Annotated in this window: 44 protein-coding genes (1 of these 44 only partly in view); 16 read left to right on the forward strand and 28 right to left on the reverse strand. The window is 71.3% G+C overall.

Annotated elements, in window-relative coordinates; all coding sequences use genetic code 11:
• Positions 1-212: 212 nt before the first annotated feature.
• The 4 genes from VGZ32_RS06505 to VGZ32_RS06520 all read right to left on the reverse strand — a co-directional run bounded on the left by VGZ32_RS06505 (position 213) and on the right by VGZ32_RS06520 (position 5,752).
• Positions 213-806, reverse strand: a complete 594-nt coding sequence (locus VGZ32_RS06505) for a GTP-binding protein (RefSeq protein WP_349263511.1) — start codon at positions 804-806, stop codon at positions 213-215.
• Complete coding sequence (locus tag VGZ32_RS06510) at positions 787-1,095, reverse strand: DUF742 domain-containing protein (RefSeq protein WP_349263516.1); 309 nt, start codon at positions 1,093-1,095, stop codon at positions 787-789. The genes VGZ32_RS06505 and VGZ32_RS06510 overlap by 20 nt, the downstream gene beginning before the upstream one ends.
• Positions 1,096-1,230: 135 nt before the next feature.
• Positions 1,231-1,653 (reverse strand): roadblock/LC7 domain-containing protein, encoded by a 423-nt coding sequence (locus tag VGZ32_RS06515; protein WP_349263512.1) that lies wholly within the window; start codon positions 1,651-1,653, stop codon positions 1,231-1,233.
• Positions 1,654-1,744: 91 nt separating this feature from the next.
• A complete protein-coding gene (locus VGZ32_RS06520; protein ID WP_326884933.1) occupies positions 1,745-5,752 on the reverse strand; it encodes a nitrate- and nitrite sensing domain-containing protein in 4,008 nt (1,335 codons plus the stop codon).
• A 535-nt stretch (positions 5,753-6,287) separates the two neighbouring features.
• On the opposite strand from VGZ32_RS06520, the gene VGZ32_RS06525 reads away from it, so the two are divergent.
• From VGZ32_RS06525 to VGZ32_RS06555, 7 genes are all read left to right on the forward strand, one after another.
• A complete protein-coding gene (locus VGZ32_RS06525; protein ID WP_326884934.1) occupies positions 6,288-7,337 on the forward strand; it encodes an ABC transporter substrate-binding protein in 1,050 nt (349 codons plus the stop codon).
• 123 nt (positions 7,338-7,460) lie between these two features.
• Positions 7,461-8,222, forward strand: a complete 762-nt coding sequence (gene thyX / locus VGZ32_RS06530) for an FAD-dependent thymidylate synthase (RefSeq protein ID WP_326884935.1) — start codon at positions 7,461-7,463, stop codon at positions 8,220-8,222.
• 332 nt (positions 8,223-8,554) lie between these two features.
• Entirely contained in the window at positions 8,555-9,457 is a 903-nt protein-coding gene (gene dapA, locus VGZ32_RS06535; protein WP_326884936.1) for a 4-hydroxy-tetrahydrodipicolinate synthase, read from the forward strand.
• Positions 9,458-9,667: 210 nt separating this feature from the next.
• A complete protein-coding gene (locus VGZ32_RS06540; protein WP_349263517.1) occupies positions 9,668-11,353 on the forward strand; it encodes a ribonuclease J in 1,686 nt (561 codons plus the stop codon).
• Between the two features lie 337 nt (positions 11,354-11,690).
• Positions 11,691-12,149, forward strand: a complete 459-nt coding sequence (locus VGZ32_RS06545; RefSeq protein ID WP_326884938.1) for a helix-turn-helix domain-containing protein — start codon at positions 11,691-11,693, stop codon at positions 12,147-12,149.
• Positions 12,146-12,466: a hypothetical protein gene (locus VGZ32_RS06550; RefSeq protein WP_326884939.1), complete on the forward strand. Its 321-nt coding sequence runs from the start codon at positions 12,146-12,148 to the stop codon at positions 12,464-12,466. Before VGZ32_RS06545 ends, VGZ32_RS06550 begins: the two co-directional genes overlap by 4 nt.
• A complete protein-coding gene (locus VGZ32_RS06555) occupies positions 12,424-12,708 on the forward strand; it encodes a hypothetical protein (RefSeq protein WP_326884940.1) in 285 nt (94 codons plus the stop codon). The genes VGZ32_RS06550 and VGZ32_RS06555 overlap by 43 nt, the downstream gene beginning before the upstream one ends.
• A 339-nt stretch (positions 12,709-13,047) precedes the next feature.
• On the opposite strand, the gene VGZ32_RS06560 is transcribed toward VGZ32_RS06555, so the two are convergent.
• The 6 genes from VGZ32_RS06560 to eccD all read right to left on the reverse strand — a co-directional run bounded on the left by VGZ32_RS06560 (position 13,048) and on the right by eccD (position 20,156).
• Positions 13,048-13,509 (reverse strand): hypothetical protein, encoded by a 462-nt coding sequence (locus VGZ32_RS06560; protein WP_326884941.1) that lies wholly within the window; start codon positions 13,507-13,509, stop codon positions 13,048-13,050.
• On the reverse strand, positions 13,509-14,252 hold the full coding sequence (dapB, locus tag VGZ32_RS06565; RefSeq protein ID WP_349263518.1) for a 4-hydroxy-tetrahydrodipicolinate reductase: 744 nt from the start codon (positions 14,250-14,252) through the stop codon (positions 13,509-13,511). Before dapB ends, VGZ32_RS06560 begins: the two co-directional genes overlap by 1 nt.
• Positions 14,253-14,322: 70 nt before the next feature.
• Positions 14,323-15,705 (reverse strand): pitrilysin family protein, encoded by a 1,383-nt coding sequence (locus tag VGZ32_RS06570; RefSeq protein ID WP_326884943.1) that lies wholly within the window; start codon positions 15,703-15,705, stop codon positions 14,323-14,325.
• A gap of 16 nt (positions 15,706-15,721) precedes the next feature.
• A complete protein-coding gene (locus tag VGZ32_RS06575) occupies positions 15,722-17,956 on the reverse strand; it encodes a polyribonucleotide nucleotidyltransferase (RefSeq protein ID WP_326884944.1) in 2,235 nt (744 codons plus the stop codon).
• A gap of 372 nt (positions 17,957-18,328) precedes the next feature.
• Positions 18,329-18,598, reverse strand: a complete 270-nt coding sequence (gene rpsO, locus VGZ32_RS06580) for a 30S ribosomal protein S15 (protein WP_326884945.1) — start codon at positions 18,596-18,598, stop codon at positions 18,329-18,331.
• 127 nt (positions 18,599-18,725) lie between these two features.
• Positions 18,726-20,156 (reverse strand): type VII secretion integral membrane protein EccD, encoded by a 1,431-nt coding sequence (gene eccD, locus VGZ32_RS06585; protein ID WP_326884946.1) that lies wholly within the window; start codon positions 20,154-20,156, stop codon positions 18,726-18,728.
• Between the two features lie 218 nt (positions 20,157-20,374).
• On the opposite strand from eccD, the gene eccCa reads away from it, so the two are divergent.
• Positions 20,375-24,373 (forward strand): type VII secretion protein EccCa, encoded by a 3,999-nt coding sequence (eccCa, locus tag VGZ32_RS06590; protein ID WP_326884947.1) that lies wholly within the window; start codon positions 20,375-20,377, stop codon positions 24,371-24,373.
• 166 nt (positions 24,374-24,539) lie between these two features.
• On the opposite strand, the gene VGZ32_RS06595 is transcribed toward eccCa, so the two are convergent.
• Positions 24,540-25,886 carry a S8 family serine peptidase gene (locus VGZ32_RS06595; protein WP_326884948.1) on the reverse strand — a complete coding sequence of 449 codons (1,347 nt, stop codon included), beginning with the start codon at positions 25,884-25,886 and terminating at the stop codon, positions 24,540-24,542.
• An 83-nt stretch (positions 25,887-25,969) separates the two neighbouring features.
• Positions 25,970-27,520 carry a type VII secretion protein EccB gene (gene eccB / locus VGZ32_RS06600; protein WP_326884949.1) on the reverse strand — a complete coding sequence of 517 codons (1,551 nt, stop codon included), beginning with the start codon at positions 27,518-27,520 and terminating at the stop codon, positions 25,970-25,972.
• A 488-nt stretch (positions 27,521-28,008) separates the two neighbouring features.
• Between eccB and eccE the strand changes: the two genes are divergently transcribed.
• From eccE to VGZ32_RS06620, 4 genes are all read left to right on the forward strand, one after another.
• Positions 28,009-29,196 carry a type VII secretion protein EccE gene (eccE, locus tag VGZ32_RS06605; protein WP_326884950.1) on the forward strand — a complete coding sequence of 396 codons (1,188 nt, stop codon included), beginning with the start codon at positions 28,009-28,011 and terminating at the stop codon, positions 29,194-29,196.
• Complete coding sequence (locus VGZ32_RS06610) at positions 29,193-30,026, forward strand: hypothetical protein (RefSeq protein WP_326884951.1); 834 nt, start codon at positions 29,193-29,195, stop codon at positions 30,024-30,026. Before eccE ends, VGZ32_RS06610 begins: the two co-directional genes overlap by 4 nt.
• A gap of 1,648 nt (positions 30,027-31,674) precedes the next feature.
• Positions 31,675-32,631, forward strand: a complete 957-nt coding sequence (locus VGZ32_RS06615; protein WP_326884952.1) for a MinD/ParA family protein — start codon at positions 31,675-31,677, stop codon at positions 32,629-32,631.
• A gap of 67 nt (positions 32,632-32,698) precedes the next feature.
• Positions 32,699-34,021, forward strand: a complete 1,323-nt coding sequence (locus tag VGZ32_RS06620; RefSeq protein ID WP_326884953.1) for a M20/M25/M40 family metallo-hydrolase — start codon at positions 32,699-32,701, stop codon at positions 34,019-34,021.
• Here VGZ32_RS06620 and VGZ32_RS06625 read toward each other — a convergent pair.
• Together VGZ32_RS06625 and VGZ32_RS06630 are read right to left on the reverse strand one after the other, a co-directional pair.
• Positions 33,968-35,413, reverse strand: coding sequence for a hypothetical protein (locus VGZ32_RS06625; protein WP_326884954.1), 1,446 nt, complete (start codon positions 35,411-35,413; stop codon positions 33,968-33,970). The genes VGZ32_RS06620 and VGZ32_RS06625 overlap by 54 nt on opposite strands.
• 82 nt (positions 35,414-35,495) lie before the next feature.
• The gene (locus tag VGZ32_RS06630) at positions 35,496-36,452 is read right to left on the reverse strand and encodes a bifunctional riboflavin kinase/FAD synthetase (RefSeq protein WP_326884955.1); all 957 of its coding nucleotides are present in this window, start codon (positions 36,450-36,452) and stop codon (positions 35,496-35,498) included.
• A 149-nt stretch (positions 36,453-36,601) separates the two neighbouring features.
• Between VGZ32_RS06630 and VGZ32_RS06635 the strand changes: the two genes are divergently transcribed.
• Positions 36,602-37,291, forward strand: a complete 690-nt coding sequence (locus tag VGZ32_RS06635) for a hypothetical protein (RefSeq protein WP_326884956.1) — start codon at positions 36,602-36,604, stop codon at positions 37,289-37,291.
• 71 nt (positions 37,292-37,362) lie between these two features.
• On the opposite strand, the gene truB is transcribed toward VGZ32_RS06635, so the two are convergent.
• From truB to VGZ32_RS06680, 8 genes are all read right to left on the reverse strand, one after another.
• Positions 37,363-38,277, reverse strand: a complete 915-nt coding sequence (gene truB, locus VGZ32_RS06640) for a tRNA pseudouridine(55) synthase TruB (RefSeq protein ID WP_326884957.1) — start codon at positions 38,275-38,277, stop codon at positions 37,363-37,365.
• Positions 38,274-38,774, reverse strand: coding sequence for a 30S ribosome-binding factor RbfA (rbfA, locus tag VGZ32_RS06645; RefSeq protein ID WP_326884958.1), 501 nt, complete (start codon positions 38,772-38,774; stop codon positions 38,274-38,276). The genes truB and rbfA overlap by 4 nt, the downstream gene beginning before the upstream one ends.
• A gap of 52 nt (positions 38,775-38,826) precedes the next feature.
• The gene (locus VGZ32_RS06650; protein ID WP_349263519.1) at positions 38,827-39,126 is read right to left on the reverse strand and encodes a DUF503 domain-containing protein; all 300 of its coding nucleotides are present in this window, start codon (positions 39,124-39,126) and stop codon (positions 38,827-38,829) included.
• Positions 39,127-39,225: 99 nt separating this feature from the next.
• Positions 39,226-42,354 (reverse strand): translation initiation factor IF-2, encoded by a 3,129-nt coding sequence (gene infB / locus VGZ32_RS28620; RefSeq protein ID WP_349263513.1) that lies wholly within the window; start codon positions 42,352-42,354, stop codon positions 39,226-39,228.
• Between the two features lie 218 nt (positions 42,355-42,572).
• Positions 42,573-42,866: a YlxR family protein gene (locus VGZ32_RS06665; RefSeq protein WP_326884960.1), complete on the reverse strand. Its 294-nt coding sequence runs from the start codon at positions 42,864-42,866 to the stop codon at positions 42,573-42,575.
• Between the two features lie 308 nt (positions 42,867-43,174).
• Complete coding sequence (nusA, locus tag VGZ32_RS06670; protein ID WP_326884961.1) at positions 43,175-44,188, reverse strand: transcription termination factor NusA; 1,014 nt, start codon at positions 44,186-44,188, stop codon at positions 43,175-43,177.
• Positions 44,189-44,200: 12 nt separating this feature from the next.
• On the reverse strand, positions 44,201-44,836 hold the full coding sequence (rimP, locus tag VGZ32_RS06675; protein WP_326884962.1) for a ribosome maturation factor RimP: 636 nt from the start codon (positions 44,834-44,836) through the stop codon (positions 44,201-44,203).
• Positions 44,837-45,253: 417 nt separating this feature from the next.
• Complete coding sequence (locus VGZ32_RS06680) at positions 45,254-47,020, reverse strand: proline--tRNA ligase (RefSeq protein ID WP_326884963.1); 1,767 nt, start codon at positions 47,018-47,020, stop codon at positions 45,254-45,256.
• 262 nt (positions 47,021-47,282) lie between these two features.
• On the opposite strand from VGZ32_RS06680, the gene VGZ32_RS06685 reads away from it, so the two are divergent.
• Positions 47,283-48,239 carry a hypothetical protein gene (locus tag VGZ32_RS06685; protein ID WP_326884964.1) on the forward strand — a complete coding sequence of 319 codons (957 nt, stop codon included), beginning with the start codon at positions 47,283-47,285 and terminating at the stop codon, positions 48,237-48,239.
• A 109-nt stretch (positions 48,240-48,348) separates the two neighbouring features.
• Entirely contained in the window at positions 48,349-48,891 is a 543-nt protein-coding gene (locus tag VGZ32_RS06690) for a methylated-DNA--[protein]-cysteine S-methyltransferase (protein WP_326884965.1), read from the forward strand.
• A 51-nt stretch (positions 48,892-48,942) separates the two neighbouring features.
• On the opposite strand, the gene VGZ32_RS06695 is transcribed toward VGZ32_RS06690, so the two are convergent.
• The 4 genes from VGZ32_RS06695 to dxr form a co-directional block, all read right to left on the reverse strand.
• Positions 48,943-49,809, reverse strand: coding sequence for a GNAT family N-acetyltransferase (locus tag VGZ32_RS06695; protein WP_326884966.1), 867 nt, complete (start codon positions 49,807-49,809; stop codon positions 48,943-48,945).
• A 109-nt stretch (positions 49,810-49,918) separates the two neighbouring features.
• The gene (ispG, locus tag VGZ32_RS06700; protein ID WP_326884967.1) at positions 49,919-51,073 is read right to left on the reverse strand and encodes a flavodoxin-dependent (E)-4-hydroxy-3-methylbut-2-enyl-diphosphate synthase; all 1,155 of its coding nucleotides are present in this window, start codon (positions 51,071-51,073) and stop codon (positions 49,919-49,921) included.
• A 169-nt stretch (positions 51,074-51,242) separates the two neighbouring features.
• Positions 51,243-52,454, reverse strand: a complete 1,212-nt coding sequence (locus VGZ32_RS06705) for an RIP metalloprotease (RefSeq protein WP_326884968.1) — start codon at positions 52,452-52,454, stop codon at positions 51,243-51,245.
• A gap of 197 nt (positions 52,455-52,651) precedes the next feature.
• Complete coding sequence (gene dxr / locus VGZ32_RS06710) at positions 52,652-53,887, reverse strand: 1-deoxy-D-xylulose-5-phosphate reductoisomerase (protein WP_326884969.1); 1,236 nt, start codon at positions 53,885-53,887, stop codon at positions 52,652-52,654.
• A 329-nt stretch (positions 53,888-54,216) separates the two neighbouring features.
• Here dxr and VGZ32_RS06715 point away from each other — a divergent pair, with 329 nt between their 5' ends.
• Complete coding sequence (locus VGZ32_RS06715) at positions 54,217-54,708, forward strand: DUF4190 domain-containing protein (protein WP_326884970.1); 492 nt, start codon at positions 54,217-54,219, stop codon at positions 54,706-54,708.
• A 29-nt stretch (positions 54,709-54,737) separates the two neighbouring features.
• On the opposite strand, the gene VGZ32_RS06720 is transcribed toward VGZ32_RS06715, so the two are convergent.
• Positions 54,738-56,183 carry an aldehyde dehydrogenase family protein gene (locus VGZ32_RS06720; RefSeq protein WP_326884971.1) on the reverse strand — a complete coding sequence of 482 codons (1,446 nt, stop codon included), beginning with the start codon at positions 56,181-56,183 and terminating at the stop codon, positions 54,738-54,740.
• Between the two features lie 177 nt (positions 56,184-56,360).
• Positions 56,361-57,671 carry the 3' portion of a DUF2510 domain-containing protein gene (locus tag VGZ32_RS06725; protein ID WP_326884972.1) on the reverse strand. It continues 741 nt past the right edge of the window, so the window shows 1,311 of its 2,052 coding nt (coding positions 742-2,052); its start codon lies off the right edge, out of view — the gene reads right to left on this strand; it ends in the stop codon at positions 56,361-56,363.

Here is a 57,671-nt window from a genome sequence, read left to right on the forward strand (position 1 = left end):
CCGACGCCATCCGGGCGGGGGCTAATGCGTCCGAACGCATGATTGCGGACGCCGGGCTGATCGCGGATTCCGGGCGCAAAACGGCCCCGGGCGGCGGAGCCAAATCCGCGCGGCAGGTGCGAAGCGCAAGGCTCCTTCCCTCCCGCGCGGGCGACAGCCGCCCCGAAACCCGGACCGGGTCCGAGGCGCCCGCCTAACACCGCGCCCGGGGCTTAACGCATTGCGGCGAACCGGCTCATCGCGTGCTCGACCAGCCGGATCAGGGTGAGCTTCGTCGACTCCCGCGAACGGGCGTCGCAGGTGACGATCGGCACGTCGCCGGGTATCGACAACGCTTCGCGCACGTCCTCCACGTTGTGACTCAGATGACCGTCGAAACAGTTCAGCGCCACTATGTACGGCAGACCGGCGTCCTCGAAGTAGTCGATCGCCGCGAAGCAGTCGGCCAGCCGCCGGGTGTCCACCAGCACCACCGCGCCGATGGCGCCGCGGGTCAGGTCGTCCCACATGAACCAGAACCGGTTCTGTCCGGGGGTGCCGAACAGATACAGGATCAGCTCGCGGTCGAGCGAGACCCGGCCGAAGTCCATAGCCACCGTGGTGGTGGTCTTGTCCGGCACCTTCGACAGGTCGTCGATGCCGTCGCTGGCGGCGGTCATGACCGCCTCAGTCGTCAGCGGATTGATCTCCGAGACCGCGCCGACGAACGTGGTCTTCCCCACCCCGAAGCCCCCGGCGACGACGATCTTGACAGAAGTCGTCGGCCCCGCGGTCCGCTCGGGCGGGCTAGAGGTTGCGAAGTCCAATGAGCACCCTTTCCAGAAGCGCGAGGTCCGGCTTGCCCTCGGTGGTGTTCGACTGGTGGACCGCGATGAGGCCGGCCTCAGCCATGTCGCCGACCATCACGCGGGCCACGCCGAGCGGCATCCGCATGAGCGCGGCGATCTCCGCGAGCGACTTGACCTCGACGCACAGGTCGCAGATCCGCTGGTGTTCGGGCATCAGACCGAAGCCCGAGGTCCGGCCGCGCGGCGTGGTCGACACCAGCGCCTCGATGGCCAGTTGGTAGCGCGCCCGGGTCCGGCCGCCGGTCATGGCGTACGGGCGCACGAGCGGTGACGAATCGTGTCCTGAACTCAATGAAACCGTCCTTCACGCGGATTCTCGTGCGCCGCCGGCCGGGCGGTGGCGGGCGGTGGGCCCCTTCGCGGTGCGGGGCCCGGCCGCAGACTACCGGGGCAGCGCGTTCTGCAGTTCGGCACGCAAAGCCGGAGTGAGGACGTCGCCCGCCCGCTCAACGAGCAACGCCATCTCGTAGCCGATGAGTCCCATGTCGCAGTCCGAGGACGCGAGCACGGCCAGCACCGAACCATCGCTGATCGCCATCACGAACAGGAAGCCGCGGACCATCTCCACGACGGTCTGGGTGACCGCGCCGCCCTCGAAGATCCGGGCCGCGCCCTGGGTGAGGCTGGACAGACCCGAGGCGACCGCGGCCAGCTGGTCGGCCCGATCCCGGGGGAATCCGTTGGAGACCGCGAGCAGCAGGCCGTCAGCCGAGACCACGACCGTGTGCGCCACCCCCGGTACCCGGTCGACGAAATTAGTGATCAGCCAGTTGAGGTTCTGCGCCGCCTGGCTCAGCTCGCTCACAGTGCATCCCCTTCCAAAGGGAACGTCGGTACGGTGGTGGCTCCCTCAGCGGGGGTGCGGAACGAGCCGCGGACGCGGGGGGACGCAAACATCATGCGCCCTTCCCGTCGGATCCGGCAGCGCCCTTGTCCTTGCCCGCTTCGGGCTCGCCGGACGACGCCGCGTCGCGCCCCTGCCGCAGCCCCTGATGGAAGCTGGAGAGCCGGCCGCGCACCGCATCCGCCGAGCGCGGCGGGATCGGCGGGGGCGCCGCCTTCGCCGCGCCGGAGCCGCCCGCCGAGCCGGGCACCAGGTTGGACCTGGGCACCCGCTTCGGCAGACCCTTCTGCGTCAGCCCGGCCGCGACCGGCTTGGCCGCCGCCTGGGCCGCCTTCCACCCCTCGTCTCCCGGCGACGACCAGGATCCGGCGTTGTCCATGTGCTTGACTCCTCCGGAGTTCGCGGTCAGCGGCTCGGGGGCGGGCGCCGTCGGCAGCGGCTGCACGGGGATGACCGTGGGCCGCACCGGAGCGGCCGGGGACGCCGGCGGGGGCGTCTGCGCGGCCGGGGCCGGAGCCGCGGGTGCCGGGGTGGGCGGCGGACCGCTCACCGGGGACCGGGGCACAGAGGGTTGGGGTGCAGGGGGTTGAGACGCAGCTGGTTGAGACGCCGGGGGTCGGGACACAGGCGGTGCAGGCACGGGTGGTGCGGACACAGGCGGTGGGGACACAGGAGGCTGAGTCGTCGGCGGCTTGGCCTCGGAGGGCCCGGACACCGGCGGCCTGGGCGCCACGGGTGCTACCGGAGCCGGGGCGGCCGGCGGCGCAGCAGTCTGACGGACGGGACCGGGGGTGGTGGTCGGCGCGGCCCCCAGGGTCGGGGTGACGGGCCGGGCCATGGCGGCCTGGGCGCGGGCCTCGTCGCGGCGGCGGAACCACTCGGACTCCATCGCCTCGAAGATCGGCAGCCGCTCGTCGGTGACCGGGGCCGGGGGCAGCGGGTCCTGGGCGAACAGCCGCTCCACCGCGGTGGGCCCGGGCGGCGCGGCCGGGGGCAGCTGCGGCGCCGACGGCGGGGGCAGGAGCGACGCCGCGGGTTGCGGCGCGACCGGGGGCTGGAACGGTGCCGGAGGCTGCGGCGGGGCGGACGGCTCGGGACCGCGCACGGGCGGCAGCGGGAACTGGCCGGACCCGGAGGGGTCCTGGATCCGCGGCATCTGCCCGGTGTCGGCCCGGCCGGCGCCCGGCTGGGCGGGGTCGATGCGGCCCGTGTCGATGCGGCCGGGGTCGCTTCGGCCCAGATCGCCTCGGCCAGGCTCGGGTCGGCCGGCGTCGGGTCGCGGCTCGCCGGGCCGCGGGCCGGGGGCGTTGAACTGGGCGGGCGCCCCGGGTCCCGGCGGCGGCGTGCGGCCCGGCTCCGGCCGGCCCGCACCGGGCGTCTGGAACCGCCCGCTCGAGCCGAGCGCGTCGTCGGCGCCCGGGCCGGGGAACGGCGGGAAGTCCGGGATCGGGAACTCGCCGGTCGGGAAGTCCGGGCTCAGCGGCAGCGGCGGCACGGCCGGCATCGGGCCGGTGGGCGCTGGGTCGTGGCCGAACGGCGGCCGGTCGCGGTCCTCGAACGGCGTGCGGGCGCCGGGGATGTTCGGCGGTCCGCCGGGCCCGGCCTCGTTGAGCGCGCCTTCGCCGCGGGACGCCGGGTCCTGACGGCGCGGCAGCTCCTCGCCCGGGCCGATCGGCCGGGTCGGGGTCGGCGCCGGGCCGAGCGTGGGCAGGTCGGCGAACTGGTCGCCGTTGGACAGCGCCGCCGGGGCCGCGCCGCGGTACGGCGGGGCGGCCGAGCCCTCGCTGGGGAACACACCGCGGTCCCCGGGCGCGCCGGATTCGGGACTGTCCGGCTGGGCCGGGAAGCCGAGCTGGCCGCCGGGCCGCCGGGGCAGGGCGCCGAGCGAGCGGGCGCCGGTCGCCGACAGCTCCGGGGTCGGCGCCTGCTGCTCGCCCTCGGCGCCGGCCAGCAGGGTGCTGGGCACCAGCACGAGCGCGGTGATGCCGCCGCCCGCCGAGCGCCGCAGCCGCACCTGGATGCCGTGCCGGGTGGCCAGCCGGCCGACCACGTACAGGCCCATGCGGCGGGAGATGGCGACGTCGATGACCGGCGGGTTGGCCAGCCGCTCGTTGGCGTCGTCCAGCTCCTCCGGGGTCATCCCGATGCCGGCATCCTCGATCTCGAGCATGACGCCGCCGGTGTTGAGCATGTTCGCGGTGACCGAGACCTTGGTCTCCGGCGCGGAGAACGAGGTCGCGTTCTCCAGCAGCTCGGCGACCAGGTGGACCAGGTCGTTGACGACCCGGCCAAGCACGTTGACGTCGGGCAGGTCGCGCAGGGCGACCCGCTCGTACTGCTCCACCTCGGAGGCGCCGGCCCGCATGACGTCCAGCAGGCGCACCGCCTGGCTCCACTTGCGACCCGGCTCCTCGCCCGCGAGGACCAGCAGGTTCTCCCCGTTGCGCCGCATGCGCGTGGCCAGGTGGTCCAGCTTGAACAGGTTCGCCAGCTGGTCCGGGTCCTGCTCGCTGTTCTCCAGTTCGTCGATAAGCCGCAGCTGGCGCTGGACCAGCGACTGCGAGCGGCGGGAGAGGTTGACGAACATCGAATTGACGTTCGACCGCAGCAGCGCCTGCTCGGACGCCAGCCGGACGGCCTGCATGTGGACCTCGTCGAACGCCCGGGCCACCTGCCCGATCTCGTCGTTCGAGGTGATGGGGATCGGATCGACCGCGGACTCGGCGTCGAAGGAGGCGTCCGCGTCGCGCAGGCGGCGGACTATCTCGGGAAGCCGGTTGGCCGCGATGTCCAGGGCGCCGGTGCGCAGCGCCTGCAGCGGGCCGACCAGCGAGCGGGCGACGAGCACGATGCCGACGAAGGACAGGATCAACGCCAGGATGATCATCGCGGCGTTCTTGTACAGGTCCGACTGCGCGCCGTTCAGCAGGGACTGGGTGTCCGCCTCCATCTGCTGGGTCGCGGTGGCCTGGACCGTGCGCATATCGCCGATCGCGACCGGAAGCGACTCGTCCCGCACGACGGTGGCGTTGCTCGGGAACTGGCTCTGGCCGTAGCGCAGCTGGCCCTGGAGGACCTGGAGCGCCGTGGTGAGGGCGCCCTGGGCGGAGGCGACCTCCGGCCCCGAGACGGTCGCCTGGAACGACTGCAGCAGCGAGGGGGTCGCGGACTTCTCGAACGAGCTCTGCGCGGCGGTCTCCGCGGCGATCGCCTGGTTCAGGCCGGCGATCTGCTGCTGCTGGAGCGGCTGCTCTTGAAGCGGGCCCTGAGCCGCGAGCACCTGCTCGGTGAACACCTGGCCGATCGCTTGCGCCTCGATCATGTTCGCGATCGCGCCGACCGTGGCGCCGTCCTGGGACACGGTCGCGTCCGAGGTGCCTGCGGTGCCCGCGTCGAGCACCAAGAGCAGGTCGTCGATGATGCTGGTGTAGGTGCTATAGGCGACGGTGAACGGGACCGCCTTCTGCGTCACGACGATGCGGATCGAGGGCAGGTCGGTGACCGCGCGGCCGTCGGCCTCGGCGGACAGCGCACGCAGCACCGGGGAGTAGGAGCTGCCGTTGATCACCTGGAGGGCGGCGGAGCGCAGCTGGTCCTGCACGGTCAGCGACGCCTGGGTCGCCGTGGTGAACGCGGTGACCAGCGCCTGGTCGTCGGCGTTGTTCCCGGCCGCGGCCATGTTGCACGGGCTCATCACCGCCAGGCACACCGTGGCGGCGTCCCGCTCCTGCTGGAGGACCAGCAGCAGCCCTTCGACGGTCTCCGCGGTCTTCGCCTGGAACTGGACGTTCTGGAAGTGCTGCCGGTCCTGGTACAGCGTGCTGATACGCGCGGCGGCCAGCGAGATCGCCGCGATCAGCGGCAGCAGCACGAGCAGCGTCAGCCGGTTGCGCACCCGCCAGCTGCGCAGCGACAACAGGCCCGGGTTCTTGGCGGGGGGCGCCGCCGGGGCCGGATCCGCGGGCTGTGTGGGCCGACGGCGGTCCGAGCCGCCCGGCCGGCCCGCGCGCGCCCCCGCCTGGGCCGCGTCGCGGCGCGGGGTCACGGGACGTGTCTGCACTTGCCCTCACCAAGTTCGTGGCCGCACTTACTGCGCGCGTCGCGGTTTTACGTACCGGTAGCCGGCGCGCCGGGCGGCGTTTCGGTGGACGCGCTCAGCGGTCGGCGTCGGTCGACCGCGACGGGCTCGCCCGGCGGTCCGTTCAGGAAACGCATTCCAGCACAGCTCTGGTACTGAGGCCAAGACGAGGGTAGGAGGAATCGACGACATGCCGGTGAATATCTTGGGCAAAACGGGAGGTACCGGACCGAATTTCGGAAAAATTTGGTACCGCGGCTGGCGCATTGCCCCCCTCCGCTGTCAAACTGCCGCCACGTCGCCGAACCCGCGACTGAGCAGGGAAGATGCGATCTTCTACGGTCCGTGCTCGTAGGACCGCGAAGCGTAGTCGCGGGCCTCGCGCCCGGCTTTCCGCACGCTTCGGTGAACTTGAATCCCCGGCGTCGCAGGATATCGCCGACACCCCATTCGTCGCGGGCATTGAGGTCGATTAGCATTGCGCCGCAGGCGTCTGAACGTCCCGAGAGGTAGCCCCATGTCCCACCCGCGCCGGACCGCCCGACGGCGGCGCCTTCTGACCGGGCTCGCGCTGGGCGTGGCCGCAGCGTCCGTGGCGGTTTCGGCGACCGCGTGCAGCGGAGGCTCGAGCGGCCTCGGCAGCCCCGACACCACCAACCTGCGGGTCGGGGTGGTGGACTCGGTGGGCGTGGTGCCGTTCGAGATCGGGATCTCGCCGTCGTACCACAGCTTCAGCGACGCGGGCCTGGCGATCACCGAGCAGAAGTTCGCCAGCGAGTCCGACGAGCTCGCCGCGCTGGCGCAGAACAAGATCGACATCGCTTACGGCGAGTACTCGCAGTTCCTCAGCGGCGACGGCAACGCCAGCCAGGACCTCACCGCGAAGAACCAGATGCGCATCGTCAGCGAGGCATACGACGCCGCGCCGGACACGATCGCGCTCGTGGTGCGCAAGGGCGGCGTGGCGCCGAACCTCCCGTTGCAGAACGGCCGCGACTTCTGCAAGAGCGGCTACACGATCGGGGTGAGCAGCTACTACAGCACCGAGTACCTGGCGCTGTCGAACTGGCTCCAGTCGCAGAGCACGCCGGTCGCGATCGGCAACTGCGCGGGGATCGTGAACCTCGGCGACCCGACCACCGTCATCAAGGCCGTGGCGAGCGGGCAGATCACCGCTGGGGCCTTGCAGGAGCCGTACGTGACCGCGGGCGAGATCGACGCGAGCCTGCGCGTGGCGGCGGATCTGGCCAGCGGCAACGCCGCCGACATGCCGGTGGACGGCTACTTCGCCACCACCGACTTCGTGACCAGGTACCCGCGCACCACGGCGATCTTCGCCGCGGTGATGGCCAAGCTGCAGGCGACCGGCGGGCAGCGGATCGCGGTGGAGACCGCGCTGGGCACGGCGGCCGGCAACGACCCGCTGGTGACCACGGCGATGCAGCTGGGCACCTACCCCACCGTGGTGCTGCCGGCCAAGCTGGAGATCGTGAACCGGCTGATGGACTCGGCGGGCACCATCAACGGCCCGCTCGACGTGGCCACGCTCACCAACCTCACCGCCTGACGCGCTCTCGCTCTCCCTGACGCGCCGCAGCCGGGGACCGGGCGGCGTCAGTCCCTCCCGATACGCTTGCGCGGACCGGCCGATCGCGGGCCGGTCCCGCACCGGGAACGAGGGAGCAGCGCCGTGACCGAATCAGCCCAGCCGTCCTCCGAGGCCGCGAACGCCCCGTTGGAGGACGTGCGCTTCCGCTCGGACGTCACCGTCGAACTGGTCAAAGCCCAGGCCCGCGATTCGGATGTGCTGTTCGCCGCCCGGGTGTCCACTACTGGCGAGCAGTCCCTGGACCAGGTCGGCGCGGACGCCTCGGGCTCGGCCGGGCTGATCAACTTCCTGATGCGGGACCGGCACGGCAGCCCGTTCGAGCACAACCGGTTCACCTTCTTCGTCTCCGCGCCGATCTTCGTGTTCCGGGAGTTCCATCGCCACCGGACCTTCAGCTACAACGAGGAGAGCGGGCGCTACCGCCGGTTGGAGCCGGTGTTCTACGTGCCCGGCCCCGAGCGCAAGCTGGTGCAGGAGGGCAAGCCGGGCCGGTACGTGTTCGTCGACGGCACGCCGGAGCAGCACAAGCTGGTGGACGAGGCGACGCGCCGGGTGTGCTTCGAGGCGTACCGCGCGTACCTGGAGATGCTCGAGGCCGGAGTCGCCCGCGAGGTCGCCCGCGGCGTACTGCCGGTGTCGATCTTCTCCTCCATGTACGCGACCTGCAACGCGCGGGCCCTGATGCACTTCCTGTCGCTGCGCACCAAGCGGGAGGACTCGGCGTTCCCCTCGTTCCCGCAGCGGGAGATCGAGATGGTGGCCGAGCGGATGGAGGAGTTCTTCGCGCGGGAGATGCCGCTCACTCATGCCGCGTTCAACCGGAACGGCCGGGTCGCTCCGTAACCGGCGGGAGGGGAGCGGCCTCGCCGCCGCGCACCGCCCGAACTGGTGCGACCACCACCCAATCGGATGAAAACAGTGCCCAGCGCCGTGTCTTCCGTCGTGGATCGTCGATAGTCATAGCGGATCCCGTCGCCTCCTGGACCCCCGAGCAGGAGGCGACGGGATCCTTCCACGGTCGGTCCGGGCTTGTGAGCCGACCCGGTGGACGGGTGCCGGAGAGCCCCACCGGCCCTGCTGACTTAGCGGCGCGCGGTGGTGGCTGGCACGGGTTTATCCACAGGGCGCGGGCACTGGACCTGACGCGGGTCACCACCGCCCGGTAGCTTTATCCCATGGCCTCCAGCATGTCCTCGCCCCAAGCGCCGTTCGGCCGCATCCTGACCGCGATGGTCACCCCGTTCACCGCCGACGGCGATCTCGACCTCGACGGCGCCCAGCGGCTGGCCGCGCACCTGATCGAGGCCGGCTGCGACGGCCTCGTGCTCAGCGGCACCACCGGGGAGTCGCCGACCACGACGGACGAGGAGAAGACCGCGCTCATCCGCGCGGTGGTGGAGGCGGTCGGGGACCGGGCGCACGTGATCGCCGGGGCGGGCACGAACGACACCCGCCACTCGGTGGCCCAGGCGGTCGCCGCCGAGCGGGCCGGGGCCGAGGGACTGCTCGCGGTGACGCCCTACTACTCGAAGCCGCCCCAGGAGGGCGTGTACCGCCACTTCACCGCCATCGCCGACGCCACCGGCCTTCCGGTGATGGTCTACGACATCCCGGGGCGCACGGCCACCCCGATCGAGTCGGAGACGCTGGTGCGGCTCGCCGAGCACGACCGGATCGTGGCGGTCAAGGACGCCAAGGCAGACCTCGGCGCGTCCAGTTGGGTGATGGCGCGCACCGACCTGGCCTACTACTCGGGCGACGACATTCTGAACCTGCCACTGCTGTCGATCGGCGCAGTCGGCTGCGTGTCGGTGGCGAGCCACCTGGTCGCGGCCGATCTGCGGGCGATGTTCGACGCCTACTTCGCCGGCGAGGCAGGCAAGGCCCGTGACATCCACCGGTCGCTGCTGCCGGTCTTCACCGGTATTTTCCGCACCCAGGGGGTAATCACCACGAAGGCGGCGCTGCGCCGGCTCGGCCTGCCGAGCGGCCCGGTGCGCCTCCCGCTGGTGGACCTCACGGAGCAGCAACTGGAGGTTCTGCGGCAGGACTTGGCGGACAGCGGTATCGCCCTCTGACAGCCGCCCAGCCACGCCCAAGGCGGCCGCACCCGAGCTCGGCACCACCCGTACCACCGACCAGACCCCCGTCCAGCCCGACCCCCTGACTGATCCACCACAACCAAATCCACCACAGCCGACCACGGCGCGGGGCACCGCACCGGGCACACGACCCGGACGGCGTGCGCCGCGCGGATGAACGACGCGACCGCGAACTGGAGCCGCTTGATGAGCCACCCGCATCCCGATCTGGGGCAACCGCCGGAGCTGCCGGAAGGCGCGCTGCGTATCACCCCGCTCGGCGGGCTCGGCGAGATCGGCCGGAACATGACCGTCTTCGAGTACGCCGGCAAGCTCCTGATCGTCGACTGCGGGGTGCTCTTCCCCGAGCCCGATCAACCCGGCGTGGACCTGATCCTGCCGGACTTCACCTCGATCCGGGACCGGTACGACGACGTGGTCGCGGTGGTCCTGACGCACGGCCACGAGGACCACATCGGCGCGGTGCCGTACCTGCTGCGGGAGCGCGCCGACATCCCGCTGGTGGGCTCGCAGCTCACCCTCGCGCTGATCGAGGCCAAGCTCGCCGAGCACCGCATCCGGCCGTACACGCTCGAGGTCAAGGAGGGCGAGACCGAGCGGATCGGCCCGTTCGACTGCTCCTTCCTCGCGGTCAACCACTCGATCCCGGACGCGCTCGCGGTGGTGATCGAGACCGGCGCCGGGACGGTGCTGCACACCGGCGACTTCAAGATGGACCAGCTGCCTCTGGACGGCCGGCTGACCGACCTGACCGGGATCGCCAAGCTCGGCGAGCGCGGGATCGACCTGGTGCTGGCCGACTCCACCAACGCCGAGGTGCCCGGCTTCGTGCCCAGCGAGCGGGAGATCGCCCCGGCACTGGAGCGGGCGTTCGCCCAGGCCACCCGGCGGATCATCGTGGCCTCCTTCGCCAGCCACGTGCACCGCATCCAGCAGGTGTTGGACATCGCCGCCAAGAACCGGCGCAAGGTGGCCTTTGTCGGCCGCTCGATGGTGCGCAACATGGGGGTCGCGCGCGACCTCGGCTATCTGAGGGTTCCGGACGGGCTGATGGTCGACGCGCGGGCGCTCGACGATTACGCCCCCGAACAGGTCGTGCTGGTGTGCACCGGCTCCCAGGGGGAGCCGATGGCGGCGCTGTCCCGGATGGCCAACCGCGACCACCAGATCCGGATCGTCGAGGACGACACGGTGATCCTGGCGTCCTCGCTGATCCCGGGCAACGAGACGGCCGTCTACCGGGTCATCAACGGCCTGACCCGGTGGGGCGCGAAGGTGGTGCACAAGGGCAACGCGAAGGTGCACGTCTCGGGCCACGCCTCGGCCGGCGAGCTGCTCTACTTCTACAACCTGGCCCGGCCGCGCAACGTCATGCCGGTGCACGGTGAGTGGCGCCACCTGCGGGCGAACGGGGAGCTGGCCCAGCTGACCGGCGTCCCGGCGGACCGGATCGTGATCGCCGAGGACGGCGTCGCGGTGGACCTGGTCGACGGGGTCGCGCGGATCAGCGGCAAGGTGCCGTGCGGCTACGTGTACGTGGACGGGCTGTCGGTCGGCGACGTGACCGAGGCGAGCCTGAAGGACCGGCGGATCCTCGGCGAGGAGGGCTTCATCTCGGTGTTCGTGGTGGTCGACGCGGACACCGGCAAGGTCAGCGGCGGTCTGCAGGTGCAGTCCCGGGGCGCCGGGATCGACGACGACCGGCTGGCCGCGGTCACCCCACTGATCGAGGAGGCGCTGGCGCAGGCCGCCGCGGACGGCGTCGGCGACGCGTACCAGCTTCAGCAGCTGGTGCGGCGCACGGTCGGCAAGTGGGTGTCGGATACGTTCCGCCGCCGGCCGATGATCGTGCCGGTCGTCGTCGAGGTCTGACGCTGCACGGTCAGTCCCACGCGCTCCCGTCCTCGCTCCGCTCGGCCGTCCGCTCGCGGTGACGCTTCGCTTGCGCCTGCGGCTGGCCCGGCGTCCGCCGGAACTGAGCTCCCGCCCACCCAACCCTCCGCTCCGCGGCCCGAGGGGCCGCTATGCGGACTGGACGCGCCGCCCGGCCCCGGAGCGGAGGGCCTGGCGGCGCTGGATCGTTCTGGTCGCGGCGGGCTGGCAGCTTCCGCGATTACACTAACGATCAAACTTGCGATTCTTTCGATTTGGCGCGATCATGCCCTTACGGGTCCCCCCACGAAGGCGGAGGCGAGTCACGATGACAGTCATGGCTGAGCGACCAGTCCTGCCTCCGACAGACCCCGGCGAACAGCATGAGCTGGACGAGATCGCCGCCCTCCTGACGGAGACGCCCGCGACACTCGCACTCATCGCGCGCGACGGCTCGATGGTCCACCTGCCACCGGCTTTGCTCGATGTCCTCGCGCAAGTCATTGCCGCCATGCGAGCGGGCCGCGCAATCACCATCGCGCCCCTTGCGCAGCGGTTGACCACTCAGGAAGCCGCCGAACTGCTCGGTGTTAGCCGGCCCACGCTGATTAAGCTGCTCGAAGAGGGAAAGATCCCCTTCGAACTGCCCGGGCGCCACCGCCGCATCCGGCTGGACGATCTGCTCGACTATCAGGATCGGCGCAGGAGCGAGCGCAAGGAGTCGCTTGACGAACTCGTGCGGCAAACCGAGGAACTCGGGCTCTACCGCGACGAGTCCGACACCGAAACACGGTGACCGTGTTCGCAGCCGTGCTTGACGCGTGCGTCCTGTTTCCGAACTTCCTTCGCGACACCGTGCTCACGCTTGCCGAGCAGGAGCTTTTTCGCCCGCTGTGGTCCGCGGCGATCCTCGCCGAGGTCCGCCGCAACGTGCTTGCCAAACGCGAAGTCGACGCCGACGCCTTCGATCGAACTCTGCTCCTCATGAATACCGCGTTCGACGACGCGATGGTCGAGGATTGGGAACCGCTTGTCACGGGCTCGATCTTCCCGATCCCGACGACACGCACGTGCTCGCGGCGGCGATCGCAGGCGGCGCGCAGTCGATCGTGACCTTCAATCTCGTCGACTTTCCCACGGCACGCCTCGAACCGCTCAACATCGAAGCCGTGCATCCCGACGCTTTCCTCCTTGATCAGCTCGACCTCGCGCCAGCGACGGTCCTCGCGGCCCTGCGGCGGCAAGCAAGCCGGTTCCGCAAGCCTCCGATGGACCTGAGCGGACTGCTAGCCCGCCTCGAACGCTGCGGCGTGCCCAACTTCACTGAAGAAATCCGCCGCCGAACCGCGCTCTGAAAGCGGGACGTAAGCGCACGATCCAGCGCCGCCCGGCCCCGGAGCGGAGGGCCGCCAGGCCCGACGCGAGGAGCCGGGCGGCGCGTCCAGTCCGCGTAGCGGCCCCTCGGGCCGCGGGAGCGGAGGGTTGGGTGAACGGGAGCTCAGTTCCGGCGGACGCCGGGCCAGCCGCAGGCGCAAGCGAAGCGTCACCGCGAGCGGACGGCCGAGCGGAGCGAGGACGGAGCACGCGCGGCACAGACCACACCGGTCGACGCGACCTGAGCACAGCCAAGCCCGACACGCCCCCGGAGCGAAGCGAGGAGGCGGGTGGGGAATCCTCCGTGCAGTGATTACGAGCTACGGCTGCCGGGCCAGGCGGATTGCGTGGCGCATGGCGGCTCTGGCGCGCGATTTGTCCTTCGCCGCCGAGTAGGCGGTGGCGAGCCGGTACCAGGTGCGCCAGTCGCCGGGCGCGGCCTCGGTCTCGGCCTTGCGCCGGGCGAACAGTCCGTCCGCCGCGGCGCGGTCGATCCGGCCGCCCGGCGACCTGGGCAGCGCGTCGATCTCCTCCTGGCCCGACTCGTGGGCGTCGTCGAGGGTGACCGCCAGCCGCTCGGTGGCGAAGCCGAACTGGATCTCGCGCACCAGGAACCAGCCGCCCAGGAAGCCGAACACCAGCAATCCGACGCCGAACGCTCCGGACAGCGCCGAGTGCAGGTGGACGGCGTCATAGAGGGCGAGGATGCCCTTCCACAGGCACAGGGCCAGATAGAAGACCAGGACCGCGCCGAGGAGGAACGCGGCCGTCCGGGCGCGCATCACAGGTCCAGATAGTGCTCAAGGCCGAGAGTCAGCCCCGGGTGGTCGGCGACCTGCCGCACGGCCAGCACCACGCCGGGCATGAACGACACCCGGTCGAGCGAGTCGTGCCGGATGGTCAGCGTCTCGCCTCGGCCGCCGAGCAGGACCTCCTGATGGGCGATCAGACCGCGCAGCCGGACCGAGTGCACGGGGATGCCCTCGACGGTCCCGCCGCGGTGGTGGTCGGCGTCCTCCACGGTCGCGTCGGGCAGCGGGGCACTGTTCGCGGCGGCACGGGCCTCGGCGATCAGCTGCGCGGTGCGGAGCGCGGTGCCGCTAGGCGCGTCCGCCTTGTCGGGGTGGTGCAGCTCGATCACCTCGACCGACTCGAAGTACGGCGCGGCCCGCGCGGCGAACTTCATCATCAGCACGGCGCCGAGCGAGAAGTTCGGGGCGATCAGCACGCCGGTGCCGGCCGGCGCCTCGGCGAGCCAGCCGCGCACGGTGTCCAGCCGGTCCGGGGTGAAGCCGCTGGTGCCGACGACGGCGTGGATGCCGTTGCGCACGCAGAACTCGAGGTTGCCCATCACCGCGCCGGGGTGGGTGAAGTCGACCGCGACCGTCGCGCCCGCCTCGACGGCGAGCTTCGGGTCGTCGTGCAGGTCGATCCGGGCGGCTACGGTGAGCCCGTCGGCGGCCTCGATCGCCTCGCAGACCTGGTTGCCCATCCGGCCGGCGGCGCCGAACACGGCTACTTTGATCACGTTGCGTCCTACCCAGTCGATCTCCAGCCCGGGCGCTTACGTCCCGGGCTTCCTACGCCCCTTACCCCTACCCTGCGAACGCGGAGGGGTCCTTGTAAGGCCCGATCACAGCGAACGCCGGAGCGGCCGTCAGCAGTTGCCCCGCCACGGCACGCACCTCGTCCAGCGTGACCCCGGAGATCAGGTCGAGCACGGCATCCACCGAGAGGTGCTCGCCGTATACCAGCTCGCCCTTGCCGATCCGGCTCATCCGCGACCCGGTGTCCTCCAGGCCCAGCACCATGCCGCCGCGCAGCTGTCCGATGCCGAGGGCGAGCTCGTCCGAGGTGATGCCGTCCTCGACCAGCTTCTCGATCTCGGCGCGGCACAGGCCCAGCACCTCGCGCAGTCGCTTGGGCTGGCAGCCGGCGTAGACGCCGAAGCAGCCGGCGTCCGCGTACTGCGAGGCGTAGCTGTACACGGAGTAGGCCAGGCCGCGCTTCTCCCGTACTTCCTGGAAGAGGCGCGAGGACATGCCGCCGCCCAGGACGGCCGCCAGCACGCCGAGGGCCCAGCGCCGGTCGTCGGTCCGGTGCACCCCGGGAACGCCGAACACGACGTGCGCCTGCTCGGTCTTGCGGTTGATCAGGCGTGTCGCGGTGCCCGAGGGCGGTGCGCTCGTCAGCTGGCGCGGCCCGTACGGCGCCACCGCGCCTTCAAGGCTCAGGTGTGAGGCTGCGGCGCCGCGGCTCAGGCCCTCGTAGACGAGCTCGACGACGCGGTCGTGCTCGAGGTTGCCGGCCGCCGCGACCACCAGGTTGGGCCCCGCGTAGTGGCGGTGGTAGTGCTCGGCGATCTGGTCCCTGGTCAGGCCCTTGACCGAGGCGGCGGTCCCGGCGATCGGGCGGCCGAGCGGGGTGTCGCCGAACAGGGCGAGGGCGAACTCGTCGTGCACCACGTCGCCGGGGTCGTCCTCGGCCATCGCGATCTCCTCGAGGATCACCCCGCGCTCCGACTCGACGTCCTGCGGCCGGATCAGCGCCGAGGACACCACGTCGGTGATCACGTCGGCCGCCAGCGGCAGGTCGGCGTCGAGCACCCGCGCGTAGTAACAGGTGTATTCCTTCGTGGTGAACGCGTTGATCTCGCCGCCGACGGCTTCGATGGAGGCGGAGATGTCCAGCGCGGACCGCCGGGCCGTGCCCTTGAACAGCAGGTGCTCGAGGAAGTGGCTGGCGCCGGCGGTCTGCGGGCCCTCGTCCCGCGAGCCGACGCCGACCCACACCCCGAGGGTCGCCGAACGGACCGAGGGCATCGCCTCGGTGATGACCCGCACGCCCCCGGGCAGCACGGTGCGGCGCAGCGCGCCCGCACCGGCCGACCCGGGTAGCAGCGTCTCGGTGGACGGCAGGGTCTCGGTGGTGCCGGGGGCCTGCTCCCCGGCACCGGAGAAGGAGACTCGATCGGTCATGGAGCGGCTCGGTGGATCAAGCCTCGGGCGTCGCGTCGGGCGAGGCCGCCGGCGCCTCGCCCTCGGCGGGGGTCTCGACCACCGGGATGAGCGAGAGCTTGCCGCGCTGGTCGATCTCGGCGATCTCCACCTGCAGCTTGTCGCCGACCTTGACCACGTCCTCGACGTTCTCCACCCGCTTGCCGCCGGCGATCTTGCGCAGCTGCGAGACGTGCAGCAGGCCGTCCTTGCCGGGCATCAGCGAGACGAACGCGCCGAAGGTGGTGGTCTTCACGACCGTGCCGAGGTAGCGCTCGCCGACCTCGGGCATGGTCGGGTTGGCGATCTGGTTGATCGTCACCCGGGCCGCCTCCGCCGACGGGCCGTCGGCCGCGCCGATGTAGATGGTGCCGTCGTCCTCGATGGTGATGTCGGCGCCGGTGTCCTCCTGGATCTGGTTGATCATCTTGCCCTTCGGGCCGATGACCTCGCCGATCTTGTCCACCGGGATCTTCACCGTGATGATCCGCGGGGCGTAGACGGACATCTCGTCCGGCGCGTCGATCGCCTCGAGCATCACCTCGAGCACGTGCAGGCGCGCGTCGCGGGCCTGCTTGAGCGCCTGGGCGAGCACGGAGGCGGGGATGCCGTCGAGCTTGGTGTCGAGCTGGAGCGCGGTGACGAACTCCTTGGTGCCGGCCACCTTGAAGTCCATGTCGCCGTACGCGTCCTCGGCGCCGAGGATGTCGGTCAGCGCGACGTACTCGATCTTGCCGTCGACGTCCGCCGAGACCAGGCCCATCGCGATGCCCGCGACCGGCGCCTTGAGCGGCACGCCCGCGTTCAGCAGCGACATGGTCGAGGCGCAGACCGAGCCCATCGAGGTGGAGCCGTTGGAGCCGAGCGCCTCGGAGACCTGCCGGATCGCGTAGGGGAAGTCCTCGCGGGCGGGCAGCACCGGGACCAGCGCCCGCTCGGCCAGCGCGCCGTGGCCGATCTCGCGCCGCTTGGGCGAGCCGACCCGGCCGGTCTCGCCGGTGGAGTACGGCGGGAAGTTGTAGTTGTGCATGTACCGCTTGCGCGTCTCCGGCGCGAGGGTGTCCAGCTGCTGCTCCATCCGCAGCATGTTGAGGGTGGTGACGCCCAGGATCTGGGTCTCGCCGCGCTCGAACAGCGCCGAGCCGTGCACCCGCGGGACGACTTCGACCTCTGCGGACAGTGCCCGGATGTCGGCCACGCCGCGCCCGTCGATGCGGACCCGGTCGCGGATGATCCGCTCGCGCACCAGCTTCTTGGTCAGCGCGCGGAAGGCGCCGGGGATCTCCTTCTCCCGGCCCTCGAACTGGCCGACCAGCTTCTCGACCACGGCGGCCTTGACCCGGTCGGTCTCGGCCTCGCGCTCCTGCTTGCCCGCGATGGTCAGCGCGGCGGCCAGGTCCGCGGTGGCCGCCTCGGCGACCGCGTCGAACACGTCCTGCTGGTAGTCCAGGAACAGCGGGAACTCGGCGACCGGCTTGGCGGCCTTGGAGGCCAGCTCGGCCTGCGCCTCGCACAGGGTCTTGATGAACGGCTTGGCGGCCTCGAGTCCCTCGGCCACGACCTCCTCGGTCGGCGCCACGGCGCCGCCCGCGACCAGCGCGATCGTGGCCGTGGTGGCCTCGGCCTCGACCATCATGATGGCCACGTCGCCGTCCTCGAGCACCCGTCCGGCCACGACCATGTCGAAGACCGCGCCCCCGAGCTCTTCGTGGGTCGGGAACGCGACCCACTGGCCCTCGATCAGCGCCACCCGCACGCCGCCGATCGGCCCGGAGAAGGGCAGCCCGGCCAGCTGGGTGGAGGCGGAGGCGGCGTTGATCGCGACCACGTCGTAGAGGTGCTGCGGGTGCAGCGCCATGATGGTCGCCACGATCTGGATCTCGTTGCGCAGGCCCTTCGCGAACGAGGGGCGCAGCGGCCGGTCGATCAGCCGGCAGGTGAGGATCGCGTCCTCGGACGGGCGGCCCTCGCGGCGGAAGAAGGAGCCGGGGATCCGGCCCGCCGCGTACATCCGCTCCTCGACGTCGACGGTCAGCGGGAAGAAGTCGAGCTGGTCCTTCGGGTGCTTCGAGTAGGTCGTCGCAGAGAGGACCATCGTCTCGCCGTCGAGGTATGCCACCGCGGACCCGGCCGCCTGCCGGGCCAGCCGCCCGGTCTCGAACCGGACCGTGCGGGTGCCGAAGCGGCCGTTGTCGATGACCGCTTCCGTCGTGTAACTGCTGGGACCCTCCACGGGTGCCCTCCTTGTCGTGTCCGTCGGAACGCGACGTCGCCGAAGCGGCGACCTCAGGTTGGACACCGGTCTCCGATCGAAGCCGCCGGCGCGCCCGCGGGTCTCCCGCGGCTCCGACGGCCACTACCGAAGATCGGCATCGGCCTCTTTCTGCGGCGATGGACGCCGCGTTCCTGCCGTGCGGCCCACCCTCCTTGGGCGGGCCCCTCTTTCCTTACTTAGTTAGCTATCCATAGCCACGCTAACCCATGCAGCACAGCCCTGGCGCCCCGAAACACCACAACGGCGAACGGCCGGCCCAGGGCCCCGGGCGCGATACGCCAAAGGAGCGGCGCCCGAATCCTGCCGGGCACCGCTCCCGTGAGTCAGCCGCTATCGGCGCAGACCAAGCCGCTCGATCAGCGAGCGGTAGCGCTCGATGTCCTTCGCGGCGAGGTACTTCAGCAGCCGCCGCCGCTTACCCACCAGCTGGTACATACCGCGGCGGGAGTGGTGGTCGTGCTTGTGCGCCTTCAGGTGCTCGGTCAGGTCGTTGATCCGCTTGGTCAGCAGCGCGACCTGGACCTCGGGGGAGCCGGTGTCGCCCTCGGCGGTGCCGTACTCGGCCAGGATCTGCTTCTTCGTCGCGACGTCGAGGGACATCGGCGGCTCCTTCTCGCTCACTCGTATGGGCGCCCCCGGTCTAGGTCACGGAGGCGAATGAACCCATGAGACGGCCGGACAAGCTCCAGCCGTCGGATGTGTCAAGTCTATCCGACGTTCGATGCGCTCAATGACCGACCGACTGGACGGTCCCGTAGACACCGAGCACGCCGAGCAGGACCGGGATGACGGAGGCGAGTAGCAGCCCGTCGAGCAGGTCGACGGTGCGGGCCCAGCGCGGCGAGAGCGACCGGTTCGGCAGGGCGAGCCCGACCGCGAGCATGATCAGGCCGCCCGCCAACACCGCGCCGAAGAACCAGGTCTGCCGCGCAGTGGCGGACACGTGGATGCCGACGCCGACCAGCAGCACCACGAGCGTCGCGGCGCCGCCCCAGACCAGCGTGCCGACCTGTCCCGCGCGCCGGAACAGCCGGGCCCGGGACAGCGCGGCCAGGCCGAGGACGGCGGCCAGGCACTGCGCCCAGACGCCGCCGCCGCGGCCGTCGGTGGAGAAGGCCAGGGTGAGCGAGCTGAGCAGGATGGTCAGCATGCAGGCGGCGGTCAGCCCGGTGAGCAGTTCGTGCCCGCGCCGGGTGCGCCGCTCGATCGCGGCGGTGTCGATCGGGTCGTCGTTGCCGGGCGGCAGGCTCGCCTTCTGGGCACCGCTGGTGACCTGCGGCGCGCCGTCGACCAGCTGCGGCATCGGGAAACGCATGAGGCGCAGGGCGAGGCCGGGCAGGAAGCCGATGGCGGCGAGCGCGACGGTCCCGGCGCCGGCCGCGAGCTTGGCCGGGTCGGCCCCGGTCGCCAGGCCCGCCGCGCCGGCGATCGCGCCCGCGCCGGCCGCGACGGCGGCGGCCAGGTACGGCTCGTCGTGCTCTTCCTGAATGATCGCGCCGATCGCGGAGATCACGAGCACCGCGCAGCAGCCGACCACGAAGTGCGAACGGCCCAGACCGGCTCCAGCGTCAACCGGCAGGATGCCGATTCCGCCGAGAAAAGCGTAGGGCACGGCGCATCCGCCGAGGACCGCGCCGCCGATGTGGTCGCCGTATACGCGTGAGCGGACGCCGCCGCCGAAAGTAAGCAGCAGGGCCATGAGACCGGCCACGAACGCGGGCATGCCGTGCGGGTTGCCCGCAGTCCACAGCACCCAGGCACCGAGGGCGAGCAGCACTGCGCCCGCGCTCAGGCCGACCCGCCGGAAGTGCGGGCCGCCCCACATCCGGCGGCTGTCGGAGACGCTGCTCGCGATCGCGTCCACCACGTCGTCGTACACCGGCGGCGGGAGCGTCTCAGTCGCCGGACGCAGGTATAGCAGGTCCCCGTTACGCACCCCCTGCGCGGCGAGGGAGACCCCTGTGTCGAGTTCTGAGCCGTCGAGGCGGGCGAGCACGAACCCCGCGTGCGCCCCCTCGCTCTGCCACTGGTCGGCCATGCGCAGCACGTCGGGCAGCAGTTCGGCGAGCGGCACGTCCTCCGGCAGCGCGACGTCGACCCGGATATTCGGCGCGACTACGGTGATTCGGCAGAATCCTGTCATCACGACGCTGCTCAACGAAATGCCCCTCCTCGTCCCCGTCGCGCATGGCTATTTCGCGCGCGAAGCACTCTACTAGTATTCGGGCAGCGCGACACCGCCCTGGCGACGGCGGTCGAGGGCGCTTTCCGAAGTCGGAGCACATGCGCGCGCTTCGGGCGTGGACGGTGCGGGGCTGTGGCGCCACAGGGACCGGGCCGCGTCGGGCGAGCGATCGAACACGGAGGGGCTGCGGGTTGAGCACGGTCATTGTGAAGCGGCCGCCGCGGGTGCATCCCCCGCAGGTGCCGTCGGGGGAAATCCATCTGGAGCCGCCGCCCGAGCTGTCGCGGACCGCGAAGGGGAGCGCGGGCGACGCGGCGATGCAGGCGCTGCCGATGCTGGCGGGGGTCGGCTCGGTCGCCTTCTTCTTCATGCCCGGCACGAACATGCTGATGAAGCTGATGGGCGGCATGACACTGCTGTCGTCGCTCGGCTTCGTCGTCATGTCGATGACCAAGGGCAGGGGCGGTCAGGGCAAGGGCAAGATGGCCGACGCCCGCCGCGACTATCTGCGTTACCTGAGCCAGGTGCGCGCGAGGGTCCGCGAGACGCAGGAGCAGCAGTACACCGCGCAGATGTGGTCGCATCCGGCGCCCGCGCACCTGTGGGCGATCGTGACCAGCGGGCAGCGGCTGTGGGAGCGGAGGCCCACGGACGCCGACTTCGCGCAGGTGCGGCTCGGCTCCGGGGCGCAGCGGCTCTCGACGCCGCTGGTCGCGCCGGACACCGCGCCGGTGGACGAGCTGGAGCCGATCTGCGCGGACGCGCTGCGCCGGTTCATCACGGTGCAGGGGACGCTCGACGCGTTGCCGCTCGCGGTGTCGTTCCGCTCGTTCTGGCACGTGCTGATCGGCCCGGTGGGCAAGGCGGGCACCGCGGACGACGCCCGCGCGGAGGCCCGGTCGATCCTGGCGCAGCTGGTCACGTTCCACGCCCCCGACGAGGTGCGGATCGCCGTGATCGCGGCGGAGAACCGGCGTCAGCACTGGGAGTGGGTCAAGTGGCTGCCGCACGCTCAGCACCCGAAGGACACCGACGCGGCCGGCCCGGTGCGGCTCATCTTCGGCGACGCCGCGGAACTGGAGGACGCGCTCGGCGGGGAGCTGACCGACCGGGCGCGCTTCTCCCGCGACGCGCCGCCGATGTACGACCAGCCGCACATCGTGGTCGTCGTGGACGGCGCCCGGGCCAGCGGCGAATCGATGCTCCTGCACGGCGACGGCCTGATGGGCGTCACGGTCGTCGAGATCGACGTGGACGGGCACTCCGGACCGGTGCGCGGGGGCGTCCACCTCGGCATCGAGGGGACGGTGCTGCACCTGGAGACCGCGAGCGGCGCGACCTTCACCGGAAACGCCGACCGCCTGTCGATCCCGCAGGCCGAGGCGCTGGCCCGGCAGCTCGCCCCGCTGCGAGTCGGCGGCGGCGCGGACGGCGACGAGCCGCTGTTGTCAGCGCTGGACTTCACCGACCTGATGGGCATCGGGGACCCAGGTCAGTTCGACACCCGGCGCGGGTGGAAACGCCTCTCCCCCCAAGACCGCCTTCGCGTGCCCATCGGCGTCGGGGAGAACGGCGAGCCGGTCATCATCGACATCAAGGAAGCGGCGATGGGCGGCATGGGCCCGCACGGCCTGTGTATCGGCGCGACCGGTTCCGGTAAGTCAGAGGTGCTGCGTACCCTGGTGCTGGCGCTCGCGGTGACCCACTCCTCGGAGAACCTCAACTTCGTGCTGTCCGACTTCAAGGGCGGCGCGACGTTCGCGGGCATGTCCGAGATGCCGCACACCGCGGCGGTGATCACCAACCTGGCCGACGACCTGACGATGGTCGACCGGATGCGCGACGCGATCGTCGGGGAGATGAACCGGCGCCAGGAGATGCTGCGGGACGGCGGCAACTTCAAGAACATCCACGACTACGAGAAGGCCAGGTCCGCGGGCGCCGCGCTGACGCCGATGCCGAACCTGGTCATCGTGCTGGACGAGTTCTCCGAGATGCTGACCGCCAAGCCGGAGTTCCTGGACCTGTTCATCCAGATCGGCCGCATCGGCCGGTCCCTGGGCGTGCACCTCCTCCTGGCCAGCCAGAGACTGGAGGAAGGAAAACTCCGCGGGCTGGACACCTACCTCTCCTACCGCCTCGGCCTGAAGACCTTCTCCGCCGCCGAATCAAGGGTCGTACTCGGCGTGCCCGACGCCTTCAACCTCCCGTCCATCCCCGGCTCCGGATACCTCAAGACCGTGGGCCAGGAGGGCGGAAACCCGGCCGGCGCCCGGTTCAAGGCGGCGTACGTCTCAGGGCCCTACCGCCCGCAGACCCGCACGACGGTGGAGCGCACGCTGGACCACCGCCGTCCGACCTTCTTCACCTCCGCCTACCAGGCGCCGCCGCGGATCGACGAGTCCGTCGTCGCGGCGCCGGTGGCCAGGCAGGAGGACGACGCGCTGGTCGACACCGTGCTCGACGTCCTGGTGCGTCAGATGGAGGGCCAGGGCCCGCCCGCGCATCAGGTCTGGCTGCCGCCGCTGAACGAGCCGCCGACCCTGGACCAGCTGATGCCCGGCCTGCAAGCCACCGCGCAACGTGGTCTCCAGGCCACGGAGTACTCCGGCTCGGGTCGCCTTCTGGTCCCGATCGGCATCGCGGACAAGCCGATCGAGCAGAAGCGCGAGGTCTACCAGATCGACCTGTCCTCGGCGGCCGGGCACGCGGTGGTCGTCGGGGGTCCGCGCACCGGCAAGTCGACGATGGTGCGCACGATCCTGACCGGGCTCGCGCTCGGGCACACCCCGGCCGAGGTGCAGTTCTTCTGCCTGGACTTCGGCGGCGGCTCGCTGGCGACCATCAGTGGCCTCCCGCACATGTCCGGTGTCGGCGGCCGCCTGGACCAGGACGTGGTGCGCCGGATCGTGTCCGAGGTCGTCTCGATCGTGGACAAGCGGGAGGAGTCCTTCCGCCGCAACGGGATCGACTCGATCGGCACCTTCCGCGCCCGCCGGGCCCGCGGCGAGCTGCCCGACGAGCTGTTCGGCGACGTGTTCCTGGTGGTCGACGGCTGGCAGACGCTGCGCACCGAGTTCGAGATGCTCGAGCAGGACATCCTGGACGTCGCGCAGCGCGGCCTCGGCTTCGGCGTGCACGTGATCATCACCGCGGCGCGGTGGGCCGAGATCCGCCCGCAGCTCAAGGACGCCGTCAACACCCGCATCGAGCTGCGCCTGGGCGACCCGATGGAGTCCGACATCGACCGCAAGGTCGCGGTGAACGTGCCGGCCGGCGCGCCGGGGCGCGGCCTGACCAAGGGCAAGCTGCACTTCCTCGGCGCGCTGCCCCGCATCGACGGGGTCGAAGACGCCACCGATCTGATCGACGGCGTGGCCAAGACGGTCGCCGCGATTGCAGACGCCTGGCAGGGCCCGACCGCCCCCAAGGTGCGGATGCTCCCGCTCATGGTCGGCTACCACGAGCTGCCCCCGGCGGCCCAGCGCCCCGGCCAGGTGGTGCCGCTCGGCGTGGACGAGACCAAGCTCGAGCCGGTGTACCTGGACTTCAACGCCGACCCGCACTTCCTGATGTTCGGCGAGGGCGAATCCGGCAAGACCAGCGTCCTGCGCGCCCTCATTCAGGGCATCACCGAGGCCTACACCCCGCAGCAAGCCAGAATCCTGGCGGTGGACTACCGCAGAGCACTGCTCGGCGCGATCCCGGAAAGCCACCAGCTGGCCTACTGCGCGGCGGCGCCGGCGGTGCAGAGCGTCGTGGCCGAGGTGCGCCCGTTCCTGGAGAAGCGCCAGCCCGGCCCGGACGTGACGCAGGAGCAACTGCGAACCCGCTCCTGGTGGACCGGCCCCGAGGTGTTCGTCATCGTGGACGACTACGACCTCGTCGCGACACAGGGCAGCAATCCCCTGTCCCCCCTGGGCGAGTTCCTGCCCATGGCCAGGGACCTCGGCTTCCACCTGATCATCAGCCGGGCGTCCGGAGGCGCCAGCAGGGCCCTGTTCGAACCGCTGATCCAGCGGATCCGCGAAAGCCGCCAGCCCGGCCTGATGCTCTCCGGCGAACGCGAAGAGGGCCAGCTGATCGGCCAGGTCCGCCCCAGCCAGCAGCCCCCGGGCCGCGGCACCCTCGTCTCACGCAAACACGGCACCATGCTGATCCAAACCGCGTACCTCCCGCCGCCCGCCTGACGGATTCCACGGTTGGATTTCCCAGCCTGATTTCGCCGCCGGGCTCCCGACGGCAGACCTTACGGGCCGCCGCCCAGGACGAATCTCGTGACGCCGGTTCCCTGCGTCCCCGCGGCCGCGCTGTACGGCTGCGGGGACGCCGCCGTCTGGCCGTCTTGCCGATCGATCAGGCGGGGAACTGCTGCCGACGGCGGCGGGCGTCGCGCGCCACGAGGGTCCCGGCGAGCGCGACGATCACGAAGAGCAGCGAACCGGCGAGCGCGATGTAAGCGCCCTTGCGCTGGTTGACCACGCTCGGGGAGGGCGGCGCCGCGACGACGGGCGCCATCGCCGCACCGGACAGCCGCGGCGCCGCGGAGGCCGGGCCGTCCGCGCCCGGGCCGGCTCCGAAAAGCCCGATCAGATGCGTCGGATCGGCCTTGAGCGCGTCCAGCACGTTGACCTCGCCCCAGCCGGCCGACTTGGTCCAGGACCCGTGGCCGGACGCGGTGGATTCGAGCACTTTCATGAGCGTCGCCGGGGTCCACCGCGGGTGCTTCTGGAGCAGCAGCGCGGCGAGTCCGGACACGTACGGGGCGGCGAAGCTCGTGCCCGAGTCGACCATGATGCGGCCGTCCGGGAACAACGCGCCGACGCCCACGCCGGGTGCGGCGACGCCGACGTAGGATCCGGTCTCGGACCAGCTCGGCACGTTTCCGTCCTGGTCGGCCGCACCGACCGAGAGCACGTACGGGGCATAGGCGGCGGGGTACATGACCGGGTCGATTCCGCACGACGAGTTCGTCGCCGGGTCGGTGTCCTCGGAATCGCCGTAGTTCCCGGCCGAGGTGACGACCAACGCGCCGTGCTGATACGCGTAGAGGACTGCGGCCTGGAGGTTCGCGTTGGGCGTGCAGCCGTCCTGGGAGACGTTGATGACCCGCGCGCCCGCGTTCACCGCCGTCTTGACCGCGCTCGCCAGGGTGTCCTCGTCGTTGCCGGCCGGGACGTTGCAGCCGGCCTCCCGGTAGATCAGGAGTTTGGCACCCGGCGCGACGCCCGTCATTCCGTTGCCCGGCGCCGGGCGCGCCGCGATTATCGAGGCGACCATCGTGCCGTGGCCGTCCGAGTCGGTCCGGTAGTTGCCCCCGCTGCCGGAGAAGTCCTGACCGCCGGTGATCGCGCCGGCCAGTTGCGGATCGGCCGCGTTCGCTCCCGTGTCGATGACGGCGACGCTGATCCCGGCCCCGGTCGCTGCCTGCGGACCGGAGACGAGCTGCGCGCCGCCGGCATTCGCGATCTCCCATGGTGTCGCGGTCTGGTCCGACGCCGCCGTGATGCTCGTGTTCGAGGTCGTGCAGGACGAGGAGTCGGCGAGCCGGGTGCCGCCGCCAGCCGGGCCGTGGTGAGGAGTGCCGAAGGGGCCGAATACGCCGCCGGAGAATTGCACGGTGAGGGCGGCGACCGCGAGCGCCGCGGTGATTAGCGCGCCTGACCGCAAGCCTGCGACCTTCCGCGAACCTGTCACCGTCATCGTGTCGCCTCCCTTCCCCGTTCCTCCGCGCACTGTGTTCGAATTCAACACCGTGCCCGAATTCAACACCGCGTACAGCTCACTCACTGCCCCGGCAGCTGCGGCGTCTCGCCTGCCTTGATCGGGTCGAGCACCGGCCCGGTCTGGATCAGCTGGACCCAGCTCTGCGGCACCGCTTGCACTGCGACGTTCGTGTACTGGAGCTGCCCGGCAGCAGAGGTCTTCGTCTGCTTGCCGTCCGCGCCGGTGATCTGCTCCTCGCCGGCCAGCGGGTAGCTCGTCCCCGTGTCAGGCACCAGATAGACCGCGCCGGAGTCAGCGCTCTGTCCACCCGACACCGCTCTCGCGAGGATGGCGTGGCCGGGCTTGACGTAGACCACGTCGGCCAGCGAGCCGCCCGCCAACGCGCCGCCTGACTGCGCGAGACCGGCGCCGGACGCGAGCGGGTGCGGCAGGTCCGAGCCGTAGTAGAGGGAGAGGGAGGGGTTGCCCGAGGTGTCGAACTTGCCACCGGTGAACCCGGCGCAGAACACGCTGACGTTCGGCTGCTTACCGTCGTAGTCGATCGGCAGGACCGTCTTCTGCGGCCAGTCCGGGCCCGCGCCGATCAGGTCGCTCGGGGCGGCCACCTCGTCCTTCGAACCGGCCAGGCTGGCCTGCGACGGACTGATCGACATCTGCTTGATCCCGTGCAGCGCCAACTGCGGACCGAAGGTATAGAGCTTGTAGACCAGCGGGCTCACCGAGACCAGGCCGTTCTCGGTCTCGATGTAGTTGGACTGCACCCCGTTCGCGTCGGTCACCTGGCCATAGTCGCCGACCCGGGCGCCCGGCTGGTTCTGCAGGCTCGCCGGCAGCGGATCGCCGAGCCCTGCGACCGTGGGGAAGGTGATCCGGGTGCCCGGCTGGAAGGCGCTGAGCCACGTCGACGACACCCACGGGCCCTGCGGCGCGCCGGGGCTCACCGGCGTGCCCGTCAGCGCGTTGAGAGGTCCGTTGTCCGAGACGACGGGATATTCGTAGTCGCCGACGATCAGATAGTTCCCGTTCTGCGAATCGTGCACGACGAACCCGCTGACGCCCGAGACCAACGAGTCCCCGCCGGCGCCGTATCCGATCTCGAGCACCGTGCGCCCGCCGGCCTGCGTCGGGTCGGCAGGGTTCTTCGCCTGCACGCACAGCGACCACTGCGTCAGGTCGACGTTCGAGGCCGTCGGCACGTCCGGCGGCGCCGCGAGGATGCCGAAGGGCGCGCCGATCGTCTCCGACGTGCCGTGGATGACGTTGTCCGGCACGTCGTACTTCTTGAAGTTGCCGCCCAGGATGAGCTTCGCGGAGGTGATGTTCACCACCGGATGCAGTTCTTTGTCCTGGGCCGAGTAGATGTACGAGGCGCCCGAGGTGCTGTCGACCGCGAGGCCGTTCTGCCAGCCGCTCGGCGCCGACGGCTTGAACACGCCCAGCACGACGACGGCGGCGACCGCGATGGCGCTGAGGATCGCCGAGGTGAAGAAGGTCTTGACCGGGCGGGGAGCGGCTTCGTCGCTTCCGGTGGGCGAGGGGGCCACCAGGTTCGACACCATCCTGCGCCGCGCGAACACGAACGCGTCGAGTTGGTCTTTCCGCGTCGCCACTGCTCTGCCCTCGCCCCCATGATGACGGCTGGTGCCGTTACTGCCGTTTTCATACCGTCCGTGCGCGGTGGGTTCGGCCCCGCTGCGTACCACCGCTGTGTATCACAGGGTACGGCGGACCACACGGTACCCTGTTCGACCGGACCGCTTCACGCTCTGGTCCGGCGGCTCCCGGCGGCTGATGGAGTTCGTCGCCGCCGGGGAAGTACGGTATCGAAGGAACCGCCGGTCAGGTAGGTTCGGTGGCAGTTCACGTAGCAGCGTATCCACGGGTGCGGCGGCCACGGGGGCGTCTTCAGGCCGGGGTCGTCCCGGCCGGTTGATCCCGGCCGACTCAATATGGGCAGGCGCGAGGGGCGATGGCGAACGCGGCGACGACTACTCGGACGCCCGGCCAGGACGGGCCGGGGCGGAACCGGTCGAGACGGGGTGGGACGCGCGCGCAGGCGGGGGCCGGTGCGCGGCCCGCGCCGCAGGGCGGCGGTCCCGTGCGCGCGGACGCGGGGTTCCAGCCGCGGCCCGGCCGGATCGGCCGGATCCAGGTGGTGCGGGTGGTGCTGCTCGAGGCGGCGGCCGCGCTGATCCTCGCCCCGCTGCTCACCAAGCACACGGTGTGGATCGCCGTCACGGCCCCGATCGCGGCGCTGTGCGTCGTCGGGGCGCTGGCCGGCGGCGGCCGCTCGTTCGGCCAGTCGTCGCTGGTGCGCGGCGAGTTCCGCGAGCGTCGGGCCCGGCGCGGCGTGGACGCCGGTGGGGAGGCGGCGATCGCCCCGCTGCGCGAGACCTTCCCGGCTCTGCGCACGGCCAGCGTCAGCACCCGTAACGGCGACCCGGTCGGGATGATCGGCGACGGCACGTTCCTGACAGCCGTGGTGCGAGTCGCGGCACGCACCGAGCCGCTGCGTGCACCGCGCACCGCGCAGCCGCTGCCGCTCGGCGTGGTGGCGGGCGTGCTATCCGACGACCGGCTCGAGGCATCTTGCATTCAAATCGTCACGCACACCCAGCCCGCCCCGGCGCCCTACTTGCCGCCGCACGCGCTGGCTGTGCGCTCGTACCAGACCGTTGCCGAAGACGTCCCGGCGCAGCGCACCACGTGGATCGCGGTGCGCTTGGACCCGCAGGAGGCCGCGGGGGCCATCGAGGCGCGCGGCGGAGGAGCCATCGGCGCGCAGCGCACGCTGCTCACGGCGGTTCAGCGGGTGGCGAGCGACCTGGAGGGCGCGGGCTTCGACGCGACGCTGCTCAGCGAACCCGAGCTGATCACCGCGCTCGGGACGGCGTGCTCGGTCGGCGCGGCGCCGAGGGTGGCGGGCGCGGTGCGGAGGACCGAGGAATCGCGGCGGACGTGGCGGTGCGACGACCGCTGGCACACCTCGTACTGGGTGGACAAGCTCCCCGAGCTGGGCGCCGACACGACGCCGAACCTCGTCGCCGCGATGACGAGCGTGCCGACCCTGGCCACCGCGCTCGCGGTCACAGCCACCCGCGGCACCGGCGGCTCAGTCGGCTTCAGCATGCACGTACGGGTCGCCGCGCGCTCCGAGGCGCAGTTGGTCGAGGCGGCCAAGACGCTGGAGCAGCGGGCGGCAAAGGCCGGAGCCGGACTCAGCCGGCTCGACGGCGAGCAGCTGCCGGGTCTGATCGCGACGATTCCGCTGGGAGGCGAGGCATGAGCGGCACCGGCTCGGGGGGTTACGCGCGGACGGTCGCGCCGCAGCCCCCGCACGCCCAAGCCCCGGCGGGGGGCGGGTACGAGGACGCGCAGCCGCGGGTGGTCGGCGCGGCGCGCCCGGCCCGGCACGAGGAGGTCCGCCTGCTGCCGGTGCGCGGCCCGCGCCACGAGCGGCACCTGCTGGAGGCCGCTGAACTGGACGCCCTCGCCTTTCCGGTCGGCGACGACGGTGTGGTCATCGGCACGGATCAGCAGCGGCGGCCCGCGGTGCTGGGTCTGTTCCGGCCGCGCCCGGTCGACGGCGCGCTGGTGGCCGGCTCGTATCTGGCGCAGCTGATCGCACTGCGAGCGGTCGCGACTGGGGCGCGCGTGGTGATCGAGACGGCGCGGCCGGAGCTGTGGACGTCGCTGGCGCAGAACGCGAGCGGCGGCCTCGAGGTGATCCGGCTGGTCCCGGTGCGGCGCGTGGGTCCGCTGGGGGCGACCGCGGTGTCGCCGGTGCTGTTGATCCGCGACTGCGGGGCACGGCCGCCGCGGCTGGCCGCGCCGAAGACCCCGTGGCAGACGACGTTGACGCTGCTGCCGTTCCTCGACCCGGGGTACGCGGGGCAGCTGGTCGGCACGGACCTGGTGGCGCTGCAGCGGGTTTCACCGCAGGAAGCGCAGCTCGTGTCACGGGTGGTACGACTTAGTCCCGAGGACGTGCAGACGTTGCCGGAGCTGCCCGACGAGGTCACCTTGTGGTGCGCGCGGCACGGCCGCCAGTACGTGTACGGAACACCGACGCAGCTCGAAGTGGGACTGCTCGGAACACCCCGCCGGATGGACTGAGTTCCGGGGGCGCGGAAGATCCCGGATCAAGTGCGCATTCCATGACGGGGGTCGGCCTGACTACAGTGTTGGCCGTTAGGCGCACGTGGAGGGTAGCGGAGTGAGCGGCGAGCACGGCTTCGGCGACGGTTCCGAGGAAGAGGACTGGACCGGACCGGTTTACGCGGCCCCGGCTTGGTACAACCAGCCCGGGAGCTCCAGCGCGCCCGCAGATCACGAGGAGCCGCCGCCGCAGCCGGATCAATCGGCCCAGGCCGCGTCCCAGGGACAGCCGCCGCAGCCGACGTCCGGAGCCCAGTACGGCGAATCGACGTCCTCGGAGCAACCGCCTCAGTCGGTGTCGTCGGTTCAGCATGGGCAGCCGCCATCCACGGTTCAGCCGGCACCGCTGGCCCCGCCGGTCACACCTCCGTCTGCACCGCCTCCGGCACCCCCTGCGCAGTCGGGGCCGCCGTTCGTTCAGCTTCCCGGCCGGCCGGTGCAGCCTCAGCCCACGGTGCCCCCGCCCCCGCCACCACCCCTGCTGCCACCGCCTTCACCTGCGCAGGCATCACCCGCAGCTCAGCAGACAGGTCAGCCCTTGGCGCCTCCACCGCCTTCCGGCGCACCGTTTGCCCCGCCACCGCCTTCCGGCGCACCGCTTACGCCTCCGCCACCCGCAGGCGCGCCGCTCGTGCCACCGCCGCCGATCGGGCGGCCCGCCCCTGGACCTGGCGAAGCAGAGCGTGACGCCCCCGGTCCGCACTTCGGCCAGCTCGGCGTGTCTGGCCAGACACCCCCACCCCCGGCGCCGCCCCAGTCGGCGCAGCCGCCATCGCAGCCCCAGATGGAGCGGTCCGGCTCTTGGAATGTCGCTCCGCCAGCGCCGAACGCGTGGCAAGTAGCGCCGTCAGGTCCGTCCCCGGCTATGCCGCCGACGCCACCACCAGGCCCGTCCTCAGCCACGCCGACCACACCGCCGCCTCCTCCCCCGCCGCCGGTGGCTCCGACGGTCAACGGCTCGGCAGGCGGTCCCGTGGCTACCCAGCCGCATCCGCCTGGCCAGGCGGCAGCTCCGGGCACGCCGCCGCCAGCACTACCCTCAGCCTCGGCACCTCCGACACCACTGCCGCCGCCCCCACCCCCCGGCGTGCCCGCGTTGCCGCCTCCCACGGCCGGGCCCGTGAATCTGCCGGAGCCGGTCAGGCCTGCCCCGATCAACGTCCCGCCGCCGACCCAGATGATGCCGCGGGTGCCCGAAAACGGTGCGCCGAGCGCGCAGCCGGGGCCGCCTGCGCTTTCCCCATACGGCGCGTGGGCACCACCGCCCACGCCGCAGGGTCCTACGCCCGTACCGCCCACGCCGCAGCAGTTCCAGCCACCGCCCCAGCCGCGGGCACCGCAGCCTGGCCAACCTGCACCGGCGCCTCAGTACACCCGCCCGGGTCAGCCCGGCGCCGTACCGCCGAACCCCCCTCAGGGCTACCTGCAGCACCCGCCCAGCCAACCTGGTCCGAACCAGCCCGGTCAGCCCAATCCAAATCAGCCCGGCCAGAACCAGCCCGGCGCCCCGCAGTACGGCCCCCAGTCCGGCGCGCCCGCGCCGAACCCTTACGCGCCGCGTCCGGGTTACCCGCCCGCGAACCCGTACGCGCCGAATCCGCCCGGCATGACGGGTCCCGCGACGCCGCTCGGTTTCCAAGCCGCGCAGGACCTCACGTCCGACCGGCTGGTGCGCAAGGCCGAGCCGATCGCCCGCACCGGCTGGCGCAAGACCGTCCGGCACGCCTCCGGAGGCCTGCTCAAGCCCGCCCCGGGCAAGGCCGAGCAGCGCCGCCTCGAGCTGCTCGAGCGCGTACGCACGCCGCTGCGCGGCTGCTATCGGCTCGCGGTCATCTCACTGAAGGGCGGCGTCGGCAAGACCACGACCACCACGGCGCTCGGCGCCACGCTCTCGTGGAACCGGGGCGACCGGGTCATCGCCGTCGACGCCAACCCCGACGCCGGTACCCTCGGCCGCCGGGTGCCCCGCGAGACCGGCGCCACCATCCGCGACATGCTTCAGGCCCTGCCGGCGATCCAGAGCTACGTGGACATGCGCCGGTTCACCTCGCAGGCCCGCAGCCGACTGGAGATCCTGGCCAACGACGTCGACCCGGCCGTGTCCACCACGTTCAACGACGAGGACTACCGGCGGATCATCGAAGCACTCCAGCGCCAGTACTCGATCATCCTCACCGACTCGGGCACCGGCCTGCTCTACTCGGCCATGCGCGGCGTGCTGCAGATGGCGGACCAGCTCATCGTGGTCTCCACCCCCAGCGTGGACGGCGGCAACTCGGCCTCGACCACCCTCGACTGGCTGACCGCGCAGGGCTACCAGGATCTGGTCGCCCGCTCGATCACGGTCATCTCCGGGGTGCGCCCGTCGGCCAAGGAGTTCGACCTGAACCAGCTGATCACCCACTTCGCCGCCCGCTGCCGCGCGGTCGTGCCGGTCCCCTTCGACCCGCACCTCGGCACCGGCGCGGAGATAGAGCTGGACATGCTGCGCCCGGCCACCGCCGATGCCTACCTGGAGCTCGCCGCGCACGTGGCGGACGCCTTCGCGGACCGCGCGCACTGACTTCTCCAGCCGTCCACAACCCTATTCACCTTCGAAGGGCATGATCTGTTCGGCTACGGTGGACCGTATGCAGACGCACCCGGACGAAGCTGAATACGGCGAGGTGGTCGGGCTGCTGACCGACCTCATCCGGATCGACACCTCGAACCCGGTCAAACCGGAGCGTCCGGCGGCCGAGTACGTGGCCGAACGGCTGGCCGAAGCGGGTCTCAGCCCGCGCGTCTTCGAGTCCGAACCCGGCCGGGCCTCGGTGGTCGCCCGGTTCGAGGGCTCCGACCCGTCCGCCGACGCGTTGCTGCTGCACGGCCACCTCGACGTGGTCCCGGCCGAACCGGCCGACTGGTCCGTGCACCCGTTCGCCGGAGAGGTCAGGGACGGTCTGGTCTGGGGCCGCGGCACGGTCGACATGAAGAACATGGACGCCATGACGCTCGCCGTGGTGCGCCGGATGGCCCGCGAGGGCTGCCGTCCGCGCCGGGATCTGGTGCTCGCCTTCCTGGCCGACGAGGAGGCCGGCGGGAGCCAGGGGGCGAAGTTCCTGGCCGCGAAGCATCCGGACCTGTTCGAGGGCTGCACCGAGGCGATCAGCGAGGTCGGCGGCTACTCCTACGAGGTCTCCCCGGAGCTGCGCCTCTACCTGATCGAGACCGCGCAGAAGGGCCTGGCCTGGATGCGCCTGACCGCGCGCGGGCGAGCCGGGCACGGCTCGATGATGAACGACGAGAACGCGGTCACCGCGCTGGCCGCCGCGGTCGCCAGGATCGGGACGCATCGGTTCCCGACCACGCTGATCCCGACCGTCCGCGACTTCCTCGCCGAGGTCTGCGACGCGCTCGGGGTGCCGTTCGACCCGGCGGACCCACAGGCGGCGGTGGACCGGCTCGGCCCGCTGGCCCGCTTCATCGGCGCGACCCTGCGGCACACCGCCAACCCGACGATGCTCGAGGCCGGATACAAGTCCAACGTGATCCCGGAGCGGGCCGCCGCGGTGGTCGACGGCCGGTTCCTGCCCGGCGGCGAGGCGGAGTTCCTGGCCGCGATCGACGAGCTGGCCGGCCCCGGGATCATCCGGGAGAACATCCACCTCGACCGCTCCGTCGAGGCGCCGTTCGACGCCCCGATCGTCGAGGCGATGCTGGCCAGCCTGCGCGCCGAGGACCCGGCCGCGCGCACCGTGCCGTACTGCCTGTCGGCGGGCACCGACAACAAGACCTTCGCCTCCCTCGACGTGTCCGGGAAGGGCGGCATGCGCGGCTACGGTTTCGTGCCGCTGCGGCTCACCCCGGACCTGGATTTCGCGGCCATGTTCCACGGGGTGGACGAGCGGGTCCCGATCTCAGCCCTCGACTTCGGCTGCCGGGTGCTGGACCGCTTCCTCGCGCTGGCCTGAGCGCGGCGGCGGAGGTTCGGCGCCGGCCAGCCCGAGGGCGTGGCTGGACTCCTCGAACCAGCGGCGGCCGTGCGCCGGACGGCCGGCGTCCGGACGCGGCGGGCGCCGCTCCTCGTCCCGGTCGGATTCGTGCCCGAACACCGGGATGCGCAGCCGGTAGTGGGTGTCGGACAGGTCGATGTCGTCCTGATGGCGCCCCTGGTACAGGGCCAGGTAGACCCGGCGCACCTGGATCGCGGTCTCCAGCTCCGCGTTCATCTTCGCGTAGAACTGCTCCTTGTAGGCGTCGTCGGTCATCGACGAGACGGCGAAGAAGAACGCGGAGACCGCGGCCAGGAAGATCGAGACCTGAAGCAGCTTGTTGTCGAGGTTGAAGCCGAGGTAGTAGCTCAGTTCGTGCCCGAACACGGTCGCGTTGTCGCGGCTGCCGGTCCACTCCTGGATCCGCTGGCCGGGCATGGTGACCCAGCCGAACCCGACGAAGAACAGGAACACCAGCACCGCGAGCAGCAGCACCTGCAGCATCTGCCCGACGAACAGCACCATCAGCACATTGACGCGCTGGGCGCGGCTGAGCCGCAGCGCACCGTCGTGCAGCACCACCCGGTCGGCGACCCCCTCCATCGGGGTGCGCGTGCAGGCCTGGGCGATCGTCACGCGGTCGTCGTGCGCGGCGACCCGGCGCACCTCGGCGGGCAGCCGGTAGACGAGGAACAGCACGGTGAAGATCGCGAACAGGCCGACCACGCCCCACAGGCGGTGCCGGCTCATCTCGCCGGCGAACTCCCACACGTCCTTGCTGATGAAGAGGAACGAGTTGAACAGGAACAGCAGCGGCAGCGCCCGCGCGGCCAGGTCGAACACCTCGCCGAGCTCCAGAAAGGTGCGCTTGACCGCCCAGCGGCAGAGCGGGAGCACGGCGGAGGCGACGAGGTAGATGCCGAGCACGATCCCCAGGTTGACCGCGAGATCGATCCCGGTGATCCGCCAGCTGGACAGTCCGGTCACCCGCCAGCCCTTGCGCACCACGGCGTCCACGATCGGCGGTATCGCCACGAACGCGGTCAGCTCGACCCAGCCGATCCGCCGGGGCTTGCCGAACGCCGGGCGCCTGGCCACCAGGTTGCGCAGCACGTAGGTGATCAGCAGCAGGGCGACCCCGAGCGCGGCGCCGCCGACCCGCTCCAGCGGGGTGAGGCGCAGCGAGAGCATGACCATCAGGTTGACGACGAAGGCGATCACGAGCAGCGGCAGCGCCCGGGTGAATACGTCGTCGGTAGCTTTGTAGTCCTCGATGAAGTACGGAAGTCCGCGCCGCACGAACCAGGTTTCCGTCGTGGCGAGCAGTGCGTCGTCGTCGACGGGCCGTGCCAAAACGGTGGATACGGTCACTGATCCGGCCCCCCGAATACGCCCTCGATGTCACCCCCGGGCAAGGGGATGCGAGCGCACACAGTACCGAACCGGGCGGTTGCTATCCAGCCGTATTCTCGAGCAGCGCCTGCGCCTCCTCGACGTCCTGGTTCATCCGCTTGACGAGCGACTCCATCGAGTCGAACTTCTCCTGTCCGCGGATGCGCGCGAGGAAGTCCACTGCGACGTGCTCGCCGTAGAGCTCGAGATCCGTGCGGCCGATCGCGTAGGCCTCGACCGTGCGCTGCGTCCCGTCGAACGTCGGGTTGGTGCCGACGGAGATCGCCGCCGGCAGCGGCCGGCCGCCGACCACCAGCCAGCCGGCGTACACACCGTCCGCTGGGATCGCGGTGTGCGGCGGCGTCTCCACGTTCGCGGTCGGGAAGCCCATTTCCCGGCCCCGCTGTGCGCCGTGCACGACCGTGCCCTCGACCCGGTGCGGCCGCCCGAGGCAACGCGCGGCGGCCTCGACATCCCCGTCGAGCACCATCCTGCGCACGTCCGTGGAGGAGAAGCGCGGCTGCGCGCCGTCCTCCGGCGCCGCGAGCGGCAGCCCTTCGGTGGTGAAACCGTAGCGGGCGCCCAGCTCGATCAGGTCCGCCACGGAGCCGGAGGCGCGGTGGCCGAAGCGGAAGTTCTCCCCCACCACGACCCCGACCGTATGCAGCCGGTCCACCAGGACCTGCTTGACGAACTCCTCCGGGCTGAGCTTCGACAGCTCGAGGGTGAAGGGCAGCACGAGCACCGCATCGACACCGACGGATTCGAGCAGGTCCGCACGGTGGTCCGGCGTGGACAGCAGCGGCGGATGGGTACCCGGCCGGATCACTTCGGTGGGATGCGGATCGAACGTGACGGCGACGGCCGCCGCGCCGCGCTCGCGCGCCAGTTCGACCGCCCGCCGCACCACGCGGCGGTGACCCTGGTGGACTCCGTCGAAGAAGCCGATCGTCACTACGCAGCCGCCCGGCGCGCCCCATCCCGTAGGCACCTCGGCCAAGCCGTGCCAGCGCTCCATAGACCGTGAACTCCTGTCGTCTCGGCGACCCGACACACCAACCTTGCCAGATTCTCCGGCACGCTCCCTCACTACCGCCCCTGTCCTGAGGGAGGATGGAGCTCTACGATGTGCGGTCGGCTCACAATCCAACGGAGGGGACGCGAGCAATGACCTACCAACAGCCGGGACAGTATCCGAGCTACCCCCAGTATCCGGGCGGCGGCCAAATGCCGGTCTCGGCGAAGCCGCCGATCCCGTCCACCGTGCAGAACGCCTTCTACCTGATGATCTCGGGCGCGGTGCTCGCGGTCGTCGGCGCGATCATCTCGCTCGCCGAGAAGTCGACGATCCGCTCGCAGGTCGAGTCGAAGAACCCCGGGTTCACCACCACCCAGGTCGACTCGGCGGTGAACGTCGCCGTCGGGGCGGCGATCGGCGGGGCGGTCATCGGGGTCGGGCTGTGGCTCTGGATGGCGTTCGCGAACCGGGCCGGAAAGAACTACGCGCGGATCACCAGCAGCGTCTTCTTCGGTCTTGAGACACTGTCGCTGCTGGCCGGCCTCGCCCTGAGCGCCGGCAGCGCGGGCAGCGCCGTCAAGGTGTCCGGCGCGAGCGTCGCCGTGGGCATCCTGACCTGGCTCGTCGGCCTCGCGGCGATCATCCTGCTGTGGAACAAGCAGTCCTCGGACTACTTCAAGCCGCCGCAGCAGCCTTACGGGTACGGCTACCCGCAGCCGGGGCAGTACCCGTACCCGCAGCAGCCGATGCCGCCGGGACCGCAGCAGCCGCCGTACGGCACGCCGCCACAGATGCAGCCCCCGTCCGACCCCTGGTCGACGAACCCGCCGCAGCAGTAAGGGCGCGCCGTACCGCGACACGGGGCCAAGCGCGCAGGGCTAAACGAACACAGCACTCAACAAACACTGCGCTAGACGAACACAGCGATCGGCTTGGCCCGCGGGCCGCGTTCCTCGACGAGAGCGAGGAACGCGCCGTCGGGGCCGAATACGGCGATCGGGCCCGGGCCCAGGCCCGCGGCGGGCAGGAAGCCGCCGTGGGCGATGGCCTTGGCCTGGTCGCCGTTCGCGTCGTAGCGGGGGAAGGCCGCGGCCGCGGCGTCCGCGAGGGGCAGGATCGGCAGCGGCCGTCCGGCGTCCACGACCGCTGCCAGCTCGTCGAGGGTGTGCGCCTGCTCGAGGCCGTACGGTCCGACCTCGGTGCGGCGCAGCGCGGTGAGGTGGCCGCCGACGCCGAGCGCCGCGCCGAGGTCACGGGCCAGCGCCCGGATGTACGTTCCGCTGGAGCAGACCACCGCGACCTCGACGTCGACGAGGTCGTCCGCGCGCCGGATCTCGTGCACGTCGAACGAGTAGACGGTGACCGGGCGCGCCGCGAGCTTGACCTCGTCACCCGAGCGGACCCGGGCGTAGGAGCGCACCCCGTTGACCTTGATCGCCGAGACCGACGAGGGAACCTGCATGATCTCGCCGGTCAGCGGGGTGATGGCGGCGCGGATGTCCGCGTCGGACAGATGCCCGGCCGGGACGGACGCGGTGACCTCGCCCTCGGCGTCATCCGTGACCGTGGCCTGCCCGAGCCGGATCACCGCGGTGTAGCGCTTCCTGGTCAGCGCCAGGTGTCCGAGCAGGCGAGTGGCCCGCTCCACGCCCAGCACGAGCACACCGGTGGCCATCGGGTCGAGCGTTCCAGCGTGGCCGACCCGCCGCGTCCCGGCCAGCCTGCGCATCCGGCCGACCACGTCGTGCGAGGTCCAGCCGGCCGGCTTGTCCACGATCACCAGACCGTCCGGCGGCGCGGGCCGGTCACCCTCTCCGCGGCTCATGCGCGGTTTTCGTCTCCACCGCGGTCGTCCTGAGCGCGCTCGGCTTCCGCGTCCTCGGCGTCGTCTTCGTCCTCGGAGCGCGGCACCCGGTACGGATCGGCCTCCCCGGCGTACCTCGCCTCCCGCGCGACCTCGTGCACCCGGGCGTCCTCGGCGGCGGCGCGGGCAAGCAGCTCGTCGATGTGCTTGGCGCCCTCGGGGATGGCGTCGGCGACGAACGCGAGGGTGGGGGTGAACTTCACCCCGGTCTGCCGGCCGACCTCGCTGCGCAGGATGCCCTTCGCCGATTCCAGGGCGGCGGCCGACTCCATCCGCTCCGCCTCGTCGCCGAAGACCGTGTAGAAGACCGTGGCCTCCCGCAGGTCCCCGGTGATCCGGGCGTCGGTGATGGTCACGAATCCGAGCCTCGGGTCCTTCACCCTGGTCTTGAGCGTCTCGGCCACCACCACCTTGATCCGATCGGCCAGCTTGGCCGCGCGCGCGGTGTTGTTCGGCATGGTCCCGCTCCTGTCTGCAGCCGGTCCGCGGGGGCGGAAACCCCGCGGACCCTCAGTCGTCGTCTTCGTCGCTATGGATACGGCGGCGGACGGACAGCACCTCGAATTCGGGCCGCCGGGTCACCGCCCCCTCACAGTCATCCAACAGCTCCACCACCCGCCGGTGCGAGCCCGCCACGACGGCGACGCCCAAAACCGTCCGACGGTGCAGACCCTGCGCCCCGACCTCCGCCGCGGCCACCGCGGCGCGTCGGTTGAGCTCGGCCAGCACGGGTTTGACCAGGCCGCGTTTCTCCTTGAGGGAGCGCACGTCGCCGAGGAGCAGGTCGATGGTCAGCGTTCCGGTGAACACTCGTGGCATCGGGGCCAACCCGGCCCAGGGGGTGAAGGTGATGAGCTTGGAGCCACCGGTGCCCGGAACCGAAGCGGCCCCGGGCACCGGTGGGGTGGATCAGACGCGGGGCTTCTCCCGCATCTCGTAGGTCTCGACCACGTCGTCGACCTGGATGTTGTTGAACGAGCCGAGGCCGATGCCGCACTCGAAGCCCTCGCGGACCTCGGTGGCGTCGTCCTTGAACCGGCGCAGCGACTCGATGGTGAGGTTCTCCGCCACCACCGCGCCGTTCCGGATGAGCCGGGCCTTGGCGTTGCGGCGGATGATCCCGGAGCGCACCAGCGAACCGGCGATGTTGCCGAACTTGGAGGAGCGGAAGACCTCGCGGATCTCCGCGGTGCCCAGCTGCACCTCCTCGAACTCCGGCTTGAGCATCCCCTTGAGCGCCGCCTCCATCTCCTCGATGGCCTGGTAGATGACCGAGTAGTAGCGGATCTCGACGCCCTCGCTGTCGGCCTTCTTCTTGGCCCGCACATCGGCCCGCACGTTGAAGCCGATGATGATGGTGTCGCTGGTCAGCGCCAGGTCCACGTCCGACTCGGTGATCGCGCCGACGCCGCGGTGGATGATCCGCAGGTCGACCTCCTCGCCGACGTCGAGCTTGAGCAGCGCGTCCTCCAGGGCCTCGACCGAACCGGACACGTCGCCCTTGAGGATGAGGTTGAGCTGCTGGATCTCCCCGGCCTTCAGGGCCCGGTCGATGTCCTCGAAGGAGACGCGCACCCGCCGCTTGGACAGCAGCGCGTTGCGGTCACGGGCGGCGCGCCGCTCGGCGATCTGCCGGGCGACCCGGTCCTCCTCGACCACCAGGAAGGTGTCGCCGGCGCCGGGGACGCTGGTCATGCCGAGCACCTGCACCGGACGGGAGGGCAGGGCCTCCTCGACCGGGTTGCCGTTCTCGTCCAGCATGGCCCGGACCCGGCCGTGCGCGTCGCCGACCACGATGGTGTCGCCGACCCGCAGCGTGCCGCGCTGCACCAGGACGGTGGCCACGGCGCCGCGGCCCCGGTCCAGGTGCGCCTCGATCGCGACGCCCTCCGCGTTCTGGTGCGGGTTGGCCCGCAAGTCCAGCGCCGCGTCCGCGGTCAGCACGATCGCCTCGAGCAGGTCCTGGATGCCGATGTTCTCGCGGGCGGAGATGTCCACGAACATCGTGTCGCCGCCGTACTCCTCGGCGACCAGGCCGTACTCGGTGAGCTGGCCGCGCACCTTCGCCGGGTCCGCGCCCTCCTTGTCGATCTTGTTGACCGCGACCACGATCGGCACCTCGGCCGCCTTGGCGTGGTTGAGCGCCTCGATGGTCTGCGGCTTCACGCCGTCGTCGGCCGCGACCACCAGCACCGCGATGTCGGTCACCTTGGCGCCTCGGGCACGCATGGCGGTGAACGCCTCGTGGCCCGGGGTGTCGATGAAGGTGATCTTCCGCTCGGTGCCGCCGACCTCGGCCGCGACCTGGTAGGCGCCGATGTGCTGGGTGATGCCGCCGGCCTCGCCCGCGACCACGTTCGCCTTGCGGATGGTGTCGAGCAGCCGGGTCTTACCGTGGTCGACGTGGCCCATGACGGTGACCACCGGGGGCCGCGCCATCAGGTCCTCGTCGCCGCCCTCGTCCTCGCCGAAGTCGATGTCGAAGGACTCGAGCAGTTCGCGGTCCTCCTCCTCGGGCGAGACGATCTGGATCTCGAAGCCGATCTCGGTGCCGATCAGCTGCAGGATCTCCTCGTTGACCGACTGGGTCGCGGTGACCATCTCGCCGATCGAGAACGCCGCCTGCACCAGCGCGGCCGGGTTGGCGCCGATCTTCTCCGCGAGGTCCATCAGGGACGAACCGCGGGTGAGCCGGACGACCTGCCCGTTGCCGCGGGGCAGCAGCGCGCCGCCCATCGACGGGGCCTGCATGTTGTCGAACTCTTGGCGCCGCTGCTTCTTCGACTTGCGCCCGCGTGCGGGACCACGCCCGCCGGGACGGCCGAAAGCACCCTGGGTGCCGGAACCGCGGCCGCCACGGCCACCGGCTCCGCCGCCACCACCGGGACGGCCGCCGAAGCCGCCGCCACCACCGCCGCCCGGGCCTCCGGAACCGCCGGCACCGCCGCCGGGGCGGGGGCCGAAGCCAGCCCCGGGACCGGGACGCGGGCCGCCGCCGGTACGGGGAGCGCCGCCGGGACCGCCCGCCGGACGCGGACCGCCGGGAGCACCGGGACGTCCGGCACCGCCGGGACGGCCACCGCCGCCACCGCCCGCACCCGGACGGGGTCCGGGGGACGGACGGTTCGGCATCATGCCGGGGTTCGGACGCGGACCGCCGGGCGCGCCGCCGGAGCGGTCGCCACGGTCACCGCGGTCGCCACGCGGGGCGGCCGGACGCGGGGGCATGCCGGGACGCGGACCGCCCGGAGCGTCGCCGCGCGGCGCGCGATCCCGGTCGCGGTCACGATCACGGTCGCGATCGCCGCCGGCCGGACGCGGTGCGCCGGGCCGGGGCATGCCGGTCGAGCCGGACGTGAAGGGGTTGTTGCCCGGGCGTGGGCCGGCCGGACGCGGGGCGCCGGGACGCGGGGAGTTGCCCGAGCGCGGAGCGCCACCGCCCGCGCGGTCGCGGTCTCGGTCGCCGCGTGGCACACCGGGGCCGGGGCGCGGGCCGGGCGCCGGACGCGAGCCCGGGCCGCTGCCCTGCGAAGCCGGGCCGCCCTGGGGCGGCGCGGAGGACGCCGGTCCGCCCTGTCCCTGTCCCTGGCCGCGCGTCGGGGCGGCGGGGGCGGACGGGGTGACCGGGGCCTCGAAGGTGGGCGTGGTCGGGCGCAGCGCGGCCGGTGCGGGGCGCGGGGCGGGCGCCGGACGCGAGCCGGGCGCGGCCGGCGGCGTCTGCGCGGGGGCCGGGGTGGCCGGACGCGGCGCGGGCTTCGCAGCCGACGGGGCGCCGGACGTGGCCTTCGGGGGGATCGGACCGGGACGCGGTCCAGGCTTGGGTGCGGCGGGACGCGCCGCAGTCGCGGAGGCCGAGCCTCCGCCGGCGGAGGCCTTGCCGCCGCCTTCGAAAGAATCCTTCAACTTACGGACGACCGGCGCCTCCACCGTGGAAGACGCAGAACGGACGAACTCACCGAGGTCTTGAAGCTTGGCCATGATGACCTTGCTCTCGACACCCATCTCCTTGGCGAGTTCATAGACCCGGACCTTGGCCACTTCACTCCTGTCTCGGCCCGCGTCTTTGTCCGCGCGACCGTCGATGTCACTTCATGGGCGTACTCATCGCTGGGTGCTCATCGCGTGCTCATGGTTTCTCGACCCGCTCTCCGCGTCGTAGCGTCCCGTGTGCTGTTCCGCTGCGCTGTTCTGAACACTCTTATAGGCGCGCTGTACCAGCGCGCCGACCATTTCTCTCAACGCCTGACCCGCCTGCCCTATTCGGGGCTGCCGGACCGGACCGCTTCGCGCCCTCCGATCGCGGGCGCCTCGGATGCGAGGAGCGCGCGCACCGCTTCGACCGCGAACGGACCCGGCAGGCGGAAAGCCCGCGGGAAGGCCCGCTTGCGCTCGGCGAGGGCGAGACACTCGAGCCGGCGGTGCAGATAAGCCCCGCGGCCCGGACGGCGACGGCGCGGGTCGGGCAGAATCTCGCCCTCCACCGCGACGACGCGCAGCAGCCGGTCCTGCGCGTCCCGGACGCGACAGCCCACACAGGTGCGCGTGGGCACGCCGCATTCATCGGTCGGCAGGCCAGTCACGGTCCATCTTACCCCTACGATCACCCCGCGCGTGCAGCGCATGACGGGTGAGACGCGCGGGCGGATACCGTAATGGACTGGTCATCGCCCAGACACCACGCGGACGCGTGGGGTTCGCGACCGCCGGAGGTCTTCCTTCGCGATCCGAGCTACAGCCGCCCTCCGACCCCACTAACGCGCCGGGCCGACGCACCGCAGGCAGCGGCGACGACCCGACGATCCTTCTCGAGCACGCCCTCAATGCCGCTGGGATTCCCGTCCTCCAGACGGAGGGCCCGTCAGGACGGCTGCTTCTCCCGCTCATTCTCCTGCTCGGCATCCGACCGGATGTCGATGCGCCAGCCCGTCAGCCGCGCGGCCAGGCGGGCGTTCTGCCCCTCCTTGCCGATCGCCAGGGAGAGCTGGTAGTCCGGCACGATGACCTGCGCCGACTTGGCGTCCGGGTCCACGATGTGCACCCGGGTCACCTTCGCCGGGGAGAGGGCCGAGGCGACCAGGCGCTCGGGGTCGTCGGACCAGTCGACGATGTCGATCTTCTCGCCGTGCAGCTCGTTCATCACGTTGCGGACCCGCGCCCCGACCGGGCCGATGCACGCGCCCTTCGCGTTGACGCCGGGCCTGGTCGAACGCACCGCGATCTTGGTGCGGTGCCCGGCCTCGCGGGCGATCGCGGCGATCTCGACGGTGCCGTCGGCCACCTCCGGCACCTCGAGCGCGAACAGCTTGCGCACCAGGTTCGGGTGGGTGCGCGACAGGGTCACCTGCGGACCGCGCAGGCCCCGGCGCACGCCCACGACCAGGCACTTGATCCGGATACCGTGCTCGTACCGCTCCCCCGGCACCTGCTCGGGGGCGGGCAGCAGCGCCTCGAAGCTCTCCTTCTTGCCCGAGTCGATCTCGACCAGGACGTTGCGCGGGTCGTCGCCCTGCTGCACTTTTCCGGTGATCAGGTCGCCTTCGCGCGCGGAGAAGTCGCGGAACACCGCCTCGTCGGCCGCCTCGCGCAGCCGCTGGGCGATGACCTGGCGCGCGGTGGACGCGGCGATCCGGCCGAAGCCGCTGGGGGTGTCGTCGAACTCCAGGCCGACCGGTTGACCCTCCTCGTCGACCTCGGTCGCCCAGACGGCCACGTGGCCGGTCTTGCGGTCCAGCTCCACCCGCGCCTTGGGGCGCGCGCCCTCGGTGCGCTCGTAGGCGAGCAGCAACGCCTGCTCGATCGCCTCGAAAAGCCGGTCGAGCGAGATGTCCTTGTCCTGCGCCAGATCGCGCAGGGCACGCATGTCGATGTCCATTGATCCCTCAACTCAGCTCTCGTCGGTCCCGGCGCCGCCGCCCGATTCGGCGCCTGGTTCCGCCCCGTCCCAGTCCACCCCGTCCTGATCCGCGGCGTCCCCGTCCACGCCGGTCGATTCCGCGTCTTCCGAGTCTTCCAGGCCCGCGAGTTCGTCCTCCGCACCTGCCCGGTTGAACTCGACCTGCACCTTAGCCTTCGCGACGTCCGCGTAGGCCAGTCGGCGCGGCTCGGCTGCGCCGTCGATGAGCAGGTCTGTCCCGTCCTCGTCGGCGGCGGTCACCCGCCCGGTCAGCTCGCCGCCCTGCACGAGCGTCACTTTCACCAGGCGGCCGACGTTGCGCCGCCAGTGCCGCGGCAGGGTGAGCGGGCGGTCCACCCCGGGCGAAGTCACCTCGAGGACGTACGGCGCCTCGCCCATCACGTCGGAGGCGTCGAGCGCGACCGAAAGCGCGTGGCTGACCTCGGACAGGTCGTCCGAGGTGACGCCGCCCTCGCGGTCCACCGCCACTCGCAGCAGCCGCCGTGAACCGGCCTTCTGCTCGACCAGGTCCTCGAGGTCGGCGCCGGTCTCGGCGACGGTCCGCTCGACGAGCTCGCGCAATTTCCGACGGTCGAGTCGGGGCGAGGCGGCGGCAGGCGGGCTCATCGGTCTGCTCCTGAAACGGATCTGGGGTCTGGAACCGGTACGCGTCGCCTACCAGCGTAGTCGGTCCGCAGGCGATACCAGCCCAGTGTGTGATTTCCAGACCCGGCGCCGTGACCAAGACGTTGCGTGCCGCGCACTTATTCCGCGATTCCGCCGCCCAATTCGGCCGGAATCCCGCCTGCGCGAGAGTGGGGAATTCCCGACGATCTACGCGCTGTCCCACCCGAACGAGATCCGTTTGGGCGAGGACCGCGAGTTCGCCGAGACCGGTGAGCTCGCCGCCGGGAAGCCGCCGGCTGGTGGCGTCGCGGTGCACGGGCTCCCGTTCAACCCGGTCGCCAAGCCGATGTCGCGCATCGGCCCTCGATGCGTGACATCGGCTCCTGCAGCAATCGGCTCTTACGGCGTCGGCCTCAGTCAGCCCAGCGCGGCGGCGCGGATCCGCTCGGCGGCCTGCGCGACCGGCACGTCCTGCCGCTCGCCGGTCGCCCGGTCCCGCACCTCGATCACGCCATCGGCCAGACCCCTGCCGACCACCACGATCGTGGGCACCCCGATCAGCTCGGCGTCCTTGAACTTCACGCCGGGCGAGACCCCGCGCCGGTCGTCGAACAGGACGCGCACCCCCGCCGAGTCGAGCTGCTCGGCGATCCCGGCGGCGGTGTCGAAGACCGCGTCGTCCTTGCCGGTGGCGACCAGGTGGACGTCGGCCGGGCCGATCCCGCGGGGCCAGACCAGCCCGAGCTCGTCGTACTTCTGCTCGGCGATGGCCGCCACCGCGCGCGAGACGCCGATGCCGTACGAGCCCATGGTGACCCGCACCGGCTTGGCGTCCGGGCCGAGCACGTCGAACTCGAAGGCGTCGGCGTACTTGCGGCCGAGCTGGAAGATGTGGCCGATCTCGATGCCCCGGCCGATGGTCAGCGCGCTGCCGCAGCGCGGGCAGGGGTCGCCGGCGCGCACCTCGGCCGCGCCGATGACGGCGTCCGGGGTGAAGTCACGGCCGTAGACCACGTGCGCCGCGTGCCTCCCGGCCTCGTTCGCCCCGGTGATCCAGGAGGAGCCGGGCGCCACCAGCGGATCGACCTTGTAGGTGTAACCCGCCTCGGCCAGGCCCTGGGGGCCGATGTAGCCGCGCACCAGCGCCGGGTGCTTCGCGAAGTCCTCGGCCTCGAACAGCTCGACCTCGGCCGGGGCGAGCGCCGCCTCCAGCCGCTTGATGTCCACCTCGCGGTCTCCGGGGACGCCGACGACCAGGATCTCCGGCTTGTCGGAGCCCGGGGCGCGCAGCTTGACCACGACGTTCTTCAGGGTGTCCGCCGCGGTGACTGTGCGGTCGAGGCCGAGGGTGTTGAAGAGCTGGACGAGCGAGTCGATGGTCGGGGTGTCGGGGGTGTCGTACACCTTGAGCGGGGGCTCGCCTGAGGCGTCCGGCGCGGCGCTATTTTGATCAACACCTTGCCGGCCCTCGACCGCCTCGGTGTTCGCCGCGTAGTCGCAGTTGGTGCAGGAGACGAAGGTATCCTCGCCGGTGGGCGCCGGGGCCAGGAACTCCTCCGAGGCGGAGCCGCCCATCGCTCCGGACATCGCGGAGACGATCCGGTAGTCCATGCCGAGCCGGGTGAACGTGCGGATGTAGGCCTCGCGGTGCAGCTCGTAGGCGCGCTTGAGGCCCTCGTCGTCCAGGTCGAACGAGTACGAGTCCTTCATCAGGAACTCGCGGCCGCGCAGGATCCCGGCGCGGGGGCGGGCCTCGTCCCGGTACTTGGTCTGGATCTGGTACAGGATGACCGGCAGGTCCTTGTACGAGGAGTACTCGCCCTTGGCCATGAGGGTGAACATCTCCTCGTGGGTGGGGCCGAGCAGGTAGTCCGCGCCCTTGCGGTCCTTGAGCCGGAAGATGTTGGGGCCGTACTCGGTCCACCGGCCGGTCGCCTCGTAGTACTCGCGCGGCAGCAGCGCGGGGAACTGGACCTCCTGCGCCCCGATCCGGTCCATCTCCTCCTTGACCACGCGCGCGACGTTGTCCAGCACGATCTTGCCGAGCGGCAGCCAGGAGTAGATGCCGGGGCCGACGCGCCGCACGTAGCCGGCGCGCACCAGAAGCTTGTGGCTCGGCACCTCCGCGTCGGCCGGATCGTCGCGAAGGGTCCGGAGGAACAGCGTGGACATGCGCGAGATCACTGCGGCGCTCCTCGGGTCAAGGGCCGGGCGCCGACGGGCGGCGGCGCCGTCGGATCGGCTCTCCATTCGTGCCGACAAGCCGTCGGCGGTTGTGCACACAGGATATCGGCACGGTGCGGGCGCCCCGCGCCGTTTTTGCCGGGCTGTGGATAACTCGTCCCCCGGCTTGGGCTGCTTCGGGCCGACATGAACGGACGTGAAACGAATCTGGTTCACTCGTTCTCTGTCACCACACACACTCCAGCGACTACATTGCGCTGCCATGGCGGTGTTTCGCTCCAAATCCTTCAAGGCCTCGTTCGATCCAGCGTTCGACGACATGGATCTCGTAGAGGCGCGCGACGAGCTGGCCCAGGGCCGCTGGGAGCCCACGCGCGACCTGCTGGAGGACACCCGCCGCAACTGGGACCGGCGCGCCCACCGGATCAGGGTGCTAGCAGACGCGGTCGCCGCGGCGGCCTGGGTGGAGCGGTGGCAGGCCCTTGATCCGGGCAATCCGGACGCGGCGGCGCTGCGCGCCCAGATCGAGGTCGTGCGGTTGGTGCGGTCGCGCAATCAGGTCAGGGAGACCGGAGGCAGCAAGACCGAGCGCGAGGTGGAGGAGCTGTGCCGCCTGGCCGCCAGCGTCGCGCCCAAGGATCCGGCGCCGTGGATCAGCCTGATCACACTCGCCCGCGCGCAGGCCGGCCTGAGCCGGGAGGCGTTCTGGGCGCGCTGGCAGGAGATGCGCGAGCGCGACGAGTGGAGCCGCGACGGCGGACATCAGACCCTGATCTACCTGTTCGGCGCGTGGCGCGGCTCGCAGGCGGAGATGTACGACTTCGCCTATTGGCTCGCCGGCGAGTCGCCCTCGGGCTCGCCGCTGGCCGTCCTGCCGCTCGTCGCGCACGCCGAGTCGTACCGGGCGCGCGCCGCCGACGGCCGCCCGGACAGCCGCGCCGGGCTCGACTACCACTGGGCCGGACAGCAGGTGAACGCCGACCTCGACCGCATCCTCGAGCGCTGGTTCCTGCGCTCGGTGTCAGCCCCCGCGCATGCTCAGGCCAAGGCCGATCTCAACTACCTGGCACACGCCCTCATTTACGCCGACCGGCATTCAGACGCCCGCCCGGTGCTTAAGGCCATAGGCCCGCACGTGACCCGGCTACCGTGGGCGTACACGGGAGATCCGGAGTCCACCTTTGCGTACTGGAGAAATCGCCTGCTTGGCGCCAGCTGAGCGGAAGACTCCGTCGAACAGGCACGTCATCGCCACGTCCGAAACCCGCCAGTGACGGTCAACTGAACCGTGCAGACTCAAGGGGCAGGCAGACGTGAGGAGAGTCGAGATGGCGACCAGGACGATGACCAAGACGGCGACCAAGACACCGGCCAAGACGCTGGATCTGCACCACACCACCACACCGCTCGGCCCGTTCGCCGTGCTCGTGGACGGCGAGACGGTGCACGCGGCGGGATTCACCGCGTCCGGCGAGGAACTGGCGCGCTACGCCGGAGTCGATCCGGACCGGGTCCGCGAGAGCGCTGGCGGGCACAGCGCCCTCGACGCCGTGCGCGACTACTTCGCCGGTGATCTGGACGCGCTGGACCGGGTTGAGACCGTCGAACGGCGCGAAGCCGGGCCGTTCACGGCCGCTGCCCGAGCCGCGCTGCGCAAGATCCCGGCCGGAACCACCAAGACGTACACCGAACTCGCCGCCACGGCGGGCAACCCGCGGGCGGTCCGGGCGGCCGGATCGGCCTGCGCGACCAACCCGGTGGCGCTCATCGTGCCCTGCCACCGAGTCGTGCGCGCGGACGGCTCGCTCGGCGGCTACCTGTACGGGCTCGACGTCAAGCGGGCGCTGCTCGACCACGAGCGCAGCCGCTGACGCCGTTTCGAAAGCGCTTCAGGTCAGCGCTGCTTCTTCACTGGCGGCGCTTCAGAAAAGGACCGAGGCGAACTCGGAGACCTCGCGGAATCCGACGCGGTGGTACGAGGCGCGGGCGGGCACGTTGAAGTCGTTGACGTAGAGCGAGACGACCGGCGCGAAGTCCCGCAACGCGTACTCGACCACCGCCGCCATCCCGCCCTCCGAGATGTGCCGCCCGCGGTACTTCGGATTCACCCAGACGCCCTGGATCTGGCAGACCGCGCGGGTGACCGCGCCGATCTCGGCCTTGAAAACGACCTCGCCGCCCTCGATCCAGGCGAACGCTCGGCCGTTGTTGACCAGTTCCGCGACCCGCTGGCGGTACATCCGCCCGCCGTCGGCCGCGATCGGCGAGACCCCGACCTCCTCGGTGAACATCGCGATGCAGGCGGGCATCATCACGTCCAACTCGGCCGCGCGCACCGGGCGGACCCGGAAGTCGGGGGCGATGGTCGGGGAGGACTCGCGGATCGTCATGACCGGCTGGTTGGGCCGTACCTCGCGGGCCGCATCCCAGTGCGGCGCCAGGTGCGACCACAGGTCCAGCGCGGCCTCCCGGGCGCCCACGATCGACGAGCAGCGCCGCCCCTGCCGACGTGCGCGGTCGGCGAAGGCGCGTACCGCCTCAGGTGTGGCGTTTATCGGCACCAGGTTCGCTCCGGAGAAGCACAGCGAGCTGAGCCTGCCGCCGGTCGAGTAGCCCCACATCTCACCGCCGAGCCGCCACTGGTCCAGGCCCGCCGACTCCACCCGCGACCCGATGAACGCGTTGTCGACCGGGTCGCGCGCCAGCAGGTCGAGTACCTCGCCGAGGTCGCCGTGTTCGAGCACGCGGACGGTCGACGCCGGACTGAGGAGTCGGGTCACGACGTTCATTTCGGCATTCACGCCTCTCGCCTGCGGCAGCCCACAAGCACACTCTACGGCCAGCGGAGGCGCCGTGGCCCCGCCGAATGTGACCCGATTCGCCACCGGCGCGGCGGATTCAGCCGACCGCTACCTCGGGCGCGCCGTCGCCGAGGTCCGCGCCCATCTCCTCGGCGAGCCGGACCGCCTCCTCGACCAGGGTCTCGACGATCTGCGCCTCGGGCACGGTCTTGATGACCTCGCCCCGCACGAAGATCTGGCCCTTGCCGTTGCCCGAAGCCACCCCGAGGTCGGCCTCGCGCGCCTCGCCCGGACCGTTCACCACGCAGCCCATCACGGCGACCCGCAGCGGCACGTTCAACCCGTCGAGCGCCGCCGCCACCTGATCGGCAAGCGTGTACACGTCCACCTGGGCACGGCCGCAGGACGGGCAGGAGACAATCTCCAGCCCGCGCTTGCGCAGCCCCAGCGACTCCAGGATCTGGGTGCCGACCTTGACCTCCTCGACCGGCGGCGCGGACAGCGAGACCCGGATCGTGTCGCCGATCCCCTCGGCCAGCAGCGCCCCAAAGGCGACCGCCGACTTGATCGTGCCCTGGAACGCCGGGCCGGCCTCCGTCACGCCGAGGTGCAGCGGGTAGTCGCAGGCCTCGGCCAGCTGCCGGTAGGCCTGGATCATCACCACCGGGTCGTTGTGCTTGACCGAGATCTTGATGTCGCGGAAGCCGTGCTCCTCGAACAGCGAGCACTCCCACAGCGCCGACTCGACCAGCGCTTCAGGGGTGGCCTTGCCGTACTTCTCGTAGAGCCGCGGGTCCAGCGAGCCGGCGTTGACGCCGATCCGGATCGGCACGCCCGCCGCCTGGGCCCGCCGGGCGATCTCGCCGACCTGGTCGTCGAACTTGCGGATGTTGCCCGGATTCACCCGCACGGCCGCGCAGCCGGCGTCGATCGCGGCGAAGACGTACTTGGGCTGGAAGTGGATGTCCGCGATCACCGGGATCTGCGACTTGCGGGCGATCGCGGGCAGCGCGTCGGCGTCGTCCTGGGACGGGCAGGCGACCCGCACGATCTGGCAGCCGGCCGCGGTGAGCTCGGCGATCTGCTGGAGCGTGGCGTTCACGTCGGAGGTGAGCGTGGTCGTCATCGACTGCACCGAGACCGGGGCGTCGCCGCCGACCGGGACGTTCCCGACCATGATCTGGCGGGACTTGCGGCGCGGCGCGAGCGGCTTCGCGGGCATGGACGGGACACCGAGTTCGACGGCGGTCATCGTGTCGGGCACTCCCAGTTCGTGTACAACGGTCGACTGTCACCACGCTACGGCACTGCAATCGCACGCCGTGCGTCGCGTCGGATCCCCTTCACCCGATCTTCACCGGCTATGCGCCGAACGGCACATCCTGACGGCGCGTCGGAAACGCGCCGTGCCGGACAGCGCGTCAGGACGGCAGCTTGAGCGGGTTGGTGATGTCCGCCGCGAGCAGAAGGATCATCAGTCCGCCGAACACCAACAGGAACGCGTAGGCGACCGGCAGCAGCTTGTTCAGATCCACCCGGTCCGGGGCGGGCTTGCGCAGCAGTCGGTAGACCCGCTTGCGCGCCTCCTCGAAGAGCAGGATCGCGATGTGCCCGCCGTCCAGCGGCAGGATCGGCAGCAGGTTGAACACCCCGACGAACACGTTGACGCTGCCGATCAGGCCGAGGAATCCGGCGAAGCCCGCGGCGCTGATCACCCCGCCGCTCACCTCCGCGATCCCGACCACGCTCATCGGGCTGTCGGCGGAGCGCTGGGTGTGGTTGACGGTCGAGGTGAACAGCTTGGGGATGGAGGCAGGGATGGCCGCGAGGCCGGAGAAGGTGCCCTTCACGACGGTCCAGAACTCGGAACCGGTGTACTTGACCGCCGAGATCGGGTTGTAGTGCTGGGTGTAGCTCCCCTGGCGCAGTCCGATCAGGCTCGCCGGGCCCGTCGCGCCGGTGGACGAGTTCAGCAGGACCGACTTGGCTCCGATCGGGACGACCGTGGTGGTGTGCGAGGCGCCGTTCGCGTCCGTATAGACGATCGTGGCCGGCCGGCCGGCGGGCAGTTGGTGCAGCTTGGTGGCCAGATCGTCGAAGTCCTTGATCGCCGCGCCGTCGACTGCCGTGATCACGTCGCCGGCCTTGAGCCCCGCCTGCTCCGCCGGAGAGGGGGCAGTCGCCGGATCGCAGCCGGTGGTCGAGCCGTCGGCGTTCATGCAGGTGGCGACGTCGCCGACCTTCGCGGTGGTGTCGGCCTTCTGCACCCCGAACGCGATCGGGATCAGGAAGAAGAGGAAGAGCGCGATCAGGAAGTGCACGATCGAGCCCGCGGACAGGGTGAGCAGCCTCTTGCGGGCGGGCTTGTTCTTCAGCGCCCGGTCCTCGTCGCCCGGCTCGACCTCGTCCAGGTCGGTCATCCCGACGATCTTGACGTAGCCGCCGGCCGGGATCGCCTTGACGCCGTACTCGGTCTCGCCCCGGCGGAACGACCAGAGCTTGGCGCCGAAGCCGACGAAGAACTCGGTGACCTTGCCGCCGGACCAGCGGGCGCACACCATGTGGCCCGCCTCGTGCAGCACGATCGAGACGAGTAGCGCCACCACGAACAGCACCGCGCCGAGCACGTTCACGCCGGGAAACCCGCCTTCATGTCGACGCTCCTCACCGTCACGCTGCCGCCGCAGCGCGCCGAGCCGCACCTGCACCTGGGCATCGCGCGCTCATCGGTCAGACGCGCGACGGTGTTCGGAAAGTTCCGGCCCCTCCAGAGTACCGAGCGGCCGGACATGGCACCGGAACAGACGGGCCCGCGGCTCGGGAGCGCCACTCAGCCGGAGGACGAGAGCTCGCGGGCGCGGGCCCGGGCCCACCGGTCCGCCTCCAGCACCGCCTCCAGGGTGACGACCCCGCCGCCCGAGTGCTCCGCCACCACCTTCTCCACCGTATCCACAATGCCGGTGAACGGGAGCCGCCCGGCGAGAAAGGCGCCGACGCACTCCTCGTTCGCGCCGTTGAACACCGCCGGGAAGGTGCCGCCGGTCTGTCCGACCTGCTTGGCCAGGCCCACCGCCGGGAACGCCTTCTCGTCGAGCGGGAAGAAATCCCAGCTCGCCGCCTTGGTCCAGTCGCAGGCGGGGGCGGCCTCGGCGACCCGGTGCGGCCAGCCGAGGGCGAGCGCGATCGGGATGCGCATGTCCGGGGGCGAGGCCTGGGCGAGGGTGGAGCCGTCGGTGAACTCGACCATGGAGTGCACGATCGACTGCGGGTGGACGACCACCTCGATGCGGTCGAACGGGATCCCGTAGAGCAGGTGCGCCTCGATGACCTCGAGCCCCTTGTTCACCAAGGTGGCGGAATTGATCGTGACCAGCGGTCCCATCGCCCAGGTCGGATGGGCCAGCGCCTGCTCGGGGGTGACGTCCGCCAGTTCCTCGCGGCGCCGGCCGCGGAACGGGCCGCCGCTCGCGGTCACGATGAGCTTGCGCACCTCCGCGGCGGAGCCGCCGCGCAGGCACTGGGCGAGCGCGGAGTGCTCGGAGTCGACCGCGGTGATCTGTCCGGGCGCGGCCAGTCCGGTGACCAGGTCGCCGCCGATGATCAGCGATTCCTTGTTGGCCAGCGCCAGAGTGCGCCCCGCTCGAAGCGCCGCGAGCGTCGCCGTGAGCCCCGCCGCGCCCTCGATGCCGTTCAGCACGACGTCGCAGTCCAGCGCGGCGGCTTCGGCTGCGGCGTCCGGTCCGGTGACGATCCGCGGCACCTTGTAGTCGCCGGTCGCGTAGCCGCGCCGCTGTGCCTCTGCGTAGAAGGCGAGCTGGAGGTCCTGAGCGGCGGTCGCGCGGGCAACCGCGACGGCCTCGACGCCGAGGTCCAGCGCCTGTTCGGCAAGCAGCGCGGCGTTCTTCCCCCCGGCGGCGAGGGCGACGACCCGGAACCGGTCGCGGTTGCGCTTGATCACGTCGATGGCCTGAGTGCCGATCGAGCCGGTCGAGCCGAGGATGACGATCCGCCGGGGCTCACCGGGCCGCTCGCCGCGGGATGACGGTGCGGTACTCGCTTCGCTCATGGGCGCCATTGTTCCGCACCGGTGGCCCACAGCGAGAGTCACGGTGAGAGCCACGGTCAGAGTCACTGCGAGAGCGCGGCAGGATAGCCCTATCATCGGATCACTACAGGACCAGCGACAGACGGGCGAGCGACGTGACAGCGCCGGACCACCCGAACCCGGAAGACGCCGTGCCGGGCACCCCGGCGCCGGGCGACCCATTCTCGGGCAATTCAGCATGGGGTAATTCGGCGCCGGGTAATTCAGCGCTGGATGACAGCAGCTTCGGCCATTCTGTCCCGGACGCGAACAGCCCACTTACTCCCCCGCCGCTCGCACCGCCGCCGCCGATGCCGTCACCAGCGCCGCAAGCTGCACCGGCCACCGGTCCGGCCACGCAGGCGGGCATCCCGGGCAGCCCGAACAGCTACGCGCCGTACGGCCCATACGCGCCGCAGGGGCAATACCCGCCCGGCCCGCCGCCCCAGCCGGGCTGGAATCAGCAGATGCCTTATGCCGCCCAGGGTGGGTATCCGTACGCGCCCTACAACCCCTACGGCTATGTCCAGCAGCGTGGGACGAGTGGTCTGGCTATCGCGTCGCTGGTCACCGGCATCTGCGGGTTCTTCTGCGTGACGCCGCTGGTGAGCATCGGCCTCGGGATCGCCGCGCTCTCCGACATCAGCAAGTCGGGCCGACCGGGCAAGGGCATGGCGATCGCGGGCATCATCCTGTCCGGGATCTGGATCGCCCTGATCGCGCTTTTCATCGCCACCGGGCACGGGGAATTCACAACGAACAACCCGCAGCAGACGCAGGTTCCCAACGGGACGTCCGCCTGAGGGTCGTGAGCGACCTGTGCCGCGGCTGCCTAGAGGTCGAGGCCGGTAAGTACAAGCACGCGCTCGTACGTGTAGTCCTCCATCGCATACTTGACGCCCTCGCGTCCGACGCCGGAGGCCTTGGCGCCGCCGTACGGCATCTGATCCGCCCGGTAGCTCGGCACATCGCCGATGACCACACCGCCGACCTCCAGCTCGCGGTGTGCGCGGAACGCTGTCTGCAGATCATGGGTGAAGACGCCCGCCTGGAGGCCGAACGCAGAGTCGTTGACTGCTGCGAACGCCGCTTCGGTGCCGTCCACCGCCTCGACCACAAGCACCGGGCCGAAGACCTCCTCGCGCACCACCTTGGCGTCGGCGGGCGCGTCGACGATGACGGTCGGCGCATAGGCAGTGCCCTGCCTCGTGCCGCCGGTGAGCACCTTGGCCCCGGCCGCGACCGCCTCGTCGACCCAGGACTCCACCCGCAGCGCAGCTGCCTCGTTGATCAGCGGGCCGACATCGGTCCCCGGGTCAGTCGGGTCACCGGTCCGCTGGGCGGCGACGGCGTCGACGAGCCGGGTGAGCAGCCGGTCATAGACGGCGCGGTCCGCGATCACCCGCTGCACCGCGATGCAGGACTGGCCGCCCTGGTAGTTCGAGAACGTCGCGATCCGGCTCGCCGCCCAGTCCAGATCGGCGTCGGTGGCGTAGTCGGCGAGCACCGCAGCCGCGGCGTTGCCGCCCAGCTCCAGGGTCACGTGCTTGTGCGGGACAGCGGCCTGGATCATCTCCCCCACCGGGCCGGAGCCAGTGAACGAGATGACCGGCAGGCGGCGGTCGGCGGTCAGCGCAGCCATGCTGTCGTTCGGCACCGTGAGCACCGACCATGACCCCGCGGGCAACTCGGTCTCGGCCAGGATCTCGCCGAGTAGTAGCGCGGACAGCGGGGTGCCCGGCGCCGGCTTGAGGATGATCGGGGCGCCGACCGCGATCGCCGGGGCCACCTTGTGCGCCACCAGGTTGAGCGGGAAGTTGAACGGTGCGATGCCGAGCACCGGGCCACGCGGGAAGCGGCGCACGATCGCGGTGCGCCCGGCCGCTGAAGCGTCGGTATCCAGCCGCTGGACCTCGCCGCCGAACCGGCGCGCCTCCTCCGCGGCCCAGCGGAAGACGGAGACGGCCCGGCCGACCTCGGCGCGCGCCCACTTGACCGGCTTGCCGTTCTCGGCGGTGATCAGCGCGGCGATCTCGTCGGCGCGCTCGGCCAGGCGGCGCGAGACGTGGTCAAGCGCGGCGGCGCGCACATGCGCGGGCAGGGCGGCGGCCTCCTTGGCGACCGCTTCCGCCGCGGCCATGGCCTGTTCGACCTGCGCCGGGGTGGGGACGGACACGCGGGCGACCAGTGCCCCGTCGTACGGGTTGGTCACCGGGAACGAGTCGTCTCCGGCCGCCGGGACTCCGGCGAGCCAGAACGGGCGCTGATCGATCGTCATCTGGACTCCTGCACGCGAACGCTTTACCGAGATCGAACAGTGAAACGCCAGCCTAGGTGGCAAGCTTCCCGCCGTCGCCCTACACCTTGGAGCCAGATTCCGGACAGCACCCCTCAAGCTGACAAGCACCGGAACGCCCGAGCGTCGCTCGCGGTGCCTTACGACTGGGCGTCAGCTTTAGGCGCGGAGGTTGACCAGGACCGGCGGCGTCCTTATCCCGTCAGGCGTGGCCAAAGACACCAACGCACGGCCGGTCGGCACGTCGTTGATGATCTCCGAGGGCGACCAGACCGGGCGCTCGACCGCGCGGGTGGCGATGGAGCGCTGGTATTCGACCGTGCTGCTCCCGGTGATCGCGGTGATGACCGACTTCTCCTTCTTCCCCCCCGGCGTCGCGCTGTGGCCGGTGCCGGTCGAGGTCGAGGAACCCGTGGTCACCGTGGTCTCCGCCTGCCACTGGGTGCCCCAGTATTCCGCGAAGTAGCGCGCGTCCTGCGGTTCGACCCCGGCGAACACGGCCTTGCAGCCGGTGCCGGTGAACACCGCGGAGCGCAGGTGCTCGGGAAACTGGCCCATCGACTGGGTCAGCAGCACGATCCCGGCGTTCGCGGCGCGCGCCCGCTGGAGCCCCTGCACCACGTATTCGTCCACGAACCGTCCGGCCTCGTCCACCAGCAGGCCCTTGAACACCGTGCGGTCGGCGTCCGGGGCGGCGACGACCTGCACGAACTGGGCGATGGCCAGCCGGGCGAGGATCCGCGCGGCCTGCGGAGAACTGCCTTCGGGCAGGGCGATGCGCACCCGGGTCGGCTTGTTGATCTCGCGCATGGAGAAGCGGCGCGGGCGGCCGTCGAACAGGTCCACCAGCGCGGGCCGGTCCAGCAGTCGCAACCGCTCGTTGAGCAGAGTGACCGGACTGTCCCGCAGCACCGCGTCGATCAGTTCGCGCAGTGTCGGGTACCGGTTCTCGCGCTCGTAGAAGGTCGAGATGACTGAGTAGAGGGCGTTGCGCGCTGCGGAGTCGGCCGCGGGGTCGCGGTGCGCGGTCTCGGGCGGCAGCACGGCCCCGGCCAACCGGTCGGCGGCCTCATCGGGCGTCGACGCACCGCCGAACAGGTCGAATCCCCAGCTCTGGACGCGATCCGCGGCCGCGCCGACCGGCCGGGTCGCATCGATGTCGATGTCGAAGAAGCCCGGCAGCACTTCGGGCCCGAAGGTCGACCCGGTCGGATCGATCACCACCACCGAGGCCAGGCCGACCAGCGTCTGCAACCCGAGCATCTCGATGATCGGGCGGGCGAACGAGCGGGTCTTGCCCGAGCCCGGCGGCCCCACCACCAGCATCGAGGTGCGCAGGACCTCGGTGTCGAGAGCGAACCAGCGGCGCTGGTGCGTCGCCGGGTTGCGCGGGGTGTCCACGGCGACGCCGAGCCGGGCCTGACCGGTGATCAGGTCGTGCTGCACCAGCCGCGGCACAGGCAGGTCACG

Origin of the sequence: Actinocrinis sp. (assembly GCF_035938995.1) — a bacterium.
Classification (GTDB): Bacteria; Actinomycetota; Actinomycetes; order Streptomycetales; family Catenulisporaceae; genus DASZGI01.

Bases quoted from the DNA above. Each gene is read 5' to 3' on its own strand.
- VGZ32_RS06510 (WP_349263516.1), bottom strand. From the start codon at position 1,095: ATGACCGGCGGCCGGACCCGGGCGCGCTACCAACTGGCCATCGAGGCG.
- VGZ32_RS06525 (WP_326884934.1), top strand. From the start codon at position 6,288: ATGTCCCACCCGCGCCGGACCGCCCGACGGCGGCGCCTTCTGACCGGG.
- dapA (WP_326884936.1), top strand. From the start codon at position 8,555: ATGGCCTCCAGCATGTCCTCGCCCCAAGCGCCGTTCGGCCGCATCCTG.
- VGZ32_RS06540 (WP_349263517.1), top strand. From the start codon at position 9,668: ATGAGCCACCCGCATCCCGATCTGGGGCAACCGCCGGAGCTGCCGGAA.
- VGZ32_RS06545 (WP_326884938.1), top strand. From the start codon at position 11,691: ATGGCTGAGCGACCAGTCCTGCCTCCGACAGACCCCGGCGAACAGCAT.
- VGZ32_RS06560 (WP_326884941.1), bottom strand. From the start codon at position 13,509: ATGCGCGCCCGGACGGCCGCGTTCCTCCTCGGCGCGGTCCTGGTCTTC.
- VGZ32_RS06570 (WP_326884943.1), bottom strand. From the start codon at position 15,705: ATGACCGATCGAGTCTCCTTCTCCGGTGCCGGGGAGCAGGCCCCCGGC.
- rpsO (WP_326884945.1), bottom strand. From the start codon at position 18,598: ATGTCCCTCGACGTCGCGACGAAGAAGCAGATCCTGGCCGAGTACGGC.
- VGZ32_RS06595 (WP_326884948.1), bottom strand. From the start codon at position 25,886: ATGACGGTGACAGGTTCGCGGAAGGTCGCAGGCTTGCGGTCAGGCGCG.
- VGZ32_RS06610 (WP_326884951.1), top strand. From the start codon at position 29,193: ATGAGCGGCACCGGCTCGGGGGGTTACGCGCGGACGGTCGCGCCGCAG.
- VGZ32_RS06615 (WP_326884952.1), top strand. From the start codon at position 31,675: ATGACGGGTCCCGCGACGCCGCTCGGTTTCCAAGCCGCGCAGGACCTC.
- VGZ32_RS06620 (WP_326884953.1), top strand. From the start codon at position 32,699: ATGCAGACGCACCCGGACGAAGCTGAATACGGCGAGGTGGTCGGGCTG.
- VGZ32_RS06630 (WP_326884955.1), bottom strand. From the start codon at position 36,452: ATGGAGCGCTGGCACGGCTTGGCCGAGGTGCCTACGGGATGGGGCGCG.
- VGZ32_RS06635 (WP_326884956.1), top strand. From the start codon at position 36,602: ATGACCTACCAACAGCCGGGACAGTATCCGAGCTACCCCCAGTATCCG.
- truB (WP_326884957.1), bottom strand. From the start codon at position 38,277: ATGAGCCGCGGAGAGGGTGACCGGCCCGCGCCGCCGGACGGTCTGGTG.
- rbfA (WP_326884958.1), bottom strand. From the start codon at position 38,774: ATGCCGAACAACACCGCGCGCGCGGCCAAGCTGGCCGATCGGATCAAG.
- nusA (WP_326884961.1), bottom strand. From the start codon at position 44,188: ATGGACATCGACATGCGTGCCCTGCGCGATCTGGCGCAGGACAAGGAC.
- rimP (WP_326884962.1), bottom strand. From the start codon at position 44,836: ATGAGCCCGCCTGCCGCCGCCTCGCCCCGACTCGACCGTCGGAAATTG.
- VGZ32_RS06685 (WP_326884964.1), top strand. From the start codon at position 47,283: ATGGCGGTGTTTCGCTCCAAATCCTTCAAGGCCTCGTTCGATCCAGCG.
- VGZ32_RS06690 (WP_326884965.1), top strand. From the start codon at position 48,349: ATGGCGACCAGGACGATGACCAAGACGGCGACCAAGACACCGGCCAAG.
- VGZ32_RS06695 (WP_326884966.1), bottom strand. From the start codon at position 49,809: ATGAACGTCGTGACCCGACTCCTCAGTCCGGCGTCGACCGTCCGCGTG.
- ispG (WP_326884967.1), bottom strand. From the start codon at position 51,073: ATGACCGCCGTCGAACTCGGTGTCCCGTCCATGCCCGCGAAGCCGCTC.
- dxr (WP_326884969.1), bottom strand. From the start codon at position 53,887: ATGAGCGAAGCGAGTACCGCACCGTCATCCCGCGGCGAGCGGCCCGGT.
- VGZ32_RS06715 (WP_326884970.1), top strand. From the start codon at position 54,217: ATGCCGTCACCAGCGCCGCAAGCTGCACCGGCCACCGGTCCGGCCACG.
- VGZ32_RS06720 (WP_326884971.1), bottom strand. From the start codon at position 56,183: ATGACGATCGATCAGCGCCCGTTCTGGCTCGCCGGAGTCCCGGCGGCC.